54 protein-coding genes (2 of these 54 running past the window's edge) are annotated in these 56070 nt (G+C 64.8%); 31 read left to right on the plus strand and 23 right to left on the minus strand.

Annotated features, from left to right (window positions below):
- Together KSS93_RS01375 and KSS93_RS01380 are read right to left on the minus strand one after the other, a co-directional pair.
- A protein-coding gene (locus tag KSS93_RS01375; protein ID WP_217886846.1) for a CaiB/BaiF CoA transferase family protein crosses the window boundary here: on the minus strand, positions 1-257 show its beginning. Its footprint begins 964 nt before the window's first position; the window shows 257 of its 1221 coding nt (coding positions 1-257); it begins with the start codon at positions 255-257; its stop codon lies off the left edge, out of view.
- Between the two features lie 15 nt (positions 258-272).
- On the minus strand, positions 273-1454 hold the full coding sequence (locus KSS93_RS01380; RefSeq protein ID WP_217886847.1) for an acyl-CoA dehydrogenase: 1182 nt from the start codon (positions 1452-1454) through the stop codon (positions 273-275).
- 164 nt (positions 1455-1618) lie between these two features.
- On the opposite strand from KSS93_RS01380, the gene KSS93_RS01385 reads away from it, so the two are divergent.
- The 10 genes from KSS93_RS01385 to KSS93_RS01430 all read left to right on the plus strand — a co-directional run bounded on the left by KSS93_RS01385 (position 1619) and on the right by KSS93_RS01430 (position 11431).
- Positions 1619-2518 carry a LysR family transcriptional regulator gene (locus tag KSS93_RS01385; RefSeq protein ID WP_217886848.1) on the plus strand — a complete coding sequence of 300 codons (900 nt, stop codon included), beginning with the start codon at positions 1619-1621 and terminating at the stop codon, positions 2516-2518.
- A 437-nt stretch (positions 2519-2955) separates the two neighbouring features.
- Positions 2956-4077, plus strand: coding sequence for a Re/Si-specific NAD(P)(+) transhydrogenase subunit alpha (locus tag KSS93_RS01390; RefSeq protein ID WP_217886849.1), 1122 nt, complete (start codon positions 2956-2958; stop codon positions 4075-4077).
- Positions 4078-4088: 11 nt separating this feature from the next.
- Positions 4089-4403 (plus strand): NAD(P) transhydrogenase subunit alpha part 2, encoded by a 315-nt coding sequence (locus KSS93_RS01395; protein WP_008097413.1) that lies wholly within the window; start codon positions 4089-4091, stop codon positions 4401-4403.
- Between the two features lie 2 nt (positions 4404-4405).
- Positions 4406-5842 (plus strand): NAD(P)(+) transhydrogenase (Re/Si-specific) subunit beta, encoded by a 1437-nt coding sequence (locus KSS93_RS01400; protein WP_217886850.1) that lies wholly within the window; start codon positions 4406-4408, stop codon positions 5840-5842.
- A 185-nt stretch (positions 5843-6027) separates the two neighbouring features.
- A complete protein-coding gene (gene scpC / locus KSS93_RS01405) occupies positions 6028-7521 on the plus strand; it encodes a succinyl-CoA:acetate CoA-transferase ScpC (RefSeq protein ID WP_217886851.1) in 1494 nt (497 codons plus the stop codon).
- Positions 7522-7907: 386 nt separating this feature from the next.
- Positions 7908-8123, plus strand: coding sequence for a DUF1127 domain-containing protein (locus KSS93_RS01410; protein ID WP_217841181.1), 216 nt, complete (start codon positions 7908-7910; stop codon positions 8121-8123).
- 297 nt (positions 8124-8420) lie between these two features.
- On the plus strand, positions 8421-8738 hold the full coding sequence (locus KSS93_RS01415; RefSeq protein WP_217886852.1) for a DUF2388 domain-containing protein: 318 nt from the start codon (positions 8421-8423) through the stop codon (positions 8736-8738).
- A gap of 88 nt (positions 8739-8826) precedes the next feature.
- Entirely contained in the window at positions 8827-9117 is a 291-nt protein-coding gene (locus KSS93_RS01420; RefSeq protein ID WP_217886853.1) for a DUF2388 domain-containing protein, read from the plus strand.
- Positions 9118-9155: 38 nt separating this feature from the next.
- Complete coding sequence (locus KSS93_RS01425) at positions 9156-9476, plus strand: DUF2388 domain-containing protein (protein WP_217841178.1); 321 nt, start codon at positions 9156-9158, stop codon at positions 9474-9476.
- Positions 9473-11431, plus strand: a complete 1959-nt coding sequence (locus KSS93_RS01430; protein WP_217886854.1) for a DUF7844 domain-containing protein — start codon at positions 9473-9475, stop codon at positions 11429-11431. The genes KSS93_RS01425 and KSS93_RS01430 overlap by 4 nt, the downstream gene beginning before the upstream one ends.
- Before the next feature lie 160 nt (positions 11432-11591).
- Here KSS93_RS01430 and KSS93_RS01435 read toward each other — a convergent pair whose 3' ends face one another.
- The gene (locus KSS93_RS01435) at positions 11592-11993 is read right to left on the minus strand and encodes a GFA family protein (protein WP_217886855.1); all 402 of its coding nucleotides are present in this window, start codon (positions 11991-11993) and stop codon (positions 11592-11594) included.
- Between the two features lie 265 nt (positions 11994-12258).
- Between KSS93_RS01435 and KSS93_RS01440 the strand changes: the two genes are divergently transcribed.
- The 9 genes from KSS93_RS01440 (at position 12259) to KSS93_RS01480 (ending at position 22729) form a co-directional block, all read left to right on the plus strand.
- Positions 12259-13566 (plus strand): CitMHS family transporter, encoded by a 1308-nt coding sequence (locus tag KSS93_RS01440; RefSeq protein WP_217886856.1) that lies wholly within the window; start codon positions 12259-12261, stop codon positions 13564-13566.
- A 72-nt stretch (positions 13567-13638) separates the two neighbouring features.
- On the plus strand, positions 13639-14409 hold the full coding sequence (locus KSS93_RS01445; protein WP_217886857.1) for a TerC family protein: 771 nt from the start codon (positions 13639-13641) through the stop codon (positions 14407-14409).
- Between the two features lie 287 nt (positions 14410-14696).
- Positions 14697-16355, plus strand: a complete 1659-nt coding sequence (locus KSS93_RS01450) for a Na/Pi cotransporter family protein (protein ID WP_217886858.1) — start codon at positions 14697-14699, stop codon at positions 16353-16355.
- 30 nt (positions 16356-16385) lie between these two features.
- Positions 16386-17768 (plus strand): M16 family metallopeptidase, encoded by a 1383-nt coding sequence (locus tag KSS93_RS01455; protein WP_217886859.1) that lies wholly within the window; start codon positions 16386-16388, stop codon positions 17766-17768.
- Positions 17769-17891: 123 nt separating this feature from the next.
- Positions 17892-18914, plus strand: coding sequence for a DUF5924 family protein (locus KSS93_RS01460; protein WP_217886860.1), 1023 nt, complete (start codon positions 17892-17894; stop codon positions 18912-18914).
- 352 nt (positions 18915-19266) lie between these two features.
- Positions 19267-20385: an ABC transporter permease gene (locus KSS93_RS01465; RefSeq protein WP_217886861.1), complete on the plus strand. Its 1119-nt coding sequence runs from the start codon at positions 19267-19269 to the stop codon at positions 20383-20385.
- Complete coding sequence (locus KSS93_RS01470; protein WP_217886862.1) at positions 20382-21167, plus strand: ABC transporter ATP-binding protein; 786 nt, start codon at positions 20382-20384, stop codon at positions 21165-21167. Before KSS93_RS01465 ends, KSS93_RS01470 begins: the two co-directional genes overlap by 4 nt.
- Positions 21168-21170: 3 nt before the next feature.
- Positions 21171-22109: an MlaD family protein gene (locus KSS93_RS01475; protein WP_217886863.1), complete on the plus strand. Its 939-nt coding sequence runs from the start codon at positions 21171-21173 to the stop codon at positions 22107-22109.
- The gene (locus tag KSS93_RS01480) at positions 22106-22729 is read left to right on the plus strand and encodes an ABC-type transport auxiliary lipoprotein family protein (RefSeq protein ID WP_217886864.1); all 624 of its coding nucleotides are present in this window, start codon (positions 22106-22108) and stop codon (positions 22727-22729) included. Before KSS93_RS01475 ends, KSS93_RS01480 begins: the two co-directional genes overlap by 4 nt.
- Here KSS93_RS01480 and KSS93_RS01485 read toward each other — a convergent pair.
- The 6 genes from KSS93_RS01485 to KSS93_RS01510 all read right to left on the minus strand — a co-directional run bounded on the left by KSS93_RS01485 (position 22711) and on the right by KSS93_RS01510 (position 28164).
- Entirely contained in the window at positions 22711-23940 is a 1230-nt protein-coding gene (locus KSS93_RS01485; protein WP_217886865.1) for a nucleoside recognition domain-containing protein, read from the minus strand. The two genes, KSS93_RS01480 and KSS93_RS01485, sit on opposite strands and share 19 nt — an antisense overlap.
- A 210-nt stretch (positions 23941-24150) precedes the next feature.
- The gene (gltP, locus tag KSS93_RS01490; RefSeq protein ID WP_217886866.1) at positions 24151-25485 is read right to left on the minus strand and encodes a glutamate/aspartate:proton symporter GltP; all 1335 of its coding nucleotides are present in this window, start codon (positions 25483-25485) and stop codon (positions 24151-24153) included.
- A 727-nt stretch (positions 25486-26212) separates the two neighbouring features.
- Positions 26213-26671 (minus strand): inhibitor of vertebrate lysozyme family protein, encoded by a 459-nt coding sequence (locus tag KSS93_RS01495; RefSeq protein WP_217841164.1) that lies wholly within the window; start codon positions 26669-26671, stop codon positions 26213-26215.
- A gap of 3 nt (positions 26672-26674) precedes the next feature.
- Positions 26675-26836 (minus strand): DUF1328 domain-containing protein, encoded by a 162-nt coding sequence (locus tag KSS93_RS01500; protein WP_003252966.1) that lies wholly within the window; start codon positions 26834-26836, stop codon positions 26675-26677.
- A gap of 47 nt (positions 26837-26883) precedes the next feature.
- Positions 26884-27174: a hypothetical protein gene (locus KSS93_RS01505; protein WP_217886867.1), complete on the minus strand. Its 291-nt coding sequence runs from the start codon at positions 27172-27174 to the stop codon at positions 26884-26886.
- A gap of 174 nt (positions 27175-27348) precedes the next feature.
- Positions 27349-28164, minus strand: coding sequence for a BON domain-containing protein (locus tag KSS93_RS01510; protein WP_217886868.1), 816 nt, complete (start codon positions 28162-28164; stop codon positions 27349-27351).
- 210 nt (positions 28165-28374) lie between these two features.
- Here KSS93_RS01510 and algB point away from each other — a divergent pair, with 210 nt between their 5' ends.
- Together algB and KSS93_RS01520 are read left to right on the plus strand one after the other, a co-directional pair.
- On the plus strand, positions 28375-29721 hold the full coding sequence (gene algB / locus KSS93_RS01515) for a sigma-54-dependent response regulator transcription factor AlgB (RefSeq protein ID WP_217886869.1): 1347 nt from the start codon (positions 28375-28377) through the stop codon (positions 29719-29721).
- A gap of 8 nt (positions 29722-29729) precedes the next feature.
- Positions 29730-31496 carry a KinB sensor domain-containing domain gene (locus tag KSS93_RS01520; protein ID WP_437182094.1) on the plus strand — a complete coding sequence of 589 codons (1767 nt, stop codon included), beginning with the start codon at positions 29730-29732 and terminating at the stop codon, positions 31494-31496.
- A 109-nt stretch (positions 31497-31605) separates the two neighbouring features.
- Here the strand turns inward: KSS93_RS01520 and KSS93_RS01525 are convergent, their stop codons facing one another.
- The 7 genes from KSS93_RS01525 to KSS93_RS01555 form a co-directional block, all read right to left on the minus strand.
- Complete coding sequence (locus KSS93_RS01525) at positions 31606-33222, minus strand: EAL domain-containing protein (RefSeq protein WP_217886871.1); 1617 nt, start codon at positions 33220-33222, stop codon at positions 31606-31608.
- Between the two features lie 148 nt (positions 33223-33370).
- Positions 33371-34147, minus strand: a complete 777-nt coding sequence (locus tag KSS93_RS01530) for an N-acetylmuramoyl-L-alanine amidase (RefSeq protein WP_217886872.1) — start codon at positions 34145-34147, stop codon at positions 33371-33373.
- An 82-nt stretch (positions 34148-34229) separates the two neighbouring features.
- On the minus strand, positions 34230-36254 hold the full coding sequence (locus KSS93_RS01535; protein WP_217886873.1) for a GGDEF domain-containing protein: 2025 nt from the start codon (positions 36252-36254) through the stop codon (positions 34230-34232).
- 85 nt (positions 36255-36339) lie between these two features.
- Entirely contained in the window at positions 36340-37194 is an 855-nt protein-coding gene (locus KSS93_RS01540; protein ID WP_217886874.1) for an endonuclease/exonuclease/phosphatase family protein, read from the minus strand.
- Between the two features lie 11 nt (positions 37195-37205).
- Entirely contained in the window at positions 37206-37841 is a 636-nt protein-coding gene (dsbA, locus tag KSS93_RS01545) for a thiol:disulfide interchange protein DsbA (protein WP_217886875.1), read from the minus strand.
- Between the two features lie 220 nt (positions 37842-38061).
- Positions 38062-38679, minus strand: a complete 618-nt coding sequence (locus tag KSS93_RS01550) for a c-type cytochrome (protein ID WP_217886876.1) — start codon at positions 38677-38679, stop codon at positions 38062-38064.
- 31 nt (positions 38680-38710) lie between these two features.
- Positions 38711-39013, minus strand: coding sequence for a c-type cytochrome (locus tag KSS93_RS01555; protein WP_217841153.1), 303 nt, complete (start codon positions 39011-39013; stop codon positions 38711-38713).
- Positions 39014-39206: 193 nt separating this feature from the next.
- On the opposite strand from KSS93_RS01555, the gene yihA reads away from it, so the two are divergent.
- Positions 39207-39836: a ribosome biogenesis GTP-binding protein YihA/YsxC gene (gene yihA, locus KSS93_RS01560; RefSeq protein ID WP_217841152.1), complete on the plus strand. Its 630-nt coding sequence runs from the start codon at positions 39207-39209 to the stop codon at positions 39834-39836.
- Between the two features lie 381 nt (positions 39837-40217).
- On the opposite strand, the gene polA is transcribed toward yihA, so the two are convergent.
- Positions 40218-42989, minus strand: coding sequence for a DNA polymerase I (gene polA / locus KSS93_RS01565; RefSeq protein ID WP_217886877.1), 2772 nt, complete (start codon positions 42987-42989; stop codon positions 40218-40220).
- Between the two features lie 74 nt (positions 42990-43063).
- On the opposite strand from polA, the gene KSS93_RS01570 reads away from it, so the two are divergent.
- Positions 43064-43354 carry a DUF2782 domain-containing protein gene (locus KSS93_RS01570; protein WP_217841150.1) on the plus strand — a complete coding sequence of 97 codons (291 nt, stop codon included), beginning with the start codon at positions 43064-43066 and terminating at the stop codon, positions 43352-43354.
- Positions 43355-43421: 67 nt separating this feature from the next.
- On the plus strand, positions 43422-44372 hold the full coding sequence (locus tag KSS93_RS01575; RefSeq protein WP_217886878.1) for a homoserine kinase: 951 nt from the start codon (positions 43422-43424) through the stop codon (positions 44370-44372).
- 93 nt (positions 44373-44465) lie between these two features.
- Here the strand turns inward: KSS93_RS01575 and KSS93_RS01580 are convergent, their stop codons facing one another.
- The gene (locus tag KSS93_RS01580) at positions 44466-45425 is read right to left on the minus strand and encodes a zinc ABC transporter substrate-binding protein (protein WP_217886879.1); all 960 of its coding nucleotides are present in this window, start codon (positions 45423-45425) and stop codon (positions 44466-44468) included.
- Between the two features lie 18 nt (positions 45426-45443).
- On the opposite strand from KSS93_RS01580, the gene zur reads away from it, so the two are divergent.
- The 4 genes from zur (at position 45444) to KSS93_RS01600 (ending at position 48298) form a co-directional block, all read left to right on the plus strand.
- Positions 45444-45929, plus strand: a complete 486-nt coding sequence (zur, locus tag KSS93_RS01585) for a zinc uptake transcriptional repressor Zur (RefSeq protein ID WP_217886880.1) — start codon at positions 45444-45446, stop codon at positions 45927-45929.
- Positions 45926-46699, plus strand: coding sequence for a zinc ABC transporter ATP-binding protein ZnuC (znuC, locus tag KSS93_RS01590; RefSeq protein WP_217886881.1), 774 nt, complete (start codon positions 45926-45928; stop codon positions 46697-46699). Before zur ends, znuC begins: the two co-directional genes overlap by 4 nt.
- Entirely contained in the window at positions 46692-47474 is a 783-nt protein-coding gene (gene znuB, locus KSS93_RS01595) for a zinc ABC transporter permease subunit ZnuB (protein WP_217841145.1), read from the plus strand. Before znuC ends, znuB begins: the two co-directional genes overlap by 8 nt.
- Positions 47475-47590: 116 nt before the next feature.
- On the plus strand, positions 47591-48298 hold the full coding sequence (locus tag KSS93_RS01600; protein ID WP_217886882.1) for a PA5502 family lipoprotein: 708 nt from the start codon (positions 47591-47593) through the stop codon (positions 48296-48298).
- A 72-nt stretch (positions 48299-48370) separates the two neighbouring features.
- On the opposite strand, the gene katE is transcribed toward KSS93_RS01600, so the two are convergent.
- Complete coding sequence (gene katE / locus KSS93_RS01605) at positions 48371-50515, minus strand: catalase HPII (RefSeq protein ID WP_217886883.1); 2145 nt, start codon at positions 50513-50515, stop codon at positions 48371-48373.
- 226 nt (positions 50516-50741) lie between these two features.
- Here katE and KSS93_RS01610 point away from each other — a divergent pair, with 226 nt between their 5' ends.
- The 3 genes from KSS93_RS01610 (at position 50742) to KSS93_RS01620 (ending at position 53255) form a co-directional block, all read left to right on the plus strand.
- A complete protein-coding gene (locus KSS93_RS01610) occupies positions 50742-51749 on the plus strand; it encodes a methionine ABC transporter ATP-binding protein (RefSeq protein WP_217886884.1) in 1008 nt (335 codons plus the stop codon).
- Positions 51749-52420, plus strand: coding sequence for a methionine ABC transporter permease (locus KSS93_RS01615; RefSeq protein WP_217886885.1), 672 nt, complete (start codon positions 51749-51751; stop codon positions 52418-52420). The genes KSS93_RS01610 and KSS93_RS01615 overlap by 1 nt, the downstream gene beginning before the upstream one ends.
- A gap of 64 nt (positions 52421-52484) precedes the next feature.
- Positions 52485-53255 (plus strand): MetQ/NlpA family ABC transporter substrate-binding protein, encoded by a 771-nt coding sequence (locus tag KSS93_RS01620; RefSeq protein WP_217886886.1) that lies wholly within the window; start codon positions 52485-52487, stop codon positions 53253-53255.
- 101 nt (positions 53256-53356) lie between these two features.
- Here KSS93_RS01620 and KSS93_RS01625 read toward each other — a convergent pair whose 3' ends face one another.
- The 4 genes from KSS93_RS01625 to KSS93_RS01640 all read right to left on the minus strand — a co-directional run.
- Complete coding sequence (locus tag KSS93_RS01625; protein WP_217886887.1) at positions 53357-53989, minus strand: SCO family protein; 633 nt, start codon at positions 53987-53989, stop codon at positions 53357-53359.
- A complete protein-coding gene (cyoE, locus tag KSS93_RS01630; RefSeq protein ID WP_217886888.1) occupies positions 53986-54885 on the minus strand; it encodes a heme o synthase in 900 nt (299 codons plus the stop codon). Before cyoE ends, KSS93_RS01625 begins: the two co-directional genes overlap by 4 nt.
- A complete protein-coding gene (locus KSS93_RS01635; RefSeq protein WP_217886889.1) occupies positions 54870-55943 on the minus strand; it encodes a COX15/CtaA family protein in 1074 nt (357 codons plus the stop codon). The genes cyoE and KSS93_RS01635 overlap by 16 nt, the downstream gene beginning before the upstream one ends.
- 102 nt (positions 55944-56045) lie before the next feature.
- Positions 56046-56070 carry the 3' end of a PA_0111/PP_0108 family redox-active disulfide protein gene (locus tag KSS93_RS01640; RefSeq protein WP_217886890.1) on the minus strand. It continues 554 nt past the right edge of the window, so the window shows 25 of its 579 coding nt (coding positions 555-579); its start codon lies beyond the right edge, outside the window; its stop codon occupies positions 56046-56048.

The raw sequence follows: 56070 nt of genomic DNA on the forward strand, positions 1-56070 counted from the left end.
TGGCCTTCCGGCTGGGTGAAGTCGATGGTCACCGAACGCTTGTTGCGATTGGCCGACAGGTAATAGGCCGCCTCACTGGTGTTCTCACCGAAAGCGTCCTTGAGGAAGGGCGGCCCCCAGGCGCGGGTATCGTCACCGGCGCCCGGCCGCTCGACCTTGATCACATCCGCCCCAAGGTCGGCGAGAATCTGCCCTGACCACGGGCCTGCCAGCACCCGAGAAAGATCCAGCACCCGCAGATGGGAAAGCGCGCCCATGGCCTGGCTCCTCTATCAATAGAACGCCTGGATACCAGTTTGCGCACGCCCCAGGATCAGCGCATGCACGTCATGGGTGCCTTCATAGGTGTTGACCACCTCAAGGTTGACCAGGTGGCGGGCCACACCGAACTCATCGGAGATGCCATTGCCGCCGAGCATGTCACGGGCCATACGGGCGATATCCAAGGCCTTGCCGCAGGAATTGCGCTTCATGATCGAGGTGATTTCCACCGCCGCAGTGCCTTCGTCCTTCATCCGCCCCAGGCGCAGGCAACCCTGCAGGCCCAGGGTGATCTCGGTCTGCATGTCAGCCAGTTTTTTCTGGATCAATTGGTTGGCGGCCAACGGGCGGCCGAACTGCTGGCGGTCCAGGGTGTACTGGCGCGCGGTGTGCCAGCAGGCTTCGGCGGCGCCCAGCGCACCCCACGAGATGCCATAGCGAGCCGAGTTCAAGCAGGTGAACGGGCCCTTCAGGCCGCGCACATCCGGGAAGATGTTCTCTTCGGGCACAAACACGTTGTCCATGACGATTTCGCCAGTGATCGAGGCGCGCAGCCCGACCTTGCCGTGAATCGCCGGGGCGCTCAGGCCTTCCCAGCCCTTTTCCAGCACAAAGCCGCGGATGTCGCCGGCATCGTCCTTGGCCCAGACCACGAACACATCGGCAATCGGGCTGTTGGTGATCCACATCTTGGCGCCGCTCAGGCGGTAACCGCCGTCGACCTTGCGCGCCCGGGTGATCATCGAGCCCGGGTCGGAGCCGTGGTTGGGCTCGGTCAGGCCGAAGCAGCCGATCCACTCACCACTGGCGAGTTTGGGCAGGTACTTCTGCTTCTGCGCCTCGGTGCCGAATTCATTGATCGGCACCATCACCAGCGACGACTGCACGCTCATCATCGAGCGGTAGCCCGAGTCGATACATTCCACCTCGCGGGCAATCAGGCCGTAGCACACATAGTTCAGCCCACTGCCGCCGTACTGCTCGGGGATGGTCGCACCCAACAGGCCCACTTCGCCCATCTCGCGGAAAATCGCCGGGTCAGTCTGCTCGTGGCGGAAGGCTTCCAGCACGCGCGGGGCCAGCTTGTCCTGGGCGAAGCTGTAGGCGCTGTCACGCACCATGCGTTCTTCTTCGGTGAGCTGCTGGTCGAGCAGCAGCGGGTCGATCCAGTTGAAGCTTGCTTTACCGGCCATGTGCGGGTTCCTCGAATACGGGGGAGGTAAAAATTGCGTTGCATTGATCCTAGGCCCGAACCACCCGTGCGACAAACGAGGATTGCGCACGCTTTAGTGATATTTTCTCACTTCGTAACGCACCGAAAGCAGCCCCAACCCGCCGACAAGTGAGGTTAACGTACATGCGCCGCAAGATCCCCAGCACCACCGCACTGGTCTGCTTCGAAGCGGCCGCACGCCACGAGAGCTTCACCAAGGCCGCCCAGGAGCTGGCCCTGACCCAGGGCGCCGTCTGTCGACAAATCGGTGGGCTGGAGGCCTTCCTCAACGTTGAACTGTTCCGCCGCTCGCGCCGCGGCGTGAAGCTGACCGAGGCCGGCCTGTCCTACAGTCGCCAGGTATCCGCGCAGCTGGACGCGGTGGAACGCGACACCCTGTCGGTAATGCGCCAACAAGGCGCCAACGTGATCGAGCTGGCGGTGGTGCCCACCTTCGGCACCCAGTGGTTGCTGCCCCGGCTCAAGGACTTCCAGCAACGCCACCCCGAAGTCACCGTCAACCTCACCAACCGCACCCGGCCATTCCTGTTTGCCGATACCCCGTTCGATGCCGCCATCTACTTTGGCGACGCCGACTGGTCCGGCACCCAGGCCCACCGCCTGATGGGCGAGAACCCCGTGCCGGTGTGCAGCCCGGCAGTACTGGGCGGGCAGGGCAGCCTCGATGCACTGCGCATCGCCGAGCTGCCGCTGCTGCAGCAGACCACCCGCCCTTACGCCTGGCGGCAGTGGTTCGACGGCCTGGGCATGAGCGTGGAACGCGACATGACCGGCCCGCGCTACGAGCTGTTTTCCATGCTCGCCCAGGCAGCCATGCACGAGATGGGCGTCGCGCTGATCCCGCCGTTCCTGATCCAGCGCGAGTTGCAGGAGGGCAGGTTGGTGGTCGCAAACAGGCATGCCCTGGCCAGCGACAAGGCCTACCATCTGATGATCCCGGAGCGAAAGGTGGAATCCGCTTCACTACGGGCGTTTCGCGACTGGCTGGTGGCCCAGGCCCGGCAGTATACCGGCACGCAATAAGCGCAAAACGGCGAAACTGACCCCGTAGTCAATAATTTTGAACACCTACAGATATATGGATTTGTCGCATATCCGTAATCTGTTCCGTTGTCTGTGAAAAACCCCATCAACCCTAGTAAGCGCGCGGGTTTGCGGCTTATTTTGCGACATTCACCGAGCCGTGGGCGAATATCAGCAAAATTTTTCAGAATTTCTCCTAACCTCCAGATAGCGCGTGCTTGAAGGGTTTGAACCAGTTCGTTGCGACATACGGTCACAGGGTGACTTGTAGTTTTAAGTTCGTATCGCTCCAGAACCGGTTGAAGGCCCCCGGGTTCGTCTGCAAAATGCCTCCCCCGCCCGGGATCCGGCGGGGTCGTGCTCTACGACCGCCCAGCTGCGCCATACGAAGTGCGCTGGTTTCTACAAAGACAAAAGGTCACCGCAGGAGAAAAGTCGTGCACATTGGTGTTCCTCTCGAGACGCAGACCGGTGAGACAAGGGTCGCTGCGACCCCGGAAACCATCAAGAAACTGATCGGCCAAGGCCATCAGGTCACCGTGCAACGGGGCGCAGGGCTCAAAGCCAGCATTCCCGATGCCGCCTATGAAGCCGTGGGCGCCAAGCTGGGCGAAGCTGCCGATGCCTTTGCCGCGCAACTGGTGCTCAAGGTGGTCGCGCCCAATGACCAGGAGCTTGCGCTGATCAACAGCGGGAGCCTGCTGGCAGGCATGCTCAACCCGTTCAACAGCGAACTGATCGCCAAGATGGCCGAACGCGGCATCACCGCCTTCGCGCTGGAAGCTGCGCCACGCACCTCGCGGGCGCAGAGCCTCGACGTGCTGTCGTCCCAGGCCAACATCGCCGGCTACAAGGCCGTGTTGCTGGCCGCCCACCACTACCCGCGCTTCATGCCCATGCTGATGACTGCTGCCGGCACAGTGAAGGCCGCACGCGTGCTCATCCTCGGCGCCGGTGTGGCCGGCCTGCAGGCCATCGCCACGGCCAAACGCCTGGGGGCGGTGATCGAGGCGTCCGACGTGCGCCCGGCAGTGAAGGAGCAGATCGAGTCGCTGGGGGCCAAGTTCATCGACGTGCCCTTTGATACCGACGAGGAGCGCGAGTGCGCCCAAGGTGTGGGCGGCTATGCCCGGCCAATGCCGGCCAGCTGGATGCAGCGCCAGGCCCAGGCCGTGCACGAGCGCGCCAAGCAGGCCGACATCGTCATCACCACGGCATTGATCCCCGGCCGCAAGGCACCGACCCTGCTCAGCGCCGAGACCGTGGCGCAGATGAAACCCGGCTCGGTGGTCATCGACCTGGCTGCAGCCCAAGGCGGCAACTGCCCGCTGACCGTCGCCGACCAGGTGGTGCAGCACAACGGCGTGACCATCGCCGGCCCCACCAACCTGCCCGCGCAGGTGGGTGCCGATGCCTCGGCGCTGTACGCCCGCAACCTTCTGGACTTCACGAAGCTGCTGTTCGACAAGGACGGCAACCTGGTCATCAACCTTGAAGACGACATCGTCGCCGCGTGCCTGATGTGCCGCGACGGCCAGGTCGTGCGCAACAACGGCTGAGGAGCACGACAATGGAAGACATGCTGATTTCCCACGGCATCTACAACCTGATCATCTTCGTGCTGGCCATCTATGTGGGCTACCACGTGGTGTGGAACGTCACCCCGGCCCTGCACACCCCGCTGATGGCCGTGACCAACGCCATTTCCGCCATCGTCATCGTCGGCGCCATGCTGGCCGCCGCGCTGACCGTGACCCCCGCCGGCAAAGTCATGGGCACCCTGGCCGTGGCGCTGGCCGCAGTCAACGTGTTCGGTGGCTTCCTGGTCACCCGCCGCATGCTGGAAATGTTCAAGAAGAAAACCAAGAACGAGGCGCAGAAGTAAACATGAGCATGAATCTGGTAACGCTTCTGTACCTGGTCGCCTCGGTTTGCTTCATCCAGGCGCTCAAGGGCCTCTCGCACCCCACCACCTCGCGGCGCGGCAACCTGTTCGGCATGCTCGGCATGGGTATCGCGATCGTCACTACCGTCGGGCTGATCTACAAGCTCGGGGCTGAGCTAGCCACAGCCGGCATCGGCTACGTGATCGTCGGCCTGCTGGTCGGCGGCACCGCCGGCTCGATCATGGCCAAGCGCGTCGAGATGACCAAGATGCCCGAGCTGGTCGCCTTCATGCACAGCATGATCGGCCTGGCGGCAGTGTTCATAGCCATCGCGGCCGTGCTGGAGCCGCAATCGATGGGTATCGTCGCCGCCATCAGCGACCCGATCCCCACCGGCAACCGCCTGGAGCTGTTCCTCGGTGCGGCCATCGGTGCCATTACCTTCTCCGGTTCCGTGATCGCCTTCGGCAAACTGTCGGGCAAGTACAAGTTCCGCCTGTTCCAGGGCGCACCGGTACAGTTTGCCGGCCAGCACAAGCTGAACCTGATCCTGGGCCTGGCCACCATCGCCCTGGGCCTGCTGTTCACCTTCACCGGCCATTACAGCGCCTTCACCCTGATGCTGGCCCTGGCCTTCATCATGGGCGTGCTGATAATCATCCCCATCGGCGGCGCCGACATGCCGGTGGTGGTGTCGATGCTCAACAGCTACTCGGGCTGGGCGGCGGCCGGTATCGGCTTTTCGCTGAACAACTCGATGCTGATCATCGCTGGCTCCCTGGTGGGTTCGTCCGGTGCCATCCTCTCGTACATCATGTGCAAGGCGATGAACCGCTCGTTCTTCAACGTGATCCTCGGCGGTTTCGGTGGCGATACCGACGCCGGCGCCGCACAGGGCTCGAAGGAGCAGCGCCCGGTGAAGTCCGGTTCGGCCGACGACGCCACCTTCCTGCTGAGCAACGCCGACAGCGTGATCATCGTCCCCGGCTACGGCCTGGCGGTGGCCCGTGCCCAGCACGCGCTCAAGGAGCTGACCGAAAAGCTGACCCACAACGGCGTGACCGTGAAGTACGCGATCCACCCGGTGGCGGGGCGCATGCCCGGGCACATGAACGTGCTGCTGGCCGAGGCCGAAGTGCCCTACGACCAGGTATTCGAGATGGAAGACATCAACGCCGAGTTCGGCCAGGCCGACGTGGTGCTGGTGCTGGGCGCCAACGACGTGGTCAACCCGGCGGCGAAGAACGACCCGAAATCGCCGATTGCCGGCATGCCGATCCTCGAGGCGTTCAAGGCCAAGACCATCATCGTCAACAAGCGCTCCATGGCCAGCGGCTACGCGGGCCTGGACAACGAACTGTTCTACTTGGACAAGACCATGATGGTGTTCGGTGACGCCAAGAAGGTCATCGAAGACATGGTCAAGGCCGTCGAGTAAACGCGCCTCTATATATAGAAGCGCATAAGCCCCCCGGGAGTTATTCCCGGGGGCCTTTGCATTTGCCTGATCCAGATCAACGGCTCTGTTTCGCGGCCTGGCATACGACCATGGTCGCGGGACGGCACTGGGCTAAATCTCTAGACTGCGCTCCCAGTAGCTTCAGTAGCCTGAGATAACAATCCATGTACCGTGATCGTATCCGCTTGTCCTCCCTGCACAGCAAGGTAATGAGTGCGGCTGATGCCGCTGGCCTGATCCAGAACGGCATGACCGTCGGCATGAGCGGTTTCACCCGCGCCGGCGAAGCCAAGGCGGTGCCCCACGCACTGGCCGAGCGCGCAAAACAGTCGCCGCTGAAGATCAGCCTGATGACCGGCGCAAGCCTGGGCAACGACCTCGACAAACAGCTGACCGAGGCCGGCGTGCTGGCCCGGCGCATGCCGTTCCAGGTCGACAGCACCCTGCGCAAGGCCATCAACGACGGCCAGGTGATGTTCATCGACCAGCACCTGTCGGAAACCGTCGAGCAACTGCGCAACAAGCAACTGACCCTGCCGGACATCGCGGTCATCGAAGCGGTGGCGATCACCGAACAGGGCCACATCGTGCCGACCACCTCCGTCGGTAACTCGGCCAGCTTCGCCATCTTCGCCAAGCAGGTCATCGTCGAGATCAACCTGTCGCACAACGCCAACCTCGAAGGCCTGCACGACATCTATATCCCGACCTATCGCCCAACCCGCACGCCGATCCCGCTGGTGAAGGTCGATGACCGCATCGGCAGCACCGCCATTCCGATCGACCCGGCCAAGATCGTCGGCATCGTCATCAGCGACCAGCCAGACTCGCCGTCCACCGTGCTGCCACCGGACCACGAAACCCAAGGCATCGCCGACCACCTGATCGCCTTCCTCAAAGGCGAAGTGGACGCCGGGCGCATGAGCAACAACCTCGGCCCGCTGCAAGCCGGCATCGGCAGCATCGCCAACGCGGTGATGTGCGGCCTGATCGACTCGCCGTTCGAAGACCTGACCATGTACTCCGAAGTGCTGCAGGACTCGACCTTCGACCTGATCGACGCCGGCAAGCTGCGCTTTGCCTCGGGCAGCTCGATCACCCTGTCGAGCCGGCGCAACGCCGACGTGTTCGGTAACCTCGAGCGCTACAAAGACAAGCTGGTGCTGCGTCCGCAGGAAATCTCCAACCACCCTGAAGTGGTGCGGCGCTTAGGCATCATCGGCATCAACACCGCGCTTGAGTTCGACATCTACGGCAACGTCAACTCCACCCACGTGTGCGGCACCCGCATGATGAACGGCATCGGCGGCTCGGGCGACTTCGCCCGCAACGCCCACCTGGCGATCTTCGTCACCAAGTCGATCGCCAAGGGCGGCGCGATTTCCAGCGTGGTGCCGATGGTCAGCCACGTCGACCACACCGAGCACGACGTCGACATCCTGGTTACCGAAGTGGGCCTGGCCGACCTGCGTGGCCTGGCGCCACGCGAGCGCGCCCGGGCGATCATCGACAACTGCGTACACCCGGACTTCCGCGCGGCGCTCAACGACTACTTCGAGCGCGCCTGCCAACGCGGCGGCCACACCCCGCACATTCTGCGCGAAGCGCTGAGCTGGCACGAAAACCTGGAAGAAACCGGGCGCATGCTGGCTAGCTGATCCCGTTACACCTCGATAACGCACTCGCCGGCAAGCCGGCTCCTACAGTGACCACGCATCCCTGTAGAAGCCGGCTTGCCGGCGATTGCGTCCTGAAACACCACAACAGATTCAGCGCCCGCACAACTGACAGCCAAAAACTGTTTTACTGTACCGGTAAATTCCTACAACTCCGCGCCACCCATCCTACCTAGCAGGCGTTTTTGCACCATGCTAGTGCAGACCAGTACAGTATCGCCAATTTCGGGTGCAACAGTCGCATTACACAGTTAACTGAGTGAGCACATTACTACTGAACTGTATCTACTGTTATGGACAACGGAGGAGGAAGATGGGCACCAGTTAAATCACTATCTAATCCCGCCATAAGCGGAAGGACGTAAATCATGGAACGTACCCTCAGTTCCGGTCTGGTCTTCGAAAGCAACGCCCAAGCCTCCAGCACTTCGCTGCCGCTGCGCGCACTGTCCACCCTGCTGCTGTGGCAGCGCCGCATGGCCAGCCGCCGTCAACTGGCTCGCCTGGACGCCCGCCTGCTGGCCGACGCCGGTATCAGCGAATCGCAGCGTTACGAAGAGCTCAGCAAGCCGTTCTGGCGCTAAGCTTCGGTAGCCGGCCCCGGCCGGCACCGCGAATTCTCAAGAACCCGTCGCAGGTGACTGCGACGGGTTTTTTGTTTGTGATGCCCGGGCCAGAGCGGCTTACAGCACACACCTGCACAGTTATATAAAAAACAAAAACAACAAGTACAGTTACGAATTGTGATGTTTAGCGCTTCCGGGCAAGCGAACCGAGGCGTGTTACGCTTGTCCTACACGCCTGGCAGTAAAGTACCGTGACGAGCCAAGCGAGCGTCCGATAACCAGAACCCTCCCGACCCTGTACAGGAGTCCAGCAAAATGTCCCGTTATCATCTGATTGGCGCCGCCTTGCTGCTGTCGCTTGCCGGTGCCGCACAAGCCACAAGCTTTGTGGTGACCACCGACGCCATCGTGCGCGCCGGTGCCGGCACCACCGATGCCACCTCCGACGTCACCTCGTCGCTGCGTGACGACAAGATCGTCAAGGCCGCCCGTGACGACGCCGCCAGCTTCGTCGGCAGCGAAGGCGCCATCCGCGGTGCCTCGCTGGAAAGCGCGTTCCTGCACATCCGCCAGCAAATGCCCGAGCTGCAAGCCAGCGACGCGCAACTGGCCCGCGCAATCCTGGCCCTCTGACTCAAGCCTTAGACCCCGGATTCACTGGCCCTGCCCAGCGCATCCGGGGTAGCCTTCGTTGCCCGAAACCACTGCCACCCGAGAGCCCATGCGTTACTTGCCCTTGCTGTTCGCCCTCGCCGGTGTGGGAAGCGCCCATGCCATGGATGTCACCACCCAAAGCCTCGTCGGTACCGGTTATGTCACAAGCCAAGTGACCACCGCGCCGTTCGATCGCAAGATCGTCGCCGCCGCCCGTGACGACGCTGCAGCTTTCGTTGCCACTGACGGCCTCATTCGCGGCGCCCGCCTGCAGGCGGCGCTGGTTTCGCTGCGTGCACAGCACAGCTGTCACTCTGTCGGCGACCTTGAACTGGCCGAGGCAATTCTCGTCCAATGAACACCCCCTGACTCCTTTGTATCTTCTGGAGATGCTCCATGCGTAAACCGCTGATCGCCGCTGCCCTCGGCATGCTTGTACTGGCCGACATGGCCCAGGCCCACACCCTGGTGGCCACCAGCAACATCATCGTCCGTGCCTCTGGCCGCTCGATCGACTTCACCTCCGACACCACTACTTCGATTCGCGATTCGAAAGTGGTCCGCGATGCCCACGACGACGCAGCCAGCTTCGTCGCCAGCAACGGCGACATCCGTGGCGCCCAGCTTGAGGCCGCGTTCAAGGCCCTGCGCACGCAGCTGCCTGAAGCGCGCGATGCCAGCGACCAGGTACTGGCCGAAGCCATCCTTTCGCTGTGAAGCGCGCGCGTGCCTGGCTGCTCGGCTGCGCCCTGACGCTGCTCGGCACGCCCGCCCTGGCCGACCTGCAGCTGGTGCTGCAGGCTGACGGCCTGAACCAAGCCCAGCAACACGCCACCCAACAGTTGCTCGACGAAGCCATGGCCAAACTGCCGCCACGCTTCAGGCAGCAACTCGACCGCCAGGTGCTGGTCAGCTGGACCGAGCGTATGCCCGACGACGCCTACGGCCAGGCCAGCCCGGTATCCACCCTCGACCTCAACCGGCGCCTGTTGCCGGGGCTGGTGGATGGCAGCGACCGCAATGAGAAGACCAACCGCCCCCACGGCACCGTGCACGAAGAGCTGCTGGCCACCGTGCTGCATGAGCTCACCCACATTTACGACCGTGCCCGCCTGTGGCCTACCGCCGAGCGCCAGCTGATCAACCGCTGCAAGCGCCAGCAGGGTGCCCTGGGCAAGGTCGGCCTGCCCGGTGACTGCCGTGGCCAGGCCGAACGCCGCTTCACCCTGAGCGACGACCCGCGCCTGCTCGACCTCGCCGGTTGGCCGCAGTACGTCGGCCGGCGCGGCGAGCGCGAACAGCACAACGGCCAGCTGGTACGCAGCCCCGACCCCTACGAGCTGAGCAGCCCGAAAGAATTCATCGCGGTCAACATGGAGTACTTCCTCCTCGACCCCAGCTATGCCTGCCGCCGCCCGGCCCTGAACCACTACCTGCGCGAGCATTTCGGCTGGGCGCCACAGCAAAGCGCCTGTGAAAAGAGCCTGCCGTTCCTCAACGCCGGCAACGACTTCGCCCGCCAGCCACTGGGCGAAATCGACCCCGAGCGGGTCTACGAAGTGGACTACCTGCTCGCCGAAGCCAACCAGAACTGGGTCAGCCGCTGGGGCCACAGCATGCTGCGCCTGGTGATCTGCGCCCCCGGCCGGCCGCGCGGCCCCGACTGCCGCCTGGACCTCGACCAGAGCCTGGTGCTGTCGTACCGCGCTTTCGTCAACGACGTGCAGTTGTCCAGCTGGGACGGCCTGACCGGCGCCTACCCGTCGCGGCTGTTCGTGCTGCCGCTGGGCCAGGTGATCGACGAATACACCAAGACCGAGCTGCGCAGCCTGGCCTCGGTACCGCTCAAGCTCAGCCGCGACGAAATCGAAAACCTGGTGCGCCAGGCCGCCGAGATGCACTGGAGCTACGACGGCAATTACTACTTCCTGTCCAACAACTGCGCCGTGGAGTCGCTCAAGCTGCTGCGCAGCGGCACCGGCAATGCGCGCCTGGCCGACCTCGACGCAATCATGCCCAACGGCCTGCTGGAAGTACTCAGGGGCCGCGGCCTGGCCGACACCAGCGTGCTCGACGACCCGCGCGAGGCGCTGCGCCTGGGCTACCGCTTCGACTCCTACCGCGACCGCTACCAGGCCATGTTCGATGTGCTGAAAAAGCAGCTGCCGGTAAAACAGACCAACGTCGAAGACTGGCTGGCTCTGGACGCCGAACAGCGCCGCCCGTGGTTCGAACGCGCCGATTTGCGCACCAGCGCGGCGTTGCTGCTGCTCGAGCAGGCCGGCCTGCGCCGCCAGTTGCTGCTGGCCCAGGACGAGGTGAAGCAGCGTTACCTCAACGAGCGGGCAATCAAAGACGGCAGTTTCGACAAGGCCAACGAGACGCTGCAGGCGATGCTGGCCAACAGCGGCTTCCTCAGCCGCCCGGCAGAGCTGCTGGGGGCAGGGGGCTACGGTCTGCCGCAGCCCGAAGAGCGCAAGCAGCTGGAGCAGGTGAGCAGCGAGCGCCAGGCGCAACTGCTGAGCCTTAGCACCACGCTGGACCAGCAGGTGAGGGCGCTGCTGGGGCCGGAGCGGGGCAGGCAGATCAAGGCCGTGGAAGCCAACATCAAGCAGGTGGGTGAGCACCTGCGCAAACTGCACAAGGCCGCAGGCGGGTTGCAGTTGCCCTGAGGGCCCCATCGCTCGATGTAGGAGCGGCCTTGTGCCGCGAAAGGCCCGCCTAGCGGGCCCGACGATATTGAATGGTGCGCAGATCCTGGGCCCGCTGCGCGAGCCTTTCGCGACACAAGGCCGCTCCTACAGTGATCGTGTCGCGCCAACGGCCCGGTTGCTAAAGCCGTTCCTCATCCTCCTCCGGCAACCCCTCATCCACCCGCATCCACGGCAAACGGCTACCCACCCAGATATGCCGGTTGGCCGGCACCCGCTCGGGGTGGTCCAGGGTCGCCACCGTCACATCCACGGTATCCGGGCTGTGGGTAGTCACCAGCGCCACATGCGCCCCGCAGCCGCCACAGAAATACCGGCTGCAACTGTCGGGTGCCACATAGCGCTGTGGCGACCCCGCCAGCCACTCGAAGTCTTTCAGTGCCACGCTCACCCAGGTCACCAACGTCCCGCCGCTGACCCGCCGGCAAATCGAACAATGGCAATGCGCGACATCGCTCAAATCGCCCCGCAACCGGTACCGTAGAGCGCCGCAATGGCACCCGCCCGTCACTTCATCCGTCATCCGCACGACCTCTTGTCGCCTCGCCACAGGCGAAAGCTGGCTGAAAGCTTGCCCGCATAGGATAGCGCCACTACCGGCGTCAGACCGGTCAGCCAGGGCACCCGGAACCTTCCGCGCCCGGCCCATCCAACAACAACAATGGTGATACTGATGTTTTCCCGTGCCCGCATGTCTGCAAGCCCTCTCCCGTTACTCCCCGCGCAGCGCCTGACGCGCTGATCCGCCCGAATCGTCTTCCCTTTCGCGCCACGCCTGGAGTACCGCCATGCTGACCTTCCTCGGCTTTGCCATGGTCATCACCTTCATGTACCTGATCATGACCAAGCGCCTGTCGGCCTTGATCGCGCTGATTCTGGTACCGATCCTGTTCGCCCTGTTCGGCGGCTTCTACAGCGACATCGGCCCGATGATGCTGCAAGGCATCAGCAAGCTCGCACCCACCGGCGTGATGCTGATGTTCGCCATCTTGTACTTCGCCCTGATGATCGACTCCGGCCTGTTCGACCCGGCCGTGCGCAAGATCCTCAAGCTGGTCAAGGGCGACCCGCTGAAAGTCTCGGTCGGCACCGCGGCGCTTGCCCTGGTGGTGTCCCTCGACGGTGACGGCGCCACCACCTACATGATCTGCTGCGCCGCCATGCTGCCGCTGTACAGCCGCTTAGGCATGAGCCCGCGGATCATGGCCGGCCTGATCATCCTCGCCGGCGGGGTGATGAACATGACCCCCTGGGGCGGCCCCACCGCCCGCGCCGCCAGCGCCCTGCACGTCGACCCGTCGGACATCTTCGTGCCGATGATCCCGGCCATGGCCTTCGGCGTGCTGGCAATCCTCGCCATCGCCTACTGGTACGGCCTGCGTGAACGCGCCCGGCTGGGCGAGCTGCACCTGCCCACCGACGACATCGACCACAGCGAAATCAGCGTGTCGCAGTTCCCTGAAGCGCGTCGCCCCAAGCTGATCTGGTTCAACGGCGCCCTGACCGCCGCGCTGATGGTGGCGCTGATCGCCGGCGTCCTGCCGCTGCCGGTGCTGTTCATGATCGCCTTCAGCATTGCCATGATCGTCAACTACCCGTGCCTGCAGCAGCAAAAAGACCGCATCGCCGCCCACGCCTCCAGCGTACTGGCAGTCAGCGGGCTGATCTTCGCGGCCGGTATCTTCACCGGCATCCTGTCGGGCACCGGCATGGTCGAGGCCATGTCCAAGAGCCTGCTGGCAGTGATTCCCGAGGCGTTCGGCCCGTACATGGCCGTGATCACCGCCATCGTCAGCATGCCGTTCACCTTCTTCATGTCCAACGACGCCTTCTACTACGGCGTGCTGCCGGTGCTGGCCGACTTTGCCAGCCACTACGGCGTCACCCCCGTAGAGATGGCCCGTGCCTCGATCGTCGGCCAGCCGGTGCACCTGCTCAGCCCGCTGGTACCCTCCACCTACCTGTTGGTGGCGCTGGCCGGCATCGAGTTCGGCGACCACCAACGCTTCACGCTCAAGTGGGCAGTGCTGGTGTGCCTGTGCATAATGCTCGCCGCGCTGGTTCTTGGGACTTTCCCGCTGTTCAGCAGTCTCTGATACAAACGCTCACGCAAACCGCCAGGCGCCTACACTCAAGGTGCCTGGCCTTCACCGCTCGAAGGAATACACATGGAATGGCTGACCAGCCCGGAAATCTGGGTTGCCTTTTTTACCCTCACGGCCCTTGAGATCGTGCTCGGGATCGACAACATCATCATGATCTCGATCCTGGTCAGCCGCATGCCCAAGCACATGCAGCCACGTACACGGATCTTCGGCCTGGCCCTGGCCATGGTCACGCGCATCCTGCTGCTGCTGTCGATCACCTGGGTCATGCGCCTCACCGACGATTTGTTCCAGGTGCTCGGCCAAGGTATCTCCGGGCGCGACCTGATTCTGTTCTTCGGCGGCCTGTTCCTGCTGTGGAAAAGCTCGCAAGAGATCTACCACGGCCTGGAAGGCGAGGACGAAAGCAGCGACGAGCCCAAGGGCGCCGGCGGCAAGTTCTTCTACACCATCATCCAGATCGCCATCATCGACATCGTGTTCTCGCTGGACTCGGTGATCACCGCAGTGGGCATGGTGTCCCATGTACCGGTGATGATCGCCGCGATCATCGTCGCGGTGCTGGTGATGATGCTCTGCGCCGGCACCATCAGCGACTTCATCGACAAGCACCCGTCGCTGAAGATGCTCGCGCTTTCGTTCCTGATCGTCGTCGGTACCGTGCTGATCGCCGAATCTTTCGACGTGCATGTACCCAAAGGCTACGTCTACTTCGCCATGGCCTTCTCGCTGGCGGTGGAGGCGATCAACATCCGCATGCGCACTGCCAAGGCGCGAAAAGAGGGCCTGGAACACGACCCGGTGAAACTGCGCAAGGACGTTCCGGGTCAATAAACCCTGGAGCGCGGTAAACAAAGGGCCCTTCGGGGCCCTTTTTGGTTTTTGCCTGCTCCGGCCCTATCGCCGGCAAGCCGGCTCCTACAGGGCTGAACGGCTCATTACTGGCGACAGGGACGGCAAATGTTTCAAAAGTATTTCAGCCATGCCAAGCTGGCAGCCACCACGCAAACCAACTAAAGCTTCAGTGAGCCCTGCAAAAAACCAACGCCCACCCCCGGGCCAGGCTCACCGCGTCACCCATTGGCCCCGCGCAGGGGCATAGAACAACAGGGGGCCTGACCATGCTGACCTTGCTCAACCTGCTCTCCGCCGTGGCCCTGCTGGTGTGGGGCACGCACATCGTGCGCACCGGCATCCTGCGGGTATACGGCTCGAACCTGCGCCGGGTGCTCAGCCAGAACATGAACAAGCGCCCGCTGGCGTTCATCGCCGGCATCGTCGTCACCGCCGTGGTGCAAAGCAGCAACGCCACAGCCATGCTGGTCACCTCGTTCGTTGGCCAGGGGCTGATGGTCATGACCCCGGCCCTGGCGATCATGCTCGGCGCCGACGTGGGTACCGCACTGATGGCCCGGGTGCTGACCTTCGACCTGTCCTGGCTGTCGCCGCTGCTGCTGTTCATCGGGGTGATCTTCTTCCTCTCGCGCAAGCAGACGCGCATCGGCCAGATGGGCCGGGTGGCCATCGGCCTGGGGCTGATCATCCTGGCCTTGCAATTGATCGTGCAGGCGGCGGCGCCGATCACCCACGCCCAAGGGGTGAAGGTGCTGTTTGCCTCGCTGACCGGCGATATCCTGCTGGACGCCCTGTTCGGCGCGCTGTTCGCCATGATTTCGTACTCAAGCCTTGCCGCCGTGCTGCTTACCGCCACCCTGGCCGGGGCCGAGGTGATCAGCCTGCCGGTGGCCATCGGCCTGGTGGTCGGCGCCAACATCGGCAGTGGTCTTTTGGCCTTCATCAGCACCAGCATGCAGAACACCGCCGGGCGCCGCGTGGCCCTGGGCAGCCTGTTGTACAAGCTGATCGGCCTGCTGCTGATCATCCCGGTGCTGCACCCGCTGGTGGAGTGGATGGACAGCCTGAGCTTCAGCCCGCAGGAGCTGGTGATCGGCTTCCACCTGCTCTACAACACCCTGCGCTGCCTGATCATGCTGCCCACCGTCACCTTCATGGGCCGCCTGTGCGACACCCTGCTGCCCGACCGCGAGCACAGCAACGGCCAGGTCAAACCGCGCCACCTCGACGCCTCGGCGCTGGCCACCCCCAGCCTGGCCCTGGCCAACGCCGCTCGCGAAACCCTGCGCCTGGGCGATCTGGTCGACAGCCTGCTCGAAGCCATGCTCGGCGCCCTGCGTGGCAGCCACACCGCCATGCCGCAGCAGGTGCGCGCCCTGGCCGAGGACGCCGAAGCGCTGTACAGCGCCATCAAGCTGTACCTGGCGCAAATGCCCCGCGAAGACTTGAGCGAAGCGGAAAACCGCCGCTGGGCCGAAACCATCGAGCTTGCCATCAACCTCAAGCTGGCCTGCGACCTGATCGAGCGCATGCTGCGCAAGGTGCAGCAGCAAAAGACCGCGCAGCGCCGCGAGTTCTCCCAGGTAGGGCTCGAAGAGCTCACCGGCCTGCAGGAGCAGTTGCTGTCCAACCTGCGCCTGGGGCTTTCGGTGTTCCTCAGCGCCGACCCCGAAAGCGCGCAGTTGCTGCTGCGCGAAAAACGCCGCTTCCGCGCCCAGGAACGGCGCCTGGCCCACGCCCATGTCAGCCGCTTGCAACGTAAAGTGGTGCAGAGTATCGAGACCAGTTCGCTACACTTGGAGCTCATCGCCGACATGAAGCGGTTGAACTCTTTGTTCTGCAGCAGTGCCTATGTGGTACTGGGCGGTACCGACACCGGCGGGCTGATGCTCGACAGCGTGCCGGACGAAGCCCGCCAGCCGTAAACACACGCACCCGGAGACCGAAGCTCGCCCATGCGTTGCCTGATGTTCGTTTGCCTGCTGATCCTGAGCCTGCCCAGCCTTGCCCTCGACCGTTCGCGGGTGGAGGGCTACCTGCTGCCCAACGGCCTGCAGGTGATCCTCAAGTCCGGCTATGAACGCGACCATGTGTCGATCCGCCTGGTGGTCGGGGTGGGCCTGGATGACTTCGACTGCAACCAGCGCGAGCTGCCGCACCTGCTGGAGCACCTGCTGTTCAGCGGCATCGACGAAACCGGCGAGGGCGGCCTGGAAGAGCGCCTGCAGGCCCTGGGCGGGGAGTGGAACGCCTTCACCAGCAGCGCCGACACCACCTTCGTGATCGAAGCCCCGGCGCGCAACCAGCGCAAGGTCCTCGACCTGCTGCTGGCCCTGCTGCGCGACACGCGCATCGACGCCAAGGCCCTGGCCACCGCCAAGCGCATCATCGAGCGCGAGGACGGCGGCCACTACGGCCACCTGCAGCGCTGGCTCGACCGCCAGCAGGTCGGCCACCCGGCCAGCGACCAGCTGGCCACCGAGCTGGGCCTCAAATGCGAAGAGCGCTCCGACCTGGAAGACATGACCCTGGAACAGGTGCAGCAGCTGCGCGAGCACTGGTACGCCGCCAACAACATGACGTTGATCGTGGTCGGCGGCCTCGACCGCCTGCTGCCGGCCTATCTGGAACGCACCTTTGCCGAGCTGCCGGCCAGCGAACCCGAAGAACGGCGCAACCTCGAGAGCATCAGCCGCCAGGCCGAGCAGCGCCGCGACCTGATCCGCGGCTGGCTGGGCGACAACGTCAAGCTGCACTGGCTGTTCGTCGAGCCGACACTCGAAGACGGCCACGACCAAACCCTGGAGCTGCTGTCGCGCTACCTGGACTGGGCCCTGTACGACCAGCTGCGCCTGCGCCACGGCCTGTCCTACGGCCCCTCGGCGCAGCGCGAGAGCTTCGGCGACAGCGGCCTGCTCAGCCTCAACGCCGACCTTGAGCGTGACGACCTCGACGCTGCGGTGAAGGTGCTCGAACAGCTGTTCGAGCACCTGCGCAAGCACGGCCTGGACCCGGACACCTTCGCCCGCATCAAGGAAGCCGCCATCGCCCGGGAGAGCTGGACCACCCAGGGCAACACGGCGCTGGCCGACTACTACTGGGGGGCGCTCAACGCCTATGAAAACGGCCGCTTCACCGACCCGGTGCGCCAGCTGCGCCAGGTCAGCCTCAAGCAGGCCGACGCGGCGCTGCAGCAACTGCTGAAAGAGCCGGGCTACCTGCGCATTGAAAAGCCGCTGCTGGGGTATGACGAGCTGTACGGGCTGGTAGCGCTGCTGCTGGGGCTGCTCGCCGCCGCCGGGCTGATCCGCTGGCGCCGCGCTACACGTCAGCACTGATTCGGCGGTATCCTTTATCCATTAAAGGACCTCATCGCGGCCAAGCCCGCTCCTACACCCTGTGGGAGCGGGCTTGCCCGCGATAGGGCCGGCACAGCCCCCAATATATTCTGTTGCAGACCCATGCCCCCAATCCCCAATTTCGTCCTGCGCCTGATCGAACTGCTCAAGCGCTACCCCGGCATCATCGCGCTCGGCGGCTTTCTTTCCGGTATCGGCAGCTTCATCCTGGTCGACCGCCAGGCCGGCCTTGCCAGCTGGATCGCCATCCTCATGCTGGTCAGCTGGGTCTGGCTGATGCTGGAGAACACCCTCACCGGCCTGTTCGCCCGCACCTTCAAGCGCGAGATCCCGCAGCCGCTGCTGCGCTACGCCACGCAGATGATCCACCAGGAAAGCCTGTTCTTCGTCCTGCCGTTCTTCTTCATCACCACCACCTGGAACAGCGGCCAGCTGATTTTCACAGGCCTGTTGGCCGGCGCCGGGCTGGTGTCGATCATCGACCCGCTGTACTACAAGTGGCTGGCCCCGCGGCGCTGGCTGTTCCTGGCGCTGCACACCCTGACCCTGTTCGCGGCGATGCTCACCGCGCTGCCGATCATCCTGCACCTGACCACAGCGCAAAGCTTCAAGCTGGCGCTGATTGCGGCCATGGTGCTGTCGTTCCCAAGCCTTGCCAGCAGCTTCCCGATCCGCACCTGGCGGCGCGGCGTGGCGCTGGTGCTGGTAACCCTGGCGGTGGGCGGCGGCGGCTGGCTGCTGCGTTCCTGGGTTCCGCCGGCCACCCTGTGGCTAACCGATGTGGCAGTGAGCACCGAAGTGATCAACCGCCAGCCGGGTGAATCGCTGGACGAGGTGCCCGCCAGCCGCATCCGCAACGGCGGGCTTTACGCCTATACCGCGATCAACGCGCCGCGCGGCCTGGACGAGCGCATCTACCACGTGTGGCAGCTGGACGGCAAAGAAGTCGACCGCATCGCTCTGGACATCCACGGTGGGCGTAAAGAGGGCTACCGGGCCTGGACCCACAAGCAGAACTTTCCGCCCAACCCGGTGGGCAAGTGGCAGGTGCGGGTGCTGACCGAAGATGGCCAGGTGATCGGCGTGCTGCGCTTCAAGGTGGTCGAGGACGTGCCGGCCGGTTGATTCAGCGCCCCTTGATGATCCAGAAGCTGGCGTGATCCATGTAGGAGATTACCCAGCCCTGCGGGCTGCGCTGTCGCGCAGAGAACTGGGCACGAACCCGCCGCGGCCCCTGTGGGAGCGGGCTTGCCCGCGAACACCGGCGAAGCCGGTGCCAGACACCGCGTCGCCTGCTTCGCGGTGGTTCGGCACCCCGACAAGCCCGCTCCCACAGGTCCCCGCTAAATCAATGAGTTATGTGCAGTTCTATGAGAGCCGGCTTGCCGGCGATGAGGCCAGCACATTTTCAACAAACCCCGGCCACCCCGCTGCGCTATGATCTGCCTCTGTGCCATTCGTCAGATGCAGGGAGCCTATGACCGCCCCGAGCGCCACCCTGGACCACCAGCAGCAGCCCACCCGCCTGCGCATCGCCGGTGACTGGACCCTGGCCCACTACGCCAGCCTCAAGCGCGAATGCGAGCGCCTTAAGTACCAGGCCGACACCCAGGTCGACCTCAGCCAGCTCGGCCGCCTCGACACCGCCGGCGCCTCGCTGCTGGCCGAACTGCTCGGGGCCGAGCGCCTGTCGCGCTGCACCAGCGACCTGCCCGAAGCCAGCCGCGCGCTGCTGCACAACGTCTACAGCTCGGTGCAGAACTACTGCATCCCGGTCAAACAACCCGAACGCCCGGTGCTGATCCAACTGCTGGCACGCATCGGCTGCGCCGTCGACACCCTGTGGCAGGACACCAAACAGGTATTGGGTTTCATCGGCCTGATCCTGCAAACCCTGTTCGTGCGCGCCTTCCAGCCCAGCCGCTGGCGGCTCACCCCTGTGGTCGCCCACCTTGAACAGACCGGCCTGGACGCCGCCCCCATCGTCGCCCTGCTGACCTTCCTGGTGGGCGCTGTGGTGGCCTTCCTCGGTGCCACGGTGCTGGCCGCCTTCGGTGCGACCATTTTCACCGTCGACCTGGTGGCGTTCTCGTTCCTGCGCGAATTCGCCGTGCTGCTGACCGCCATCCTCATGGCCGGGCGCACCGCCAGTGCCTTCACCGCGCAAATCGGCTCGATGAAGGCCAACGAAGAAATCGACGCCATCCGCACCCTGGGCCTGAACCCCATCGAGCTGCTGGTGGTACCACGGGTGCTGGCGCTGCTGATCGCCCTGCCGCTGCTGACCTTCGTCGCGATGATCTGCGGCATCGTCGGCGGCGCCGTGGTATGCGCGCTGTCGCTGGGCATCACCCCGGCCATGTTCCTGTCGCTGCTGCAAAGCGACATCGGCGTGCAGCACTTTCTGGTCGGCCTGGCCAAGGCGCCGTTCTTCGCCTTCCTGATCGCCGCCATCGGCTGCCTGGAGGGTTTCAAGGTCAGTGGCAGCGCCGAATCGGTCGGCGCCCACACCACCTCTGCCGTGGTCCAGTCGATCTTCGTGGTCATCGTGCTGGACGCAGTAGCGGCGCTGTTCTTCATGGAGATGGGCTGGTGAGCGAAGCCGTGATCGAGGCCCGCGGCCTGTGCAACCGTTTCGGCAGCCAGAGCGTGCACGAAAACCTCGACCTGGACCTGTACCGCGGCGAAATCCTCGCCGTGGTCGGCGGCTCGGGCAGCGGCAAGTCGGTGCTGCTGCGCAGCATCATCGGCCTGCGCCAGCCCAACGAGGGCCAGGTGAAGGTGTTCGGCCAGGACCTGGCCGCGGCCAGCGAGCAGCAACGTTCGCTGATCGAGCGGCGCTTCGGCGTACTGTTTCAGAAGGGCGCGCTGTTCTCGTCGCTGACCGTCACCGAAAACGTCGCCCTGCCGCTGATCGAGCACGCCGGCCTGTCGCGTGCCGACGCCGAGCACCTGGCCGGGGTAAAGCTGGCCCTGGCCGGGCTGCCGATCAGCGCCGCCGACAAGTACCCCGCCTCGCTGTCCGGCGGCATGATCAAGCGCGCCGCCCTGGCCCGCGCCCTGGCGCTGGACCCGGACATCCTGTTCCTCGACGAGCCCACCGCAGGCCTGGACCCGATCGGCGCCGCCGCCTTCGACCAGCTCATCCTCACCCTGCGCGACGCCCTGGGCCTGTCGGTGTTCCTGATCACCCACGACCTGGACACCCTCTACACCATCACCGACCGGGTGGCGGTGCTGTCGCAGAAGAAGGTGCTGGTGGCCGGCCCCTTGAGCGAAGTCGAGCAAACCGATGACGCCTGGATTCACGAATACTTTCACGGCCCGCGCGGCCGGGCGGCCGAAAGCGCCGCCCTGCGCGCCCGCCAGGAGCGCTGAACGATGGAAACCCGAGCTCACCATGTATTGATCGGCCTGGTCACCGTGCTGGTGGTGGCCGGCGCCATGCTGTTCGGCCTGTGGCTGACCAAGTCCAGCGTCGACGATGCGTTCAAGGATTACGAAGTGGTGTTCAACGAGGCGGTGTCGGGCCTGTCCCGGGGCAGCCCGGTGCAGTACAACGGCATCAAGGTGGGTGATGTCAGCAGCCTGCGCCTCGACCCGCAGGACCCGCGCCGGGTGTTGGCCCGGGTGCGCCTGAGTGGCGACACGCCGGTTAAAGAAGACACCCAGGCCAAGCTGACCCTGGCCGGGGTCACCGGCAACTCGTTCATCCAGCTCAGCGGCGGCACGCCGCAAAGCCCCGAGCTCAAGGGCAAGGACGGCAAACTGCCGATCATCATCGCCTCGCCCTCGCCGATTTCGCGCCTGCTCAACGACAGCAGCGACCTGGTGACCAACATCAACCTGCTGCTGCACAACGCCAACCAGATGTTCTCCGAAAGCAACGTCGAGCACCTGAGCAACACCCTGGCCAACCTCGACCAGACCACCGGCGCCTTCGCCAGCAAGAAGGGCGGCATCGCCGATGCCCTGGCGCAGTTGTCGGAAGTCGGCCGCCAGGCCAACGCCACCCTGGCCGAAACCCAGGCCCTGATGAAAAACGCCAACGGCCTGCTGGGCAGCCAGGGCAAGCAGGCCATCGGCAGCGCCGAGCAGGCCATGCAGTCGCTGGCACAAAGCGCAGCCACCCTGAACAGCCTGCTGCAGGACAACCGCCAGTCCATCGATGACGGCGCCCAGGGCCTGAACCAGGTGGCCCCGGCCATCCGCGAGCTGCGTGAAACCCTCAATTCGCTCAAGGGCATCTCCCGGCGCCTGGAGGCCGACCCCAGCGGCTACCTGCTGGGCCGCGACAACAACAAGGAGTTCCAGCCATGACCCGCTCGCTGCGCTTGGCCGCACTCGCCGCCACCCTGAGCCTGGCCTCGGCCTGCTCGATCCTGCCGCAGAGCGCGCCGGTGGATATCTACCGCCTGCCAGCAAGCCAGGCCACAGGCAACGCGGCACCGGTGAGCTGGTCGCTACGCCTGAACAAACCGCTGGCCAGCGAAGCCCTGGCCGGGCCGCGCATTGCGGTGATCCCCCAGGGCGACGTAATCAGCAGCTACCAGGGCGCACGCTGGAGCGACCCGGCGCCGCAATTGCTGCGTAACCGCCTGCTCGATGGCTTCCAGCGTGACGGCCGGGTGCAGCGCCTCAGCGCCGACGACAGCAACCTGCAGGCCGACTACGAGCTGGGCGGGGAGTTGCAGGCATTCCAGAGCGAATACCGCTCGGGCCAGCAGGTGGAGGTGGTGATCCGCTACGATGCCCGGCTGGTGCAGGGGCGCAGCCAGCGCATTCTGGCCAGCAAGCGCTTCGAGGTGCGCCAGCCGCTGTCAGGCACCCAGGTGCCAGCGGTGGTCAGCGGCTTCGGCGCAGCCAGCGATCAGCTGACCCGTCAGGTGATCGACTGGAGCGTTACTCAGGCCAGCCAGGCTCAGGCAAAGAACCAGTAGCAGACGAAGATCGCCGCCACCACGCCGGAGAGTTCTGCCAGCAGGGCGCAGCCCACGGCGTGGCGCACCCGCTGGATACCCACCGCGCCGAAGTACACCGCCAGCACGTAGAAGGTGGTTTCGGTGCTGCCCTGGATGGTCGCCGCCACCAGCGCCGGGAAGCTGTCCACGCCATGCACCTGCATGGTTTCAATCAGCATGGCCCGCGCGGCGCTGCCGGAGAACGGCTTGACCAGCGCGGTGGGCAGGCCCTCGACGAAGCGGGTATCCAGGCCCAGCCAGTTCACCGCGTGGCGAATGCCGTCCAGGGCCACTTCCAGGGCGCCCGAGGCGCGCAGCACGCCCACCGCCACCAGCATGGCCACCAGATACGGCAGCAGCCCCTTGGCCACGTCGAAGCCCTCTTTGGCGCCTTCGATGAAGGCTTCGTACACCTTCACCCGCTTCAGCGCGCCAATCAGCAAAAACAGCATGATCACGCCGAACAGCGTGAGGTTGCCGAGGATCGACGACAGGCTGGCCAGGGCCGCCGCCGACAGGGTGCCGAGAAACGCCATGAAGCCACCCAGCAGCAAGGCGCCGGGGATCATGTAGGCCAGCACCACCGGGTCCCACAGGCGCAGGCGCTGCATCACCGCCACCGATAGCAGGCCGACCAGGGTCGACACGCTGGTGGCCAGCAGAATGGGCAGGAACACCAGGGTCGGGTCGGCAGCGCCCTGCTGGGCGCGGTACATGAAGATGGTCACCGGCAGCAGGGTCAGCGACGAGGCGTTGAGCACCAGAAAGAGGATTTGCGCGTTGCTCGCCGTGGTGCTGCTGGGGTTGAGCTCCTGCAGGGCGCGCATGGCCTTCAGCCCGATCGGCGTGGCGGCGTTGTCCAGGCCCAGGCCGTTGGCGGCGAAGTTCATGGTGATCAAACCCAGGGCAGGGTGGCCGCGCGGCACTTCAGGCATCAGGCGGGCGAACAGCGGGCCGAGCACCTTGGCCAGCCATTCGACGATGCCGGCCTTCTCGGCGATTTTGAGAAAGCCCAGCCACAGGGTCAGGGTGCCGAACAGCAGCACCATGACCTCCACCGACAGCTTGGCCATGGCGAAGATGCTCTCGACCATGGCGGCGAAGATAGCGGCGTTGCCGCCCACCAGCCATTGCGCCAGGGCGGAGATGGCCGCCACCACGAAAAAGCCGAGCCAGAGGCCGTTGAGCATCCTGAATTCCCCTGTGAAAAATGCCCGAATGATAGCGCAAACCCCGCGCCCTCTGTGGGAGCGGGTTCACCCGCGAACAACGGCAGAGCCGGTGCCAACCACCGAGTTGCTTGCTTCGCGGGTAAACCCGCTCCCACAGGACCTGATAACTCCCCAAAGGAATGCAAAAAAGCCCCGACAAGTCGGGGCTTTCTGGTTCAGCTCAAGGCCTTACTGGCTGACGGTCTTGCCCGTCACCACTGGCTCGGTCTTGCCTTTGTCCAGCACCAGCGACTTGTAGTACGCCTCGCCTTTTTCGGCGTCGTACATGCCCTGCCACTTGGCGATGACCACCGCAGCCAGGGCGTTGCCCACCACGTTCAGCGCGGTGCGGGCCATGTCCATGATGCGGTCGACACCGGCAATGAATGCCAGGCCTTCCAGCGGAATGCCCACGCTGCCCAGGGTGGCCAGCAGCACCACGAACGACACGCCCGGCACGCCGGCGATGCCCTTGGAGGTGACCATCAGGGTCAGCACCAGCATCAACTGCTGGCCGATCGAAAGATCGATGCCGTACAGCTGGGCGATGAAGATCGCCGCGATGCTCTGGTACAGGGTCGAGCCGTCAAGGTTGAACGAGTAGCCGGTCGGCACCACGAACGAGCAGATCGACTTCGGCGCGCCGTACTTTTCCATCTTCTCGATCACCCGCGGCAGCACGGTCTCGGAGCTGGAAGTCGAGTAGGCGAGGATCAGCTCGTCCTTCATGATGCGCATGATCTTGATGATCGAGAAGCCGAACACGCGCGCCACCAGGCCCAGCACCATGAAGGCGAAGAAGGCGATGGCGAAGTACACCAGCAGCACCAGCTTGGCCAGCGGCAGCAGCGAGGCGAAGCCAAAGTTGGCGACGGTGGCGGCGATCAGGGCGAACACGCCGATCGGGGCGTAGTTCATGATCATGTGGGTGACCTTGAACATGGTCTCCGACACGCCCTGGAAGGTACGCACCAGCGGCTCGCGCAGTTCGGCGTTGAGGCTCGAAAGGCCCATGCCGAACATCACCGAGAAGAAGATGATCGGCAGCATTTCGCCACGCATCAGCGCTGCGAAGATGTTCGACGGGATCAGGTTGAGCAGGGTCTCGATGAACGCGTGCTCATGCTGCACCTCGGCCGCAGTGGCCTGGTACTTGGAGATGTCGACGGTGCCCAGTGTGCTCATGTCGATGCCGGCGCCCGGGTGGAACACGTTGGCCAGCACCAGGCCGACGACGATGGCGATGGTGGTCACCACCTCGAAGTAGAGAATGGTCTTGAGGCCAATGCTGCCCAGTTTCTTCGCGTCGCCTACCCCGGCGATACCCACGATCAGCGACGAAATCACGATCGGGACAACGATCATCTTGATCAGGCGAATGAAGATGTCGCCAGCGGGCTGGAGGACGTTGCTGATCCACCATGCCTTTTCTGCACTGAAATGATTCAGTAGCGCGCCGACTGCAACGCCCAGCAACAGACCGATGACGATCTGCCAGGCGAGGCTCAGTTTTGCCTTCTTCATGTCATTACCCTTTGTTGTAGTGGTCACGGGCATCAACCGGAAAACCGCGTCCCAGAGCTGTTTACAGCCTGCCGGTAACGCATCGTTTCCACTCGACGACCCCATGTAAGGTCACCGCGAGCGCACCTTGAGGGGGGCTCGGGCCAGGGAAAAAGGCGGCAACTATTGCGATGGGGAAGGGACCAGTCTAATGCCGGAAACGACTACCCCATGCCGAATCGGCATGAGACTCCTCGCTGAAATCGGGCATCGCCAAGTGCTTGATTTTAAACGTTCGGTTTTCCGAACAAGACCAAACCGCCATGTTTCGGCAGATTTGACGGTATGCGTGCGGGGGTTTTGATGGCGTGTTCGACAATCCGAATGGCTGAAATGCCACTTGTCCTGACCGGCCGGACAATCGAAAAAAAATCGATATACGGTCACTACAAAATGTGTCTTCAGGAAAAGTCGCGCACATATATAGGAAGGGGATGCTTGAACAGGCGCTTCGGAAGCCAGACCGGCACCTGGCCGACCTGCAACTTCCGATGCCACCCTCTTCTGACCCGGCCCACGAAGGAGGTACTCCCTGTACCCCTAGGCCACTCCGATCCTGCAACAATCAGAACAGCCCGGCCCCCTGGTCATGTGCTGCCTCTCCTCGAGGCGGCGCATCATAGAAGCCAGAACGATAGAAAGGTTCAGCTTCCATTTCATTACAGTGCGTGCCCGCCCGGTAAAAAACTCAGTACCAGTTGGGGTCACGCTTGAGCTGCTCCTGCAGCAATGCCTTCATGCCGTCGTCGGGCTTGCCCAGCCAGCGGTAGTCCGCATGGCGGGTGGGCGATTTGTCCGAGGGCAGGCCCTCGGGCACCTCGACCAGCATCCCGTAGGCATCGTCCTTGTCCCAGCTGAACGCCACGATCAGGCGCTTGTGGGTGCAGTTACCCTGCGACTCGCACAGCGGGCCGACCAGGTACTGGTCACCGTCCTCGGTGACCGCCGACATCTGCAGCGGCGCGCTGCCGGTCAGGTTGATCACCCACTCCGGCAGGCGCTCTTCGCCCTTGATCGTGTCTTGCCAGGTCTCGCGGTATTCGGGGTCCGTGCCAAGCAGCTGGTTGGCACGGACCTGGCCGTCATTGGCCGCCATGGCCGTGGTAACGGCGCCCAGCAGCAGGGCGCCGGCCAGGATCCTGTTCATGGGTCAGCCCCTGCCGCGTCCGAAGAAGAAGGAAGCCACGAACAGCACCAGGAAGACGATGAACAGAATCTTCGCGATACCGGTTGCGGCGCCGGCGATACCACCGAAGCCCAGTACGGCTGCGACGATGGCGATGATCAGGAATGTGATAGCCCAGCTCAGCATGGTGTTACTCCTTTCTTGTACGTAATCGGTGACCGGCGCAGGAGGGCTCAGAACACCCAGCGCTCCTGCGGCGTGACGGTTTCCAGTACGGCAGGGGTGGTGGCATTGGCCTGGGTCGGCAGCGGCTCGGCAGCGCGCACCAAGGTACTGGCACGGCTGGCCTTCATCTGCGTCAACAGCGCCGTTTGCGCCGCCACCTGGTCGGCCAGCTTGGCGGTCTGCAAGCTGTAGTAGAACTGCCCGGCTGCCAGCGTGAGCAGCACGGCCATGCCCAGGAACAACACCTGGCGAAGCGGCAAAACGGCGGACTGCATGCGGTTGACGGTTGGGCGGTTCATGCCGGTGGCTCCTGCTGTACTTGTTATCTAGACCTGAACAAGTCATTGCAGCCTGCATGCCAGCCTTTGAAGCAAAATAAAATCCTTACAAATCAACCAGTTACGCACATTATGAAAATAAGCCAGGTCGTATCCTGCACGATGCCCCCTTCGGGCACCGTGCTTTTTGCACGATCAGCCTTCCACCTTGCTGGCCACCTTGAGCAGGTCGGCATCCACGCCGCGCACGCCGACGATCTGCCGGGCCACGTCGATGGCGATGGTGCGCTGCTCGCTGCTGACCACTTCACCCGATAACCGCACCATGCCTTGCTCACTGGCGACCTTGATGTTCAGGCCGTCCAGGTTGCGGCTGAAGCGGTAGCTGGTCTGGATCTTGTCGATGATCCAGCTGTCACCGGGCTGCGGCCCGCTGGGTGCGTCCACCGGCTTTTCCCGGGCCTTGGCCAGGGCCGTGCTGTCGAGGCTGACCAGGTTGTTGACCAGGTGCACGCCCTCGGTGGTGCGCGCCAGCACGCCGGCCAGCTCCTTGGCCTCGGGGCTGTCGACCTTGCCGCGCAAGGTGACCACGCCGTCGCTGCTCTGCACCTCGATGGGCGCCTGCTCGGTCACCCGGCTCCACAGCAAACGCGCGCGAATCACCGCGCCCAAGGTGGCGTCGTCCAGGCGCTGGGCGTAGGCGCGCGGCTCCAGCGGCCGCTCGATCAGCGCCGGGTTGACCTGCAACTGGTTGTCGACCGTGTCGATGCCGCGGGTAGCCAGCGCCACCCGCTCGGCCAGGTCACGCTCGACGGGGTTTTCCACTTCACCGCTGAGCCGGGCCCGGGCGCCGTCGACCTGCACCTTGATCGGGAAGGGGTTGAGAATGCGGTTGAGCGCCAACGCCGTCTGCAGTGAACCTTCCAGACGGGCATCCTGGGCCGGGTCGGCCGCTGCCAGCAGCGGCACCAGGCAAAAGCTGAGCACAACCATTCGGGGGGAAAAGCGCATGGGTCTACCTCCTGACGAATACTTCAACCCTGGGTCTTCGCAACCTGCATGCCAGCTATCGGAGCACAAATAACTTCATTGTTATCAGTCAGTTAGCCATCATGAAGGCATGCAGCTAGCATGCATGGCACGGAATCAATCAGAATTGACCATGCAACTTGCCCGATTTTTCCGACACTAATTGAGACTAATCCCAAAGGAGCGTAGGAAATGGAGTCAGCCCAGGACAACCAAGGCCGCATTCTGCTGGTGGATGACGAGTCCGCGATCCTGCGCACTTTCCGCTACTGCCTGGAAGACGAAGGCTACAGCGTGGCCACCGCCAACAGCGCCACCCAGGCTGAGACCCTGTTGCAGCGCCAGGTGTTCGACCTGTGCTTTTTGGATTTGCGCCTGGGTGAGGACAACGGCCTGGACGTGCTGGCACAGATGCGCATCCAGGCGCCGTGGATGCGCGTGGTGATCGTCACCGCCCACTCGGCCATCGACACCGCCGTAGACGCCATCCAGGCCGGCGCTGCCGACTACCTGGTCAAGCCCTGCAGCCCCGACCAGCTGCGCCTGGCCACCGCCAAGCAGTTGGAGGTGCGCCAGCTGTCGGCACGCCTGGAAGCCCTCGAAGGCGAGGTGCGCAAGCCCAAGGACGGCCTGGACTCCCACAGCCCGGCCATGATGGTGGTGCTGGAAACCGCACGGCAGGTGGCCACCACCGACGCCAACATCCTGATCCTCGGCGAGTCGGGCACCGGCAAGGGCGAGCTGGCCCGCGCCATCCACGGCTGGAGCAAACGTGCGCGCAAGGCCTGCGTCACCATCAACTGCCCGTCGCTGAACGCCGAGCTGATGGAAAGCGAGCTGTTCGGCCATACCCGCGGCGCCTTCACCGGGGCCAGCGAAAGCACCCTGGGGCGGGTCAGCCAGGCCGACGGCGGCACGCTGTTTCTCGACGAGATCGGCGACTTTCCCCTCACGCTGCAACCCAAACTGCTGCGTTTCATTCAGGACAAGGAATACGAGCGGGTCGGCGACCCGGTCACCCGCCGCGCCGATGTGCGCATTCTGGCGGCCACCAACCTCAACCTCGAGGAGATGGTCCGCGAGAGCCGTTTCCGTGAAGACCTTTTGTACCGCCTGAACGTCATCACCCTGCACCTGCCGCCGCTGCGCGAGCGCAGCGAGGACATCCTCACCCTGGCCGACCGATTCCTGGCGCGCTTTGTCAAAGACTACTCACGCCCGGCCCGCGGCTTCAGCGACGAAGCCCGCGCCGCACTGCTCAATTACCGCTGGCCGGGCAACATCCGTGAACTGCGCAACGTGATCGAACGCGCCAGCATCATCTGCCCGCAGGAGCGGGTCGAGGTCAGCCACCTGGGCATGGGCGAGCAGCCTGCCAGCAACGCCCCGCGGGTGGGCGCGGCGCTGAGCCTGGACGAGCTGGAGCGCGCCCATATCGGCGCGGTGCTGGCCGCCAGCGATACCCTCGACCAGGCTGCCAAGACCCTCGGCATCGACGCCTCCACCCTGTACCGCAAACGCAAGCAGTACAACCTGTGAAATGGCCGATGAAGCTGCGCACGCGGCTGTTCCTCAGCATCTCGGCGCTGGTCACGGTGGCCCTGCTGGGGCTGCTGCTGGGGCTGGTCAGCGTGCTGCAGATGGCGACCATGCAGCAGCGCCTGGTGCAGGACACTACCCACACCCTGGCCCTGGGCCTGCGGCTGCGGCAAAACCTGGGTGAGCAGCTGAACCTGATCCTTGACGAGGACAGCGACCCGAACAACCTGATGGCCCTGCAAAGCCAGTTCCAGGGCCTGCTCAACCAGGGCCTGGAGCAGGGCAGCGAGCGCACCGGCTTCAGCAAGGCCAGCAGCAACTACCAGGCGTTTCTCCAGGCCTGGCGCGAAAGCAAGGCGCCGGCCCGCAGCATGGGCGTTGAACAACCGCTGGGGGCCGCCTTCAACCAGGTACGCACCGACCTGATCGACTCGCACAAGCAAACCCTCGAGCACATCACCCGCGCCGAAGAGAAATCCCGCGACCGCGCCCTCTTGATCAGCGGCCTGCTGGGCATGATGGGCCTGACCGTGCTAGTGCTGGGCTTTATCACCGCGCACAACATCGCGCGGCGCTTCGGCCAGCCGATCGAGGCGCTGGCCAAGGCTGCCGACCAGGTTGGGCAGGGCAACTTCGACGTCACCCTGCCGGTTACCCAGGCCACCGAGCTGAACCAGTTGACCCGCCGCTTCGGCCTGATGGCCGATGCCCTGCGCAAGCACCAGGCCACCAACGTCGACGAACTGCTGGCCGGCCAGCAGCGCCTGCAAGCCGTGCTCGACAGCATCGACGACGGCCTGTTGATCATCGACCGCCAGGGCCGCCTGGAACACCTCAACCCGGTAGCCCAGCGCCAATTGGGTTGGGACCCGAGCCGCCTGGGGGTGAGCCTGGCCGAAGCCTTGCAGCGCCCGGAGCTGGAGCAGCAGATGCGCCAGGTGCTGCGCGGCGGCAGCCTGGACCGCCCGCCAGAAGACCTCAGCCTTGAGGTGGACGACGAAAGCCGCCTGCTGACCTACAGCCTGACCCCGGTCAGCCACCCCCAGGGGCCGATCCTCGGCGCGGTGATGGTGCTGCACGACGTGACCGAACAGCGTGCCTTCGAGCGGGTACGCAGCGAATTCGTGCTGCGCGCCTCCCACGAACTGCGCACCCCGGTCACCGGCATGCACATGGCCTTCGGCCTGTTGCGCGAGCGCCTGAAGTTTCCGCCCGAGGCCCGCGAGCACGACCTGCTGGAAACCATTGGCGAAGAGATGCAGCGCCTGACCCAGCTGATCAACGATCTGCTCAACTTCTCCCGCTACCAGAGCGGCCTGCAAAAGCTGGAGCTGGGCCCGTGCAACCTCGACGAGCTGTTCCAGCGCGCCGAACAGCGCGTTGCCGGCTTGGTGGCAGACAAGCACATCAAGCTGGTGCGTGAGCTGGAGCCGCCACTGCCGCGCATCCAGGCCGACATCGCCCAGCTCGACCGGGTGCTGGACAACCTGCTGCACAACGCCATCCGCCACACCGCCAGCGGCGGGCACATCCGCCTGCATGCGCGCCGGCATGCCGAACGGGTGATCATCAGCGTCGAGGACAATGGCGAAGGCATTGCCTACGGCCAGCAGGGGCGAATTTTCGAGCCGTTCGTGCAGGTGGGCCGCAAGAAAGGCGGCGCCGGGCTTGGGCTGGCGCTGTGCAAGGAGATCGTGCAACTGCACGGCGGGCGCATGGGGGTATTCTCACGCCCCGGGCAGGGCACGCAGTTCTATATGGCATTGCCGGTGTAACAGCCATTGCAGCCCTGACCTGGCTCCGTGCAGGAGCCGGCTTGCCGGCGATTGGGCCAGCACAGGCATATGCCATCGCTATCCTGGCTCCTACAGGGATCGCACCAGCTCACAGTTCATCATCGATACGCCGCCCCGCCACCCGCCGGCCGCGGGTGATCAGCTCGGCGAACTGCCGCGCGCTGAGCGGGTGGGCGAACAGCCAGCCCTGCCCGTAGTTCACCCCCTCGCTACTGAGCAGCCCGGCCTGGTCCTCGCTCTCGATACCCTCGGCGATCACCCGCAAGTTCAGGTCATGGGCCATGCGGATGATATGCGGCGCCACACCGCTGCTGGCAGCATCGTGGCCCAGGGCATCGATGAACGCCTTGTCGATCTTCAGGCAGTCCACCGGCAGGGTCTGCAGGTAGGCCAGGCTGCAGTAGCCGGTGCCAAAGTCGTCGATCAGCACCTGGTGCCCGGATGCGCGCAACGCCTGCAGGTTGTCCCGCGCCACCACCACATCGATCAACCCGCGCTCGGTCACCTCGAAGGCGATCTGGCGGGCGGCAACCCGGTGCTGGGCCAACAACTTTGCGGCCACCTGGCCGATGCGCGGCGCAGTCACATCACAGGCCGCCAGGTTGACCGAGATGTACAACTTCGGGTTGGCCCGCAGCAACTGCCCCAGTTGCTCGAGCACCCGCTGCAGGACGAAATCGGTGATCGGGCGAATCTGCCCGGTGTTCTCCGCCAGCGGGATGAACAGGTCCGGGCTGGTCAGCGTACCGTCCGGGCGGCGCCAGCGCACCAGCGCCTCGGCGCCGACACAGCGCCGGCTGTCCAGCTCGAAGATCGGCTGGTACAGCACCTGCAACTCGCCACGGCGCAGCGCCTGTTGCAGCTCGGAACTCATCGAGCGGCGCTGCTGGATCATTTGCAACGCCAGCCAGCCGATACAGCAGGCCAGCAGCAGGCTGCCGGGATACAGCAACCACAGCAGGCCATTGAGGCGCATTGGCAGGCTGGCCCGCGGGGCGATTAGCACCAGCTGGTAGTCCGGCGACTTGGTGGCCATGCGATAGACCAGCTTGTCGCGCAGCTCGAGCAACGATTTGTGCGACGGGGGCGGCCAGTCGTCGGTGGGCGGCCAGGCCTGGGCCGGGCCCAGCACCGGTATCGCCCGGGCGCCACGGTCGAGCACCACCAGCAGGCTGCCGCCTGGGGGCAGGTCGACCACATCGCTCAGGTGCCCGCGCGAGGTGGACACCAGAAAGTTGCCCCGCCCCAGCATCAGCGCCGCGAGGTTCTCGTTGGGTTCGGTGGTGGTGTTCAACCAGTAGCTGTAGGTGGGGCCCTGGATATCCGGGCCACGCAGCGGCGCAACGACCCGCTCGCCACGGTTGGAGCAGGCCACCTGGCTGTCGACGTAGGCCGCCTCGTAGATGAACCGCGAGGCCAGCGCCACTTGCTGCAACTGTACCTGCATCGCCTGGCTGCAACCGCGCAGCGGCTGGGCCTGCAACTGGTCGACGCCTTCGCGAAGCTGGCCGAATACCTGCTCCAGGCGGTCGAGAAAGCGCTCGCCCCGGGCGTTCATCTGCGCGCTTTCGCTCTGCCTCATCTGCTGCAACGTCACCCCCACGCTGCCGGCCAGCAGCAGCGCGGCACTGCCCAGGGCCGCGAGCACAGCCAGCAGCCAGGGGTGGTGGAAATATTGGCGCACTGTGGCGATGAGGGCGAGCATGCGCGGCATCCGGTTGAATACTCAAAGGTATAGCAACGGAACGGCCGCCCGGCTTCGCCGTTGGGCGGCGCACGCGCCAGGCGTTGGCGCGAAACTTGTAGGAACCGGCTTGCCGGCGATGGGGCCGGGCCTACAGGGGCTTACGCCCTTAGCGCATGCTGTTGAGCACCTGCAGCATGGCGGCGGTCTGCGCATCAGGCATGCCGTCGAAACGCTGGGGGCGGAAGCGCATCTGGAACGCGGCGATCACGTGGCGGGTGGCCACATCCAGCTCGCCGGTCTGGTCGATGGCATAGCCAAAGCGCGCCAGTTGCTGCTGGTACCAGCCCACCGCCGGCGGGTTGGCCTCGAAATACACCTGCTGGCGCGCCACTGCAGCGGCATCTGGCCAGATGCTCAGCCCGGCGTCGGCCAGGCGCTTCCACGGGAACAGCGGGCCTGGGTCGAGCTTGCGCAGCGGGGCGATGTCGCTGTGGCCGATGATGTGCCGCGGGGCGATCCCGTTGCGCTTGACGATGTCCTTCAGCAAGGCGATCAGCGCCTGCACCTGGGCCTCGCTGTACGGGTGCCAGACCCGACCGCCCGGGGTATCGGTGTAACCCGGGTTGACGATCTCGATGCCGATGGAGGTGGAGTTGAGCCAGGTGCGGCCCTCCCACTGGCTGTCGCCGGCGTGCCAGGCACGGCGGTTCTCGTCCACCAGCTGGTAGACCGTGGCCGGCCCGTCGCCGATCAGGTAGTGGCTGCTCACCTCGCCATGGGTGAGCAGCGCCAGCGAGCGCTCCAGGGAGGCGTTGGTGTAATGCACCACGACGAACTGGATGCGGTTGTCCTGGTTGGCCGAAGGGTGGCTGCGGTCGATGCGCAGGCCGCTGGAGCAGCCGGCCAGGGCGAGCAACAGCAGGGCAGTGAGGAATGTTTTCATTGAGAGGAGCACGTCATGATGAGCCGACAACAGCGCTACAGTATAACGTGCTCCACTCCAGGCATCGTGGGCCTTTTGCTACTTAACCTTGCTCGACGCGGTTGCGGCCTTGGTCCTTGGCGCGGTACAGCGCTTCGTCGGCGCGCTTGAGTACCTGGTCACCGCGCTCGCCGGAACGGAACGCGCTGATGCCGATCGACGTGGTGATGACCACGCGCTCACCCTTGAAGTGAAACGGGCAGGCCTCGATGGCTGCGCGCAGGGCTTCAGCCACCTGCACGGCAGCGGGGGGCGAGGTTTGCGGCAGCAACAGCACGAACTCCTCGCCACCAAAGCGGGCGATGAAATCACGCCCGCGCAGGCGCTTGCGCAACTGGTCGGCGACGATCTTCAGCACCTTGTCACCGGCCAGGTGACCGTAGCCGTCGTTGATGCGCTTGAAGTGGTCGAGATCGAGGATAGCCATGGCCAGGTGGCCGCCGCTCTCTTGCCATTCGAGCACTTCGCGCTCGACCTGCTCGGACCAGGCGGCGCGGTTGGGCAGCCCGGTCAGCGGGTCGATCATCGCCTTCTGGCGTTGCTCCTCGAGGTGCTCGCGGTAGCCGAGGGCTTCCTGCTCCATGCTCGCCACACGCTCGGCCAGCCCTTGCAGGCGCCCGGCAAGCTCCTGCTCGCGGCGGTCGCGCTCAAGCTGGTGATCGTCCATGGTCACCAGCAGGCCTTCGAGGCGGTTCTCCAGGATGTGCTTGAGGCTATCTACATCGGCCGCGCCCTGCACGCTGCTTTGCAGGCCGTCGACCTGCTCGCGCAGCTGGCTGTCCAGCTGGCGGGCGGCAGAGCTGTTGTCGGCATGGCCGGTACTGGCCTCGTGCAGGTGGCTCTGGAAGGTTTCGAGGCGCTCGTTGAGTTGCTGCAGGTAAGCCTCAAACTCGTGCTGGCCGCTGTCGGTGATCGCCAGCATGAGCACCGCCAGGTCATCCAGCACCGGGATCAGTTCGTACCAGTTCAGGCCGCGGGCCACCCGCTCGCGCATCTGAAGGGCCTGGGCCTTGTGGCGCTCGGGCAGGCTGAGGTCGTCGAGCAGGCCGATCAGGGTTTGCTCGATGTGGGCGGCGACCTGGCTGTACGGCGGCTCGACCGCGTCGGGGAGGGCGTAGGGGCCGTCTTCGCCTTCGAGCAGTTCGGAAGGCTCGGTGGGCTCGATGGGCTCTTCTGCAGGCTCTTCTGCAGGCACCTCGAGCGCAGCTTCTACTACGGCCGGTTCGGTTACTGGCTCGGCGTCGATCAACGCCGGCGCAGGCACGTCTGCCTCAGGCTCGGGCAATGGGGCGTGATCAGGCTCCTGGGCTACGGGCTCAGGTTGGGGGGCAGGTTGAGCCACAGCAGCGGGCAAGGGGTGAAGCTCGTCGACGTCCTGCTGTTTGGGGGCTGGTTCCTGTGGGGCAGGTTTGGCGGCCTCATCGCGGGGCAAGCCCGCTTCCACGGGCTCGGACGCTTCTTCGTGGGTATTTTGCGTTTTCGCCGGGGCCGCTGGGGCAGGTGCCGTGGGCTCGTGGGCAGGGTGCGCTTCGTCGTGGGCCTCGTCGCGGCCACCGAACAGGCGCTGCAGCAGGCCGGGGCGGGCTTCTTCGCCGGGCTTTTGCACGGCATTCAGCGCCTTGCCCTGCAGGCCGCTGAGCTCGCCCAGCAACGGCGGCAGGTCGCGGGACTGGGCGACGCCGCCGTCGAGCTTCTTCGCCAGCTTTTTCAGCGGGCGTGAGACCTCGCCGGGCAGGGGCAGGGCTTGCAGCTGGGTCACCAACGCAGTCAACGCATCGCCAACCTGGTTCATGCGGGTTTCGCGGCGCTGCTCAGAATCGAGCACGGCCTTTTCCAGGCGCGGAATCAACCCGGCAAGGCCGGCGTCCATATTGTCGCTGCGGATCACCTCGCGCATTTCTTTCATGCACTGGTCGACGATCTTGTCGCTACCCTCGGCCGCCAGGGTGCTGCGCACCAGGCCACGGCGCAGCAAATCGAGGCGGGCTTCCCAGCGCCGCTCGAGCTTTTCCTGCTGCTCGATGCTCTTAAGGTATTTTTCTTTCCAGCGCTCGGCTTCTTCGGTCATGCCTGGATCCGCATCCGGTGAGGGCGACTAGCCCTCTGATGACTCCATTTCGGCGCGAAAACCGAACACTTGAGTGCTGTAGAGGCTAGGTAGGGACCGGCAGCGTATCGGTAGTCAGTGCGTCAGGCAATCGGATCTCGACGGCAACCGGAAGGTGGTCCGAAATCGGCTGCGCCAGCACCTCGACGCGCTCAAGCGTAAGGCTGGGGCTAAGCAGAATGTGGTCGAGGCAGCGCTGCGGCCGCCAGCTGGGGAAGGTGGCCTCGACCTGGGGCGCGATCAGACCCAGGTCACGCAACGGCGAGTGCTCGATCAGGTCGGTGGCATGGGTGTTCATGTCGCCCATCAGCACCTGGTGGCGATAGCCGCCGATCAGTTCACGGATGTAGGCCAGTTGCCGGGAACGGGTCTTGGCACCCAGCGCCAGGTGCATCACCACCACGATCAGCGCGTCCTCGCCCTCGCCGAAACGCACCAGAATCGCCCCGCGACCGGCAGGCCCGGGCAGCGGATGGTCTTCCAGGTGCTGGGGTTTCAAGCGGCTGAGCACGCCATTGCTGTGCTGGGCGAAGCGCCCGAGGTTGCGGTTGAGCTGCTGATACCAGTAAGGGAAGGACCCAAGCTGGGCCAGGTGCTCGACCTGGTTGACGTAGCCCGAACGCAGGCTGCCGCCGTCGGCTTCCTGCAGGGCCACCAGGTCGAAGTCGCCAAGCAGCTCGCCGATTTTCTGCAGGTTGCCGGCCCGCCCGGTGTGCGGCAGCAAGTGCTGCCAGCTGCGGGTCAGGTAGTGGCGATAGCGCTCGGTGCTGATGCCGACCTGAATATTGAAACTGAGCAGCCGCAGGCGACCATCTTCCGGCAGGCCAGGGGCCTGCAGGTGATGTTCGTTGACCTGCGGCTGGTGCAGGCCGACGATGCGCGAAGTGCGAAAGCGGCCCATGCTGGCGCCGCTTACTTAGCGGCGCGCTCCTTGGCGATCAGCTGGTCGGCGACGTTGAGCACGCCTTCCGGCCCTTGGGCAGTGCCCAGGTCGAAGCGGTACTTGCCGTTGACCACCATGCTCGGTACGCCGGTGATTTCGTACTTCTTCGCCAGTTCCTTGGCCTGGTTGACCTGGCCCTTGATGGCGAACGAGTTGAAGGTGGCCAGGAACTTGTCCTTGTCCACGCCCTGGGTGGCGAGGAAGTCGGCCATGTCTTGCGGGTCGGTCAGGCGCTTGCGCTGGTTCTGGATGGCATCGAAGACCGCAGCGTGCACCTTGTGCTCCACACCCATGGCTTCGAGGGTCAGGAACATCTGGCCGTGGGCATCCCATGCGCCGCCGAACATGGCCGGTATGCGCTTGAAGTTGACGTCCTTGGGCAGCTTGTCGACCCAAGGGTTGATCACCGGTTCGAAGTGGTAGCAGTGCGGGCAGCCGTACCAGAACAGCTCGACGACTTCGATCTTGCCAGGCACCGACACCGGCACCGGGTTGCTCAGCTCGATATATTCCTTGCCGGCGGTGGCGGGCTCTGCGGCCTGCACGGCAGCCATACCGAAGGCGCTGGCGGCGACCAACGCAGCGCTGAGAATCAGTTTACGCATGCTTTACTCCTGAGCAGTCTTTGGTCGCCTCGACGCGGCCTGTTGTGTGACAGGCCGGGAAGGGCGTGAGTTCTGTAGTGTACGACCCTGAACGAAAAAAAGGGCAGCGCGGGCTGCCCTTTCATCTTTGCCGCACATCATTAACCGATTGTTAACGCCTGTTCCCTCAGGCCGGTGCGTACCTGCAGGAGCCGGCTTGCCGGCGATGAGGCCGCCGAACTCAGTGCAGCCCCTGGATATAACTGGCGATGGCCTCGATATCATGGTTGCTGAGCTTGCCGGCGATGGTGCGCATGGTCATGGCGTCGCCGTCGTTGGTGCGGTTGCCTTCGCGGAAGTCGGTCAACTGCTTGCTGACGTACTGCGCATGCTGGCCGCCCAGGTGCGGGAAGCCGGCCAGGGCGATGCCGGCGCCGTTCGGCGAGTGGCAACCGGTGCAGGCCGGCATGCCTTTTTCAAGGTCGCCGCCATTGAACAGCGCACGGCCACGCTCGACCAGTTTCGGGTCGGCGGCGCCCACGCTGCCTTTTTGGCTTGAGAAATACGCCGCGATATCGGCCAGGTCCTGGTCATTGAAGTTGGCCAGCATGCCGGTCATCTCCAGCACGGTGCGCTTGCCGGACTTGATGTCGTGCAGTTGCTTTTCCAGGTAGCGCTGGCCTTGGCCGGCGAGTTTGGGGAAGTTCGGCGCCAGGCTGTTGCCGTCAGGGTTGTGGCAGGCCCCACACACCGCTGTTTTTGCCTGGCCCGCGGCGGCATCGCCTTTGATGGGTTCCGCAGCACTTGCCGCACCTGCGACCCCCATGGTCAACAGCAGACTCACGAATAGTTTGTTCATCAGCTAATCCAACACGGCTAAGGGTGAAATGTTATGTATCGGGACTGCCACTCATCCAAAGGATGACCAATCGGTAGTCCTCGGCACTGCAGTCCATGCACAATCCACGCGGCGGCATAGCCTTGAAACCCTGTGTAACATGCACCACCAGTTGCGCCATGCCTTGCGCCAGCCTGGGCTCCCAGGCTGCCCGGTCACCCCGCATGGGGGCCTGTGGCAGCTGACCGGCGTGACAAGCCGCGCACGTGCGGTTGTACAACGCCTCGGGATCCTGTGTAGCCTGTGCGCTGAAAATCGGCAGGAACACACCGACAGCTAGCAGCCATTTCGCCAAGCGGAACGACCTGACAGGGTTGGGGGACGCGCTGCGTTCTGATGCGCGAGCTATTGTTCGACACCCCATGCCCGTTCTCCTTCGCTGGGAGAATGAGCACACAAAAACTGGGGCATTATATACTTCCGCCATCCAAACGGAAACGACACCGCTTGCCGGCCCAGGCCTTGGCAACACCCACATCGGATATCCCATGCAAGTCAAGAACCCCATCCTCGGCCTCTGCCAGAAAGCCAAATTCGCCCTCAGCGCTGCCAAGGTCGAACAATGCCCGGACGACCAGGGTTACGAGGTGGCCTTCGCCGGCCGCTCCAACGCCGGCAAATCCAGCGCCCTCAATACCCTGACCCATGCCAGCCTGGCGCGGACTTCCAAGACCCCGGGCCGCACCCAGCTGTTGAATTTCTTCAGTCTGGACGATGAACGGCGTTTGGTCGACCTGCCGGGCTACGGTTATGCAAAAGTGCCGATTCCGCTCAAGCAGCACTGGCAGAAGCACCTGGAGGCGTACCTCGGCAGCCGTGAGTGCCTGCGCGGGGTGATCCTGATGATGGACGTGCGCCACCCGATGACCGACTTCGACAAGATGATGCTCGACTGGGCCAAGGCCAGCGGCATGCCCATGCACATCCTGCTGACCAAGGCCGACAAACTCACCCACGGCGCCGGCAAGAACACCCTGCTCAAGGTACAGGCCGAAATTCGCAAGGGCTGGGGCGATGCCGCGACCATCCAGCTGTTCTCGGCGCCCAAGCGCCAAGGCCTGGAAGAGGCCTACCGGGTGCTGGCGGACTGGATGGAACTGGAAGACAAGCCGGCCTGAGGCGACACCCGGCCCTGTAGGAGCGGCCTTGTGCCGCGATGGGCCGTGTAGCGCCCCCAGGAAATCAGCCGCACAGCACAAGTTGCGCAGGGCGCTGAGGACCAAATTTCAGGCAAAAAAAACCCCGGACTTCATATGGGGAGGGGGAAGTTCGGGGTTCAAGTCCGGACCGCCAGAGGCGAGTCCAGGTATCTGCCAACACTTAACACAACATAGGAGCATCGAAAGGCTTCACCAGCCATTCAGTGCATCTGAGTGAGGCTTCACCGGTTTAGTTCCGAAGCCCTCGAAACTATTTGCGATAGTTTCATGAAACTTCGAATCCAACGGCGCGGATCCGCGACACCACGCCGCAGATCCTACACAGCCCAGCCCGCGAATTCAGTGAGCTTCGTCCCAATTCGAGCCGATTCCCACTTCCACCAGCAGCGGTACATCCAACTGCGCCGCGCCGCTCATGTGGCCGCGAATTTCATCTTTGACCTGTTGAACCAGGTCCTCGCGCACCTCAAGCACCAGTTCGTCGTGCACCTGCAGGATCACCCGCGCATCCAGCCCGCTGTCGCTCAGCCAGTTGTCCACCGCCACCATGGCGCGCTTGATGATGTCTGCCGCAGTGCCCTGCATCGGCGCGTTGATCGCCGTGCGTTCGGCGCCCTTGCGCAGCGCAGGGTTCTTGGCGTTGATGTCGGGCAGGTACAGGCGCCGGCCGAACAGGGTTTCGACGAAGCCCTGCTCGGCAGCCTGGGCGCGGGTGCGCTCCATGTAGGCCAGCACGCCTGGGTAACGGGCGAAGTAGCGGTCGATATAGTCCTGGGACTGCTTGCGATCGACGCCGATCTGCTTGGCCAGGCCGAACGCGCTCATGCCGTAGATCAAACCGAAGTTGATCGCCTTGGCGCTGCGCCGCTGGTCGGTGGTGACCGCTTCCAGCGCCACGCCGAACACCTCGGCAGCAGTGGCGCGGTGCACGTCCAGGTCGTTACGGAAGGCATGCAGCAAGCCTTCGTCCTTCGCCAGGTGGGCCATGATGCGCAGCTCGATCTGCGAGTAGTCCGCCGCCAGCAGCTTGTAGCCGGGGCTGGCGATGAAAGCCTGGCGAATGCGCCGGCCTTCGGCGGTGCGGATCGGGATGTTCTGCAGGTTCGGGTCGCTGGACGACAAGCGCCCGGTAGCGGCCACGGCCTGCTGGTAAGAGGTGTGCACGCGCCCGGTGCGCGGGTTGATCTGCCCCGGCAGCTTGTCGGTGTAGGTGCTCTTGAGCTTGCTCAAGGTGCGGTACTGCATCAGCACCTTGGGCAGCGGGTAGCCCTGCTCGGCCAGCTCGTCGAGCACGGCTTCGGCGGTGGACGGCTGGCCCTTGGCGGTCTTGCTCAGCACCGGCATGCCCAGCTTGTCGTACAGGATCACCCCCAGCTGCTTGGGCGAACCGAGGTTGAACGGCTCGCCGGCCAGCTCGATCGCCTCGCGCTCAAGCTCGAGCATCTTCGCCCCCAATTCACCGCTCTGCACGCCCAACAAATCGGCATCGACCAGCGCGCCCTGGCGCTCGATGCGCGCCAGTACCGGCACCAGCGGCATCTCGATGTCCATCAGTACCGGCTGCACGCTTGGCGTCTCGGCCAGGCGCGCCTGCAGCGCGTGGTGCAGGCGCAGGGTGATGTCGGCGTCTTCGGCAGCATACGGGCCGGCCTTGTCCAGGTGGATCTGGTTGAAGGTCAGCTGCTTGGCGCCCTTGCCGGCGATCTCTTCGAAGGTGATGGTGCTGTGGTCCAGGTAGCGCTGCGCCAGGCTGTCCATGTCGTGGCGGGTGGCGGTGGAGTTGAACACGTACGACTCAAGCATGGTGTCGTAACGCACGCCGCGCAGTTCGATGGCCGGGCTGGCGTTGGCCAGGATGTTGATGTCGTACTTGGCGTTCTGCCCGACCTTGACCTTGGCCGGGTCTTCCAGCAGCGGCTTGAGCGCCAGCAGCACCGCTTCGCGGTCCAGCTGGGCCGGGGCGCCTTCGTAGTCATGGGCCAGCGGCACGTAGGCGGCCTCGAAGGGAGCCACCGCGAACGACACACCCACCAACTGGGCTTTCTGCGCATCCAGGCCGGTGGTTTCGGTGTCGAAGGCGATCAGCGGGGCGTTGCGCAGTTTTTCCAGCCAAAGGTCGAAGTCTGCCTGCTCGAGGATGGTCTGGTACTTCGGCTCAACCTTGGCGGCCGGGGCAAGCGCAACGCCTGCCACGTCAGCTGTGCCGGCGGCCGCAGGCGCACTGGCGCGCGGTGCTTCACGCTGCACCTCGGCGACCCAGCTCTTGAACTCCATCTCGGTGTAAAGCGCCAGCAAGGCTTCACGGTCCGGCTCGCCGCACACCAGCGCATCGACCTCGACCTCCAGCGGCACATCGCACTTGATGGTGGCCAGCTCGTAGGACAAGAACGCCGAGTCACGGTGCTCTTCGAGCTTGGCCGGAAGGGTCTTGGCCCCGCGAATGGCCAGCCCCGGCACCTTGTCGAGGTTTTCGTACAAGTCGCGCAGGCCGCCACCGATGCCGGTCAGCAGGCCAACGGCAGTTTTTTCGCCCACACCCGGCACGCCGGGAATGTTGTCGACCTTGTCCCCCATCAGCGCCAGGAAGTCGATGATGTGCTCGGGGCCAACGCCGAACTTTTCGTGCACGCCGGCAACGTCCATCACGCTGCCGGTCATGGTGTTGACCAGGGTAACGTGGCCGTCCACCAACTGGGCCATATCCTTGTCGCCGGTCGAGATGATCACCGGGCGCCCGGCGGTGGCGCTGCTACGCGCCAGGGTGCCGATCACGTCATCCGCCTCGACCCCTTCAACGCACAAAAGCGGGTAGCCCAGCGCGCGCACGCTGGCGTGCAGCGGCTCGACCTGCACCCGCAAGTCGTCGGGCATACTCGGGCGGTTGGCCTTGTATTCGGCGAACATGGCATCGCGGAAGGTGCCGCCCTTGGCGTCGAAGACCACCGCGAACAGGCTGTCCGGGTATTGGCGGCGCAGGCTCTTGAGCATGTTCAGCACGCCCTTGACCGCACCGGTGGGCATGCCCTTGGAGGTGGTCAGCGGCGGCAGCGCGTGGAAGGCGCGGTAGAGGTAGGACGAACCGTCCACCAGGACGAGGGGCGCTTGGCTCATGAGGAGAATCAACCTTTTCGGCGGGTCCGGCGCTAGAATAGCCGGATCAATGACGACAAAAGGACTAGGTTATCATGCGTACACTCAATCGCCTGTTACTGCTCGGTCTGCTGGCCACCATGCCAGCCGTCACCCTGGCGGCGGACGACGCGCCATCGGCCGATCCCGATGTCACCATTCGCACGGAAGGCGATAAAACCATCCAGGAATACCGCCAGAACGGCTTCCTGTATGCGATCAAGGTCACGCCCAAGGGCGGCAAGCCTTATTTCCTGGTACGCGCCGATGGCACCGATGCCAACTTCATTCGCTCCGACCAGCCGGACATGTTGATTCCGTCCTGGAAAATCTTCGAGTGGAAGTAGCGGCGGGTACCGTTCATATCAACCAGGCACTTGCCGGCGCAAGTGCCCGTATGGGCAATTTTTCGACATGTCAGTCTTCACCCCTGTGACCCGGCCTGAGCTGGAAACCTTTCTGGCGCCCTACGGGCTGGGCCGCCTGCTCGACTTCCAGGGCATTGCCGCCGGTACCGAAAACAGCAACTTCTTCGTCAGCCTGGAACAGGGGGAGTACGTCCTGACACTGGTCGAGCGCGGGCCGGTCGAAGACATGCCGTTCTTCATCGAACTGCTCGACGTGCTGCACGACGCCGACATGCCGGTGCCCTACGCCCTGCGCGGCAACGACGGCCAGGGCCTGCGCGAGCTGTGCGGCAAGCCGGCGCTGCTGCAGCCACGGCTGTCGGGCAAGCATATCAAGGCGCCGAACAACCAGCACTGCGCCCAGGTGGGTGAATTGCTGGCGCACATTCACATGGCCACCCGCGAGCGCATCATCGAGCGCCGCACCGACCGTGGCATCGACTGGATGCTGCAGTCCGGCGCCGAGCTGCTGGCGGGCCTGAGCGCCGAACAAGCCGCGCTGCTGACCCCGGCGCTGGACGAGATCGCCGCGCACAAGGCGCGGATCTTGGCCTTGCCCAAGGCCAACCTGCACGCCGACCTGTTCCGCGACAACGTGATGTTCGAAGGCACCCACCTGACCGGGGTGATCGACTTCTACAACGCCTGCTCCGGGCCGATGCTGTATGACATCGCCATCACCGTGAACGACTGGTGCCTGGACGAGCAGGGCGGCATCGATGTGCCCCGCGCCCAGGCGCTGCTGGGCGCCTATGCTGCGCTGCGCCCGTTCAGCGCCGCCGAAGCCGAGCTGTGGCCGGTGATGCTGCGGGTCGGTTGCGTGCGCTTCTGGCTGTCGCGCCTGATTGCCGCCCGCGAGTTTGCCGGCATGGACGTGACCATCCATGACCCGCGTGAGTTCGAAGTGCGCTTGGCGCAGCGTCAGCAGGTGGCCCTGAAACTGCCGTTCGCCCTGTAAAACACGCCGGCCTCTTCGCGGGCAAGCCCGCTCCCACAGGGTTATGCACAACCTGTGGGAGCGGGCTTGCCCGCGAAAGGGCCGTAACAGGCGTTACAGCTGTTCCAGGCACCCGGCCAGGTCACCACCCAGCTTCTCCAGCAAACGCTCATAGCCCTTGCCGTCCACAGGGTCGGTACCGCCCAGGGCATCCAGCTCGGCCAGCCGCACCGGCAGCCCGGCGGTCAGCGTCTCGGCCAGGCGCGGGCGCAGGGGTGGCTCGCTGAACACGCAGGTCTTGCCCACTTCCTGCAGGCGCTTGCGCATTGCAGCCACATGCTGGGCCCCCGGCTGCACTTCCGACGCTACGCTGAACACCCCGGTGTGCTTCAGGCCATAGGCGGCCTCGAAGTAATCGAACGCCTCGTGAAACACGAAGTACGGCTTGCCGGCAATGCCCGCCACGCGCTGCTTGATGCGCGCATCCAGGGCATCCATGCGCTCGACGAAGGTTTTCAGGTTGGCCTGGTAGCGCGCGGCGTTGGCCGGGTCGGCTCCGGCAAGGTCAGTTGCCATTTTCGCCGCAATCACCCGCGCATTGACCGACGACAGCCACAGGTGGGCGTCAAGGCTGCCCGGGCGGTGGTCATGATCGTGGTCGTCGTGGTCGTCGGCCTCGTCATGGGAATGGCTGTCCTCGCCAAAGTGACGCAGCTGCATGCCGGAAAGCGACTGCACCGCCACCGTCGGCTTGCTGCGCGCGGCCAGCACGCGGGGCAGGAAGTTCTCCATGTCCGGGCCGATCCAGTACAGCAAGTCCGCGTCGCCTACCTTGCGCACGTCGGAGGGGCGCAGCGCGTAGTGGTGCGGCGAGGCGCCTGGCGGCAGCAGCACGTCGGGGCTGCCGACGCCGTCCTGCACCGCAGCGGCAATCTGCTGCAGGGGCTTGATGCTGGTCAGCACGCGCACCTCGGCATGGGCCGAGAAGGCGATGAAAGCGACAAAGAGCGCAAGGAATCGGGACACGGTGGGTACTCGGCTGGTCAGAAACAGGTAACATAATAACGTCTCCATCCAGAACCGTCGCTGCCCATGTCCATCACGCCGCTGGCCCACCGTCCCCACGATCATTCCCATTGCGTGCACAGCGCGCTGGCCGAGGCCGACGCGCTGTGCAACCGGCAAGGCCTGCGCCTGACCGCCCTGCGCCGCCGCGTGCTGGAGCTGGTGTGGCAAAGCCACAAACCACTGGGCGCCTACGACATCCTCGCCGTGCTCAGCGAGCAGGACGGCCGCCGCGCTGCCCCGCCCACCGTGTACCGCGCCCTGGACTTCTTGCTGGACAACGGCCTGGTGCACCGCATCGCCTCGCTCAACGCCTTCATCGGCTGCAGCCACCCCGAGCACGCGCATCAGGGCCAGTTCCTGATCTGCCGCGCATGCCACGTGGCCATTGAGCTTGAGCAGGACAGCATCAGCAACGCCATCGAAAACAGCGCCAAGGCCGTGGGCTTCGCGGTCGAGACGCAAACTGTCGAAGTGGTCGGCCTGTGCGGCAACTGCCGGGGCCAGGCATGAGCGACGCGCTGATCCGCCTGCAGCAGGTGGGCGTCAGTTTCCAGGGCGAAGCGGTGCTCGACAGCATCGACCTGGCCGTGGCGCCTGGCCAGATCGTCACCCTGATCGGCCCCAACGGCGCCGGCAAGACCACCCTGGTACGCGCCGTACTGGGCCTGCTCAAGCCCCACCGCGGCACGGTATGGCGCAAACCGAAGCTGCGCATCGGCTACATGCCGCAAAAAATCCAGGTGGACGCCACGCTGCCGCTCTCGGTGCTGCGCTTCTTGCGCCTGGTGCCCGGAGTAGATCGCGCGGCAGCCTTGTCGGCGTTGCAGGAGGTGGGCGCCGAACAGGTGATCGATAACCCCATCCAGAGCATTTCCGGCGGTGAGATGCAGCGCGTGCTGCTGGCCCGGGCGCTGCTGCGCGAACCGGAACTGCTGGTGCTCGACGAACCCGTGCAGGGCGTCGATGTGGTTGGCCAGACCGAGCTGTACAACCTGATCACCCGCCTGCGCGACCGCCATGGCTGCGGCGTGCTGATGGTCAGCCACGATCTGCACCTGGTGATGAGCGCCACCGACCAGGTGGTGTGCCTGAACCGCCACGTATGCTGCTCGGGCCACCCCGAGCAGGTCAGCAACGACCCGGCCTTCGTCGAGCTGTTCGGCCAGAACGCCCCGAGCCTGGCCGTCTACCACCACCACCACGACCACAGCCACGACCTGCACGGCTCGGTCGTCGCCCCCGGCACCCATGTTCACGGAGAGCACTGCAAGCATGGCTGATTTTCTTCTGTACGCCTTGCTTGCCGGCCTGTCGCTGGCGCTGGTAGCCGGCCCGCTGGGCTCGTTCGTGGTGTGGCGGCGCATGGCCTATTTCGGCGATACCCTGTCCCACGCCGCGCTGCTGGGCGTGGCCCTGGGCTTTGCCCTGGACGTCAGCCCCGCGCTGGCGGTGACCATCGGCTGCCTGCTGCTGGCGATCCTGCTGGTGACCCTGCAGCAACGCCAGCCGCTGGCCTCGGACACCCTGCTCGGCATCCTCGCCCCCAGCACCCTGTCGCTGGGCCTGGTGGTACTGAGCTTCATGCATGATGTGCGCATTGATCTCATGGCCTACCTGTTCGGCGACCTGCTGGCCATCAGCACCACCGACCTTGCCTGGATCCTCGGCGGCAGCGCGCTGGTGCTGGTGCTGCTGGCGGTGTTCTGGCGCCCGCTGCTGGCGGTCACCGTGCACGAGGAGCTGGCCCGGGTAGAAGGCCTGCCGGTAGCCGGCCTGCGCCTGGCGCTGATGCTTTTGATCGCGGTGGTGATTGCGGTGGCGATGAAGATCGTCGGCGTGCTGCTGATCACCTCGCTGTTGATCATCCCGGCAGCTGCGGCGCAGCGTCACGCCCGCTCACCCGAGCAGATGGCCCTGGGCGCCAGCCTGCTGGGCATCACCGCGGTGTGTGCAGGGCTGGCCATGTCGTGGTTCAAGGACACACCGGCCGGGCCATCGATCGTGGTCTGCGCGGCAGTGCTATTCTTGCTGAGCCTGGCGTTGCCAAAACGCTGAATAATCGGGACCGCACGCAACCTTTTAGCGGGTAAAGGGTCTGTAAGACCTGTTTTCGAGCGTGCGCACCTGGGTGTAGACTTGCTCGCTTTTTGCGCAAATAGAGAGTCGCAGGAATGAAGCTGTTCGCCTCCCGTTATCTGCTTGTTGCCGCATTTTCCCTGTTCCTGGCTGCGTGCTCCAGCACCCCGCCCGAGCAGGCAGTGGCGCCTGCCCAGCCGGATGCCTGGCAGCAGCTGGAGCAAAGCATCGCCAGCAACGAGCTGGCCACCGCCGAGGACCAGCTGGCCACGCTGCAGGCCCAGGCACCGAATGACCCGCGCCTGGAGCCCCACCAGCGCCAGCTGGCCGAAGCCTACCTGCAACGCAGCCAGATCGTGCTGCAAAAGGGCGACGTCAACGCTGCCGCCACCGCGCTGTCGCGCGCCCGCGCGCTCATGCCGCAAGCCCCTGCAGTAACCGGTGGTGACACCATGGCCCACGCGCGCAAGGCCGAGCTGGAAAAGGCCGAGGCTGCACTGAAGGCCGCCGAAGCCAAGCCACAGGCCCGGGTGATCGACCCCAGCGCCCCCAGCACCGTGATCGCACTGAAGACCACCGACAGCCGCGCGCTGCGCCGCCAGCTCGATGACATCGCCGCCGATGTGGTGAATTACCGTTGCGAGGTGGTGTTCCAGGTGCCGCGCACGCAGGATGCGCCCTGGTTGAAGACGCTGCTGCACAAGCGCGTGCACAAGCTCGACAGCGGCTTTGAGCTCAAGCAAAAACACCAGATCCAGCGCTCGTTGCCGGCGCAGGTGGTGTTGGTACCGCATCAGCCCTGATAACGCGCATTCACGGGGCAAGCCAGCTCCCACGCTACAGAGGTGGGAGCGGGATTGCCCCGCGATTCTTTTTCAGGCCGGCACCGACTCGGCCAACGCCTCCCGCGCCCACACCCGGTGCCCCTCGATCGCCTTGAAGAACCCATCGAAGGCCTTCTGCTCATCGCCCAGCAGCAAGCCCGCATCCTCCTTGAGCCCCAGCTTGTTCAGCAACAACTTGCCCTCCAGGCTCAAGCCCATGGGTTTGAGGTGCTTGTAGGCCTCCAGCAGGAAGTGCTTGGCCACACCGCTAGCCTCCAGCGCCTCGAGCGACGCCTTGCCCGCCGGCACCCACACCGCGTCGAACATCACCGAAGGCATGCCCTCGATCGAGGCATCCACCGCCAACGCCTTGCCACCGGCAGCCTTCACCGGCGCCGAAGTCGGCCCCAGCAGCATAGGCCGGGCGCTTTGCGCTTCAAGCGCCTTGACCACCTTGTCGACGCTCGCCGCATCCACCCCATCGGCCACCAGCACCGCGATCTTGCGCCCGCTGATGCCGATGTCGCCGGGGTGGCTCACCTGGCTCAAGGCCTTTGACTGCGCGGGCTTGCTGTCGTTTACCTTGACCGTGCCGGCCTTGGGTGCCGGCAAGCCCAGGTTGGCCGCCACCGCCGCCGCCAGCTTGAGGTCGATGTTGGCCAGGATCTCGTTCACCTGCCGCGCCCGGATCGCCTCGCGCTCCACCTTGCCCAGCTCGAAGCTGTAGGCCTTGATGATGTGCTGCTGCTCGTGCGCGCTCATGCTCTGGAAGAACAGCCGCGCCTGGGAGAAGTGGTCGCCGAACGACTCGCTGCGCTGGCGGATCTTGTGCGCGTCGATGCGCTCCTGGTAGCTCTCGAAGCCGCCATCCTGCGCCGCCGGCGGGGTTTCCTGCGGCCAGCCGCCGTCGATGGAGTTGGGCTCGTACGAGGCGCGGCCCTTGTCGATGGTCATGCGGTGCATGGCATCGCGCTGGCCGCTGTGGTTGGGCGCCACCGGGCGGTTGATCGGGATTTCGTGGAAGTTCGGCCCGCCCAGGCGGCTGATCTGCGTATCGGTGTAGGAGAACAGCCGGCCCTGCAGCAGAGGGTCATTGCTGAAATCGATACCCGGCACGATATGCCCGGGGCAGAACGCCACCTGCTCCACCTCGGCGAAGAAGTTGTCCGGGTTGCGGTTGAGCACCATCTTGCCCAGCGGCGTCACCGGCACCAGCTCCTCGGGGATCAGCTTGGTGGGGTCGAGCAGGTCGAAGTCGAACTTGTGCTCGTCGGCCTCGGGCACCACCTGCACGCCCAGCTCCCATTCCGGGTAATGCCCGGTCTCGATCGCCTCCCACAGGTCGCGGCGGTGGTAGTCGGTGTCTTTGCCGGCCAGTTTCTGCGCCTCGTCCCACAGCACCGAATGCACGCCCTGGCGCGGCTTCCAGTGGAACTTGACGAAGCTGGCCACCCCTTGGGCGTTGACCAGGCGGAAGGTATGCACGCCAAAGCCTTCCATCATGCGCAGGCTGCGCGGGATGGCACGGTCGGACATGGCCCAGATAACCATGTGCGCCGACTCCGGCACCAGGGAAACGAAGTCCCAGAAGGTGTCATGGGCCGAGCCACCGGTGGGCATCTCGTTGTGCGGCTCGGGCTTCACCGCATGCACGAAGTCGGGGAACTTGATCGCATCCTGAATGAAGAACACCGGCATGTTGTTGCCCACCAGGTCGAAGTTGCCCTCGTCGGTGTAGAACTTCACCGCAAAACCGCGCACGTCACGCACCGTATCGCCCGAGCCACGCGGGCCCTGCACGGTGGAAAAGCGCACGAATACCGGGGTGATCTTCTCCGGGTCCTGCAAAAAGCCGGCTTTGCTCAGCTCGGCGTGGCAGCCATAGCTCTGGAAGTAGCCATGCGCGCCAGTACCGCGGGCATGGACGATACGTTCGGGGATGCGCTCGTGGTCGAAGTGGGTGATCTTCTCGCGCATGATGAAGTCTTCGAGCAGCGACGGGCCGCGGGCTCCAGCCTTGAGCGAGTTCTGGTTGTCGGCCACCTTAACGCCCTGGTTGGTGCGCAGGGCCTGGCCGGTGGCGTCGCTGCGAAAGGGCTCCAGGCTTTGCAGCTTGGCGTTGGTGTTGGCCCGGTCGGGGGTGTCGGTGCCGGCGGCCTGGCTCTGGCGTGGCTCGGGCGCTTTCTTGCTGGCCATGTTCGGTTCTCCTCATCAGTCTTCAGGCTGCCCGTGAACGGGCTTGTTCAAGTAGTGACTGGGAGGCGCTGGCGAGCGTTCAATCAGGATTACCAGTTGTCGCGTTATGCCCAACGGATTGGACGGTTACGAAATAAATGCTAAGAACAGCTATTGGAAAAGGCTAAAATGCGCGACCCCGGCTAACCGCTGGCCCACATTCCATGCGCCCCACAAGGTTCGCTCAGTGATCGAGTTTCAAAACGTCCACAAGACCTACCGCGTCGCCGGTAGGGACATCCCGGCCCTGAACCCGACCAGCCTTGCCATCGAAGATGGCCAGGTGTTCGGCCTGATCGGCCACTCCGGCGCCGGCAAGAGCACCTTGCTGCGCCTGATCAACCGCCTCGAGAACCCCACCGGGGGCAAGATCATCGTCGACGGCGAAGACGTCACCGGCTTCGACGCCAATCAGCTGCGCAGCTTCCGCCAGCAGGTCGGGATGATCTTCCAGCACTTCAACCTGCTGGCCTCCAAGACCGTCGCCGACAACGTCGCGCTGCCGCTGGTACTGGCCGGCGAGCTGTCCCGCGCGCAAATCGACGACCGCGTCATGCAGTTGCTCAAACGTGTGGGCCTGCACGACCACGCCAAAAAATACCCGGCGCAGCTCTCGGGCGGGCAAAAACAGCGCGTGGGCATCGCCCGTGCCCTGGCTACCAACCCGAAAATCCTGCTGTGCGACGAGGCCACCAGTGCCCTCGACCCGCAAACCACCGCCTCGGTGCTGCAACTGCTGGCCGAGATCAACCGCGAGCTGAAGCTGACCATCGTGCTGATCACCCACGAGATGGACGTGATCCGCCGGGTCTGCGACCGCGTGGCGGTGATGGACGCCGGCCGCATCGTCGAGCAAGGCCCGGTGGCCGAGGTGTTTTTGCACCCGCAGCACCCCACCACCAAGCGCTTCGTGCAGGAAGACGAACAAGTCGACGAAGGCGAACAACGTGACGACTTCGCCCACGTGCCAGGGCGCATCGTGCGCCTGACCTTCCAGGGCGACGCCACCTACGCGCCGCTGCTGGGCACCGTGGCCCGCGAAACCGGCGTCGACTACAGCATCCTCGCCGGGCGTATCGACCGCATCAAGGATGTCCCCTATGGCCAGCTCACCCTCGCCCTGATCGGCGGGGACATGGAAGCGGCGTTCGCCCGCTTCAAGGCAGCTGACGTACATATGGAGGTACTGCGTTGATGGACGCCCTGAATTTCTTCGCCAACGTCGACTGGGCCGAAATCTGGCTGGCCACCATCGACACCATGATCATGCTGTTCGGCTCGCTGTTCTTCACTGTGCTGCTGGGCCTGCCGCTGGGCGTGCTGCTGTTCCTCTGCGGGCCGCGGCAGATGTTCGAACAAAAGGGCGTGTACGCGCTGCTGTCGCTGGTGGTGAACATCCTGCGCTCGCTGCCGTTCATCATCCTGCTGATCGTGATGATCCCGGTCACCGTGCTGATCACCGGCACCTCGCTGGGCGTGGCCGGTGCCATCCCGCCGCTGGTGGTGGGCGCCACGCCGTTCTTCGCGCGCCTGGTCGAAACCGCCCTGCGTGAAGTGGACCGCGGCATCATCGAAGCCACCCAGTCGATGGGCGCCACCACCCGCCAGATCATCACCAACGCGCTGCTGCCCGAGGCACGCCCGGGCATCTTCGCCGCCATTACCGTCACCGCCATCACCCTGGTGTCCTACACCGCCATGGCCGGTGTGGTGGGCGCGGGCGGCCTGGGCGACCTGGCCATTCGCTTTGGTTACCAGCGCTTCCAGACCGACGTGATGGTGGTCACCGTGGTGCTGTTGCTGCTGCTGGTTCAGGTGCTGCAAAGCGTCGGCGACAAACTGGTCGTGCACTATTCCCGTAAGTAACCCCAATGGGGTCGGCCCGGCCGACCCGTTCGGGGGCCGTCGCGGCCCTCACAAGGAGTGATCAATGAAGAAGCTGCTTGCTGTCGTCGCCGCTGTCGCGGCCTTCTCGGCCCACGCCGAAACCCTGACCGTGGCCGCCACCCCGGTGCCGCACGCCGAAATCCTCAACTTCGTCAAACCACAGCTGGCCAAACAAGGTGTGGAGCTTAAGGTCAAGGAATTCACCGACTACATCCAGCCCAACGTGCAGGTTGCCGAAAAGCGCCTGGACGCCAACTTCTTCCAGCACCAGCCGTACCTGGATGAGTTCAACAAGGCCAAGGGCACCCAGCTGGTGAGCGTTGCCGGCGTGCACATCGAGCCGCTGGGCGTGTACTCGGCCAAGGTCAAGAAGCTCGACGAGCTGCCTTCCGGCGCCACCGTGGTCATCCCCAACGACGCCACCAACGGCGGCCGCGCGCTGTTGCTGCTGGACAAGTCTGGCGTGATCAAGCTCAAGGACAACAAGAACATCCTGTCCACCGTGAAGGATGTTGCCGAGAACCCCAAAGGCGTGAAGTTCCGTGAGCTGGAAGCGGCCACCATCCCGCGCGTGCTGACCCAGGTCGATGCCGCCCTGATCAACACCAACTACGCGCTGGAAGCCAAGCTGAACCCTGAAAAGGACGCCCTGGCCATCGAAGGCAGCGATTCGCCTTACGTGAACATCCTTGTTGCCCGCCCGGACAACAAGGACTCCGACGCCATGCAAAAGCTCGCCGCTGCGCTGCATTCGCCTGAGGTGAAGCAGTTCATCAACGAGAAGTACAAAGGTGCTGTAGTGCCGGCGTTCTAAGCCACTGAATCGCGCTGGATTCTTCGCGGGCAAGCCCGCTCCCGCAGGTTATGCGCATAGCCTGTGGGAGCGGGCTTGCCCGCGAAGCTTTTACGGCCTGCTCAATCGCGCTTGACCAGCCCCGGCAACTGCGCCACCAGCTTCTGGTTGTTGAACGGCGCACGGATGAACCCGCGCTGGCGCCCGTCCGGGCCGACGATGGCCAGGTTGCCGCTGTGGTCCACGGTGTAGCCCGGCTTGCTGGTATCGGCCGGAATGAACGGAATGCTCAGGCCGTTGGCCAGCTTCTGGGTGTCTTCGATAGTCCCCGCCACCCCGACGAAATCCTTGTCGAAATAGCCCAGGTACTGCTTGAGCTGGCTCGGCGTGTCACGGTTCGGGTCCACGCTCACCAGCACCACCTGCAGGCGCTCGATGGCCTCCTTGGGCAGCTCGCTCTTCACCTGGCGCAGCTGGGCGAGGGTGGTGGGGCAGATGTCCGGGCAGTAGGTGTAACCGAAGAACAATAACGACCACTTGCCCTTGAGCTGGTCCAGCTCAAGCGGCTGGCCGTTCTGGTCGGTCATCTTCACATCCGGCACGGTACGGCTTTGCGGCAGCAGGATGATGCCGGCGTCGATCAGCTCGGTAGGGTTGAGCTGCCCGCGGTCATTGAGCACCTTGTTGACGGTAAGGCCCATGATCAGCGCGACCAGGGCAACGAGGATGAATACGGTTTTCTGGGTTCGGGTCATAGGTTCAGCAACAGGTAGTGGTCAACGAGCAGGGCGATGAACAGGGCGAACAGGTAGCCGATAGAGTACTTGAACGTGCCGATCGCCGCGTGCGGCCGGCTGCCACGGTACAACACCCAGGCCCAGTGCAGGAAGCGCAGCCCCAACCCCAGGGCGCAGGCCAGGTACAGCGGCCCGCTCATGTGGATGGCGTACGGCAGCAGGCTCACCGCCAGCAATATCAGGGTGTACAGCAGAATGTGCAGGGCCGTGTAGCGCTCGCCGTGGGTCACCGGCAGCATCGGAATATCGGCCTTGGCGTACTCGGCCTTGCGGTGGATGGCCAACGCCCAGAAGTGCGGCGGGGTCCAGGCGAAGATGATCAGCACCAGCAGCAAGGGCTCGGCGCTCACATGCCCGCTCACCGCCACCCAGCCCAGCAGCGGCGGCGCGGCGCCGGCCAGGCCGCCGATCACGATGTTCTGCGGCGTGGCCCGCTTGAGATAACCGGTGTAGAGCACCGCATAACCCAGCAAGGACGCCAGGGTCAGCCAGGCGGCAAGAGGGTTGGTGAAGGCCAGCAGCAGGGCCATGCCGACCAGCGCCAGCAGCAGGGCGAAAGCCAGCGCCGGCAAGGGTGCCACCCGGCCTTGAGCCAGCGGGCGCTTGTGGGTGCGGGCCATCAACGCATCGATGCGCCGGTCCACCACGTGGTTGACCGCCGCCGCCGCACCGGCGCACAGGCCAATGCCCAGGTTGCCGAACAGCAGCACGCTCCAGGCCACCCCCGCGCGGGTGGCGAGGAACATGCCCACCAGCGAGGTGATCAGCATCAGCAGCACCACCTTGGGTTTGGTCAGCTCCACATAGTCGCGCCAGCCGGCGCGCTGGCTCTGGGTGCTCAGAAGCGTCGCCACGAATCGTTCCTCATGTGATGGGAAATGCCCACGGGGGTGATCGGCCGCAGGCGCCAGCCCAGGCCCACGCGCACCTTGTCGACCACGCGGATGCGGTAGTTCACCAGCACCATGCTCAGCAGCAGCAGGGCGCCGCCGGCGTTGTGCGCCACCGCCACGGCCAGTGGCAGGTGCAGCAGCACATTGCTGACGCCCAGGCTCAGTTGCACGCCCAGCGCCAGCAGCACCAGCCGCCCCAGGCCGGGCAGGCCATGGCGGTGCAGCTTGAAGCTGAGCAGCAGTAACACCGCCGTGACCGCCAGCGCGCCGAGCCGGTGGCTGATATGGATGGCCGTGCGCGCATCGCTGTCCAGTTGCCCGCCCAGGTAGTTGGGGCCGACATGCTGGGTGAGGTGGAAGCCGTTGCTGAAGTCCGCCGCAGGCCACCACTGGCCGTGGCAGGTGGGCAGGTCGATACAGGCCACCGCCGCATAGTTGGCACTGACCCAGCCGCCCAGGGCGATCTGCCCGATCACCACCAGCAGTGCCAGCGCGGCGACCCGGCGCAGGCTCAACGGCAGCTTGGGCAACGGCGCAAAGGCCCGGGATAGACGCAGTGATAGCAGGAACAGCAGGCTCAGCGTGGTGAACCCGCCGAGCAGGTGCGCGGTGACCACCTGCGGCCACAGCTTCAGGGTCACCGTCCACATGCCAAAGGCCGCCTGGGCCAGCACCACGCCCAGCAGCAATAGCGGCAGGCGGTAGGGCTGGCCGTCACGGGCATGCCGGCGCAGCGCCTGCCAGGCCAACAGGGCGATCACCAAGGCCAGGGTGCCGGCAAAGTAGCGGTGCACCATCTCGGCCCAGCCCTTGGCGGCTTCCACCGGGTGCTCGGGGAAGTGCAGCTCGGCATGGGCGAGCTGTGCGTCGGTCTTGGGCACGCTGATGAAGCCGTAGCAGCCGGGCCAGTCGGGGCAACCGAGGCCGGCGTGGGTCAGGCGGGTGTAGGCGCCGAGCAGCACCACCACCAGCGCCAGCAGGGTGGCGCACACAGCGAGTCGGTATCCAGGTCTGGGCATGGCAGGCTCCTATGCAACAACTCACAGCTCTTTTATTCAGCGAACACCGCGTCGGCTGATTCGCGGGCAAGCCCGCTCCCACAGGGGGCGAAGCGCGCTTGGCTAGCCGATGTTGGACAGCTTGAGC

Source organism: Pseudomonas xanthosomatis, assembly GCF_019139835.1.
Taxonomy (GTDB): Bacteria; Pseudomonadota; Gammaproteobacteria; order Pseudomonadales; family Pseudomonadaceae; genus Aquipseudomonas; species Aquipseudomonas fakonensis.

Bases quoted from the DNA above. Each gene is read 5' to 3' on its own strand.
- KSS93_RS01380 (WP_217886847.1), bottom strand. From the start codon at position 1,454: ATGGCCGGTAAAGCAAGCTTCAACTGGATCGACCCGCTGCTGCTCGAC.
- KSS93_RS01385 (WP_217886848.1), top strand. From the start codon at position 1,619: ATGCGCCGCAAGATCCCCAGCACCACCGCACTGGTCTGCTTCGAAGCG.
- KSS93_RS01395 (WP_008097413.1), top strand. From the start codon at position 4,089: ATGGAAGACATGCTGATTTCCCACGGCATCTACAACCTGATCATCTTC.
- KSS93_RS01400 (WP_217886850.1), top strand. From the start codon at position 4,406: ATGAGCATGAATCTGGTAACGCTTCTGTACCTGGTCGCCTCGGTTTGC.
- scpC (WP_217886851.1), top strand. From the start codon at position 6,028: ATGTACCGTGATCGTATCCGCTTGTCCTCCCTGCACAGCAAGGTAATG.
- KSS93_RS01410 (WP_217841181.1), top strand. From the start codon at position 7,908: ATGGAACGTACCCTCAGTTCCGGTCTGGTCTTCGAAAGCAACGCCCAA.
- KSS93_RS01415 (WP_217886852.1), top strand. From the start codon at position 8,421: ATGTCCCGTTATCATCTGATTGGCGCCGCCTTGCTGCTGTCGCTTGCC.
- KSS93_RS01420 (WP_217886853.1), top strand. From the start codon at position 8,827: ATGCGTTACTTGCCCTTGCTGTTCGCCCTCGCCGGTGTGGGAAGCGCC.
- KSS93_RS01425 (WP_217841178.1), top strand. From the start codon at position 9,156: ATGCGTAAACCGCTGATCGCCGCTGCCCTCGGCATGCTTGTACTGGCC.
- KSS93_RS01435 (WP_217886855.1), bottom strand. From the start codon at position 11,993: ATGACGGATGAAGTGACGGGCGGGTGCCATTGCGGCGCTCTACGGTAC.
- KSS93_RS01440 (WP_217886856.1), top strand. From the start codon at position 12,259: ATGCTGACCTTCCTCGGCTTTGCCATGGTCATCACCTTCATGTACCTG.
- KSS93_RS01445 (WP_217886857.1), top strand. From the start codon at position 13,639: ATGGAATGGCTGACCAGCCCGGAAATCTGGGTTGCCTTTTTTACCCTC.
- KSS93_RS01450 (WP_217886858.1), top strand. From the start codon at position 14,697: ATGCTGACCTTGCTCAACCTGCTCTCCGCCGTGGCCCTGCTGGTGTGG.
- KSS93_RS01455 (WP_217886859.1), top strand. From the start codon at position 16,386: ATGCGTTGCCTGATGTTCGTTTGCCTGCTGATCCTGAGCCTGCCCAGC.
- KSS93_RS01460 (WP_217886860.1), top strand. From the start codon at position 17,892: ATGCCCCCAATCCCCAATTTCGTCCTGCGCCTGATCGAACTGCTCAAG.
- KSS93_RS01465 (WP_217886861.1), top strand. From the start codon at position 19,267: ATGACCGCCCCGAGCGCCACCCTGGACCACCAGCAGCAGCCCACCCGC.
- KSS93_RS01475 (WP_217886863.1), top strand. From the start codon at position 21,171: ATGGAAACCCGAGCTCACCATGTATTGATCGGCCTGGTCACCGTGCTG.
- KSS93_RS01480 (WP_217886864.1), top strand. From the start codon at position 22,106: ATGACCCGCTCGCTGCGCTTGGCCGCACTCGCCGCCACCCTGAGCCTG.
- KSS93_RS01485 (WP_217886865.1), bottom strand. From the start codon at position 23,940: ATGCTCAACGGCCTCTGGCTCGGCTTTTTCGTGGTGGCGGCCATCTCC.
- gltP (WP_217886866.1), bottom strand. From the start codon at position 25,485: ATGAAGAAGGCAAAACTGAGCCTCGCCTGGCAGATCGTCATCGGTCTG.
- KSS93_RS01495 (WP_217841164.1), bottom strand. From the start codon at position 26,671: ATGAACAGGATCCTGGCCGGCGCCCTGCTGCTGGGCGCCGTTACCACG.
- KSS93_RS01500 (WP_003252966.1), bottom strand. From the start codon at position 26,836: ATGCTGAGCTGGGCTATCACATTCCTGATCATCGCCATCGTCGCAGCC.
- KSS93_RS01505 (WP_217886867.1), bottom strand. From the start codon at position 27,174: ATGAACCGCCCAACCGTCAACCGCATGCAGTCCGCCGTTTTGCCGCTT.
- KSS93_RS01510 (WP_217886868.1), bottom strand. From the start codon at position 28,164: ATGCGCTTTTCCCCCCGAATGGTTGTGCTCAGCTTTTGCCTGGTGCCG.
- algB (WP_217886869.1), top strand. From the start codon at position 28,375: ATGGAGTCAGCCCAGGACAACCAAGGCCGCATTCTGCTGGTGGATGAC.
- KSS93_RS01520 (WP_437182094.1), top strand. From the start codon at position 29,730: ATGAAGCTGCGCACGCGGCTGTTCCTCAGCATCTCGGCGCTGGTCACG.
- KSS93_RS01525 (WP_217886871.1), bottom strand. From the start codon at position 33,222: ATGCTCGCCCTCATCGCCACAGTGCGCCAATATTTCCACCACCCCTGG.
- KSS93_RS01530 (WP_217886872.1), bottom strand. From the start codon at position 34,147: ATGAAAACATTCCTCACTGCCCTGCTGTTGCTCGCCCTGGCCGGCTGC.
- KSS93_RS01535 (WP_217886873.1), bottom strand. From the start codon at position 36,254: ATGACCGAAGAAGCCGAGCGCTGGAAAGAAAAATACCTTAAGAGCATC.
- KSS93_RS01540 (WP_217886874.1), bottom strand. From the start codon at position 37,194: ATGGGCCGCTTTCGCACTTCGCGCATCGTCGGCCTGCACCAGCCGCAG.
- dsbA (WP_217886875.1), bottom strand. From the start codon at position 37,841: ATGCGTAAACTGATTCTCAGCGCTGCGTTGGTCGCCGCCAGCGCCTTC.
- KSS93_RS01550 (WP_217886876.1), bottom strand. From the start codon at position 38,679: ATGAACAAACTATTCGTGAGTCTGCTGTTGACCATGGGGGTCGCAGGT.
- yihA (WP_217841152.1), top strand. From the start codon at position 39,207: ATGCAAGTCAAGAACCCCATCCTCGGCCTCTGCCAGAAAGCCAAATTC.
- polA (WP_217886877.1), bottom strand. From the start codon at position 42,989: ATGAGCCAAGCGCCCCTCGTCCTGGTGGACGGTTCGTCCTACCTCTAC.
- KSS93_RS01570 (WP_217841150.1), top strand. From the start codon at position 43,064: ATGCGTACACTCAATCGCCTGTTACTGCTCGGTCTGCTGGCCACCATG.
- KSS93_RS01575 (WP_217886878.1), top strand. From the start codon at position 43,422: ATGTCAGTCTTCACCCCTGTGACCCGGCCTGAGCTGGAAACCTTTCTG.
- KSS93_RS01580 (WP_217886879.1), bottom strand. From the start codon at position 45,425: ATGGAGACGTTATTATGTTACCTGTTTCTGACCAGCCGAGTACCCACC.
- zur (WP_217886880.1), top strand. From the start codon at position 45,444: ATGTCCATCACGCCGCTGGCCCACCGTCCCCACGATCATTCCCATTGC.
- znuC (WP_217886881.1), top strand. From the start codon at position 45,926: ATGAGCGACGCGCTGATCCGCCTGCAGCAGGTGGGCGTCAGTTTCCAG.
- znuB (WP_217841145.1), top strand. From the start codon at position 46,692: ATGGCTGATTTTCTTCTGTACGCCTTGCTTGCCGGCCTGTCGCTGGCG.
- KSS93_RS01600 (WP_217886882.1), top strand. From the start codon at position 47,591: ATGAAGCTGTTCGCCTCCCGTTATCTGCTTGTTGCCGCATTTTCCCTG.
- katE (WP_217886883.1), bottom strand. From the start codon at position 50,515: ATGGCCAGCAAGAAAGCGCCCGAGCCACGCCAGAGCCAGGCCGCCGGC.
- KSS93_RS01615 (WP_217886885.1), top strand. From the start codon at position 51,749: ATGGACGCCCTGAATTTCTTCGCCAACGTCGACTGGGCCGAAATCTGG.
- KSS93_RS01620 (WP_217886886.1), top strand. From the start codon at position 52,485: ATGAAGAAGCTGCTTGCTGTCGTCGCCGCTGTCGCGGCCTTCTCGGCC.
- KSS93_RS01625 (WP_217886887.1), bottom strand. From the start codon at position 53,989: ATGACCCGAACCCAGAAAACCGTATTCATCCTCGTTGCCCTGGTCGCG.
- KSS93_RS01635 (WP_217886889.1), bottom strand. From the start codon at position 55,943: ATGCCCAGACCTGGATACCGACTCGCTGTGTGCGCCACCCTGCTGGCG.